The 40,734-nt window shown below is 66.3% G+C and carries 36 protein-coding genes; 10 read left to right on the forward strand and 26 right to left on the reverse strand.

The genetic code is table 11. The features are described from left to right. Positions 1 to 238: 238 nt before the first annotated feature. The 17 genes from DFR50_RS31285 to DFR50_RS08275 form a co-directional block, all read right to left on the reverse strand. Complete coding sequence (locus DFR50_RS31285) at positions 239 to 589, reverse strand: hypothetical protein (protein WP_147262693.1); 351 nt, start codon at positions 587 to 589, stop codon at positions 239 to 241. A 215-nt stretch (positions 590 to 804) separates the two neighbouring features. Further along, positions 805 to 1,674, reverse strand: a complete 870-nt coding sequence (locus tag DFR50_RS08200) for a phage portal protein (protein WP_113888707.1) — start codon at positions 1,672 to 1,674, stop codon at positions 805 to 807. A 126-nt stretch (positions 1,675 to 1,800) separates the two neighbouring features. Then, positions 1,801 to 2,421, reverse strand: a complete 621-nt coding sequence (locus DFR50_RS31290; RefSeq protein ID WP_147262694.1) for a hypothetical protein — start codon at positions 2,419 to 2,421, stop codon at positions 1,801 to 1,803. A 940-nt stretch (positions 2,422 to 3,361) separates the two neighbouring features. Next, positions 3,362 to 3,844, reverse strand: a complete 483-nt coding sequence (locus tag DFR50_RS31295) for a hypothetical protein (RefSeq protein ID WP_147262695.1) — start codon at positions 3,842 to 3,844, stop codon at positions 3,362 to 3,364. Positions 3,845 to 3,936: 92 nt separating this feature from the next. After that, a complete protein-coding gene (locus DFR50_RS08220; protein WP_147262696.1) occupies positions 3,937 to 4,407 on the reverse strand; it encodes a hypothetical protein in 471 nt (156 codons plus the stop codon). Positions 4,408 to 4,414: 7 nt separating this feature from the next. Next, positions 4,415 to 5,695, reverse strand: a complete 1,281-nt coding sequence (locus tag DFR50_RS08225) for a phage portal protein (protein ID WP_483475717.1) — start codon at positions 5,693 to 5,695, stop codon at positions 4,415 to 4,417. 103 nt (positions 5,696 to 5,798) lie between these two features. Beyond that, positions 5,799 to 6,128: a hypothetical protein gene (locus tag DFR50_RS31300; protein WP_147262697.1), complete on the reverse strand. Its 330-nt coding sequence runs from the start codon at positions 6,126 to 6,128 to the stop codon at positions 5,799 to 5,801. Between the two features lie 70 nt (positions 6,129 to 6,198). Then, the gene (locus tag DFR50_RS08230; protein WP_170153109.1) at positions 6,199 to 6,612 is read right to left on the reverse strand and encodes an RNase A-like domain-containing protein; all 414 of its coding nucleotides are present in this window, start codon (positions 6,610 to 6,612) and stop codon (positions 6,199 to 6,201) included. Beyond that, on the reverse strand, positions 6,581 to 8,167 hold the full coding sequence (locus DFR50_RS08235) for a phage portal protein (protein ID WP_113888712.1): 1,587 nt from the start codon (positions 8,165 to 8,167) through the stop codon (positions 6,581 to 6,583). The genes DFR50_RS08230 and DFR50_RS08235 overlap by 32 nt, the downstream gene beginning before the upstream one ends. 661 nt (positions 8,168 to 8,828) lie before the next feature. Then, complete coding sequence (locus DFR50_RS08240; protein ID WP_113888713.1) at positions 8,829 to 10,196, reverse strand: DNA-packaging protein; 1,368 nt, start codon at positions 10,194 to 10,196, stop codon at positions 8,829 to 8,831. After that, on the reverse strand, positions 10,193 to 10,627 hold the full coding sequence (locus DFR50_RS08245) for a hypothetical protein (protein ID WP_113888714.1): 435 nt from the start codon (positions 10,625 to 10,627) through the stop codon (positions 10,193 to 10,195). Before DFR50_RS08245 ends, DFR50_RS08240 begins: the two co-directional genes overlap by 4 nt. 329 nt (positions 10,628 to 10,956) lie before the next feature. Further along, positions 10,957 to 11,814: a 2,3,4,5-tetrahydropyridine-2,6-dicarboxylate N-succinyltransferase gene (dapD, locus tag DFR50_RS08250; RefSeq protein ID WP_113888715.1), complete on the reverse strand. Its 858-nt coding sequence runs from the start codon at positions 11,812 to 11,814 to the stop codon at positions 10,957 to 10,959. A 108-nt stretch (positions 11,815 to 11,922) separates the two neighbouring features. Then, the gene (locus DFR50_RS08255) at positions 11,923 to 12,306 is read right to left on the reverse strand and encodes a type II toxin-antitoxin system VapC family toxin (protein WP_170153110.1); all 384 of its coding nucleotides are present in this window, start codon (positions 12,304 to 12,306) and stop codon (positions 11,923 to 11,925) included. A gap of 146 nt (positions 12,307 to 12,452) precedes the next feature. After that, on the reverse strand, positions 12,453 to 12,692 hold the full coding sequence (locus DFR50_RS08260; protein WP_113888717.1) for a type II toxin-antitoxin system Phd/YefM family antitoxin: 240 nt from the start codon (positions 12,690 to 12,692) through the stop codon (positions 12,453 to 12,455). 250 nt (positions 12,693 to 12,942) lie between these two features. Next, entirely contained in the window at positions 12,943 to 13,989 is a 1,047-nt protein-coding gene (locus tag DFR50_RS08265; protein WP_113888718.1) for a class I SAM-dependent methyltransferase, read from the reverse strand. 45 nt (positions 13,990 to 14,034) lie between these two features. After that, entirely contained in the window at positions 14,035 to 16,098 is a 2,064-nt protein-coding gene (locus DFR50_RS08270; RefSeq protein WP_113888719.1) for a tetratricopeptide repeat protein, read from the reverse strand. A 158-nt stretch (positions 16,099 to 16,256) separates the two neighbouring features. After that, positions 16,257 to 16,787 (reverse strand): adenine phosphoribosyltransferase, encoded by a 531-nt coding sequence (locus tag DFR50_RS08275; RefSeq protein ID WP_113888720.1) that lies wholly within the window; start codon positions 16,785 to 16,787, stop codon positions 16,257 to 16,259. 438 nt (positions 16,788 to 17,225) lie between these two features. On the opposite strand from DFR50_RS08275, the gene DFR50_RS08280 reads away from it, so the two are divergent. Both DFR50_RS08280 and DFR50_RS08285 read left to right on the forward strand, forming a co-directional pair. After that, the gene (locus DFR50_RS08280; RefSeq protein WP_147262698.1) at positions 17,226 to 19,541 is read left to right on the forward strand and encodes a hypothetical protein; all 2,316 of its coding nucleotides are present in this window, start codon (positions 17,226 to 17,228) and stop codon (positions 19,539 to 19,541) included. 196 nt (positions 19,542 to 19,737) lie between these two features. After that, the gene (locus DFR50_RS08285; RefSeq protein ID WP_113888722.1) at positions 19,738 to 20,916 is read left to right on the forward strand and encodes an ATP-binding protein; all 1,179 of its coding nucleotides are present in this window, start codon (positions 19,738 to 19,740) and stop codon (positions 20,914 to 20,916) included. 314 nt (positions 20,917 to 21,230) lie between these two features. Here DFR50_RS08285 and DFR50_RS08290 read toward each other — a convergent pair whose 3' ends face one another. Together DFR50_RS08290 and DFR50_RS08295 are read right to left on the reverse strand one after the other, a co-directional pair. After that, a complete protein-coding gene (locus DFR50_RS08290; RefSeq protein WP_113888723.1) occupies positions 21,231 to 22,664 on the reverse strand; it encodes a homospermidine synthase in 1,434 nt (477 codons plus the stop codon). A gap of 224 nt (positions 22,665 to 22,888) precedes the next feature. Beyond that, the gene (locus DFR50_RS08295; RefSeq protein WP_113888724.1) at positions 22,889 to 23,170 is read right to left on the reverse strand and encodes a hypothetical protein; all 282 of its coding nucleotides are present in this window, start codon (positions 23,168 to 23,170) and stop codon (positions 22,889 to 22,891) included. Positions 23,171 to 23,389: 219 nt separating this feature from the next. Here DFR50_RS08295 and DFR50_RS08300 point away from each other — a divergent pair, with 219 nt between their 5' ends. After that, entirely contained in the window at positions 23,390 to 23,959 is a 570-nt protein-coding gene (locus DFR50_RS08300; RefSeq protein ID WP_113888725.1) for a sigma-70 family RNA polymerase sigma factor, read from the forward strand. Further along, the gene (locus DFR50_RS08305; protein WP_170153111.1) at positions 23,956 to 24,594 is read left to right on the forward strand and encodes an NrsF family protein; all 639 of its coding nucleotides are present in this window, start codon (positions 23,956 to 23,958) and stop codon (positions 24,592 to 24,594) included. The genes DFR50_RS08300 and DFR50_RS08305 overlap by 4 nt, the downstream gene beginning before the upstream one ends. Positions 24,595 to 24,964: 370 nt before the next feature. Here the strand turns inward: DFR50_RS08305 and DFR50_RS08310 are convergent, their stop codons facing one another. From DFR50_RS08310 to DFR50_RS08335, 6 genes are all read right to left on the reverse strand, one after another. Then, positions 24,965 to 25,954 carry a substrate-binding domain-containing protein gene (locus DFR50_RS08310; RefSeq protein WP_113888727.1) on the reverse strand — a complete coding sequence of 330 codons (990 nt, stop codon included), beginning with the start codon at positions 25,952 to 25,954 and terminating at the stop codon, positions 24,965 to 24,967. A gap of 63 nt (positions 25,955 to 26,017) precedes the next feature. After that, positions 26,018 to 27,052, reverse strand: a complete 1,035-nt coding sequence (locus tag DFR50_RS08315; protein ID WP_113888753.1) for an ABC transporter permease — start codon at positions 27,050 to 27,052, stop codon at positions 26,018 to 26,020. A gap of 14 nt (positions 27,053 to 27,066) precedes the next feature. Continuing rightward, on the reverse strand, positions 27,067 to 28,602 hold the full coding sequence (locus DFR50_RS08320) for a sugar ABC transporter ATP-binding protein (RefSeq protein WP_113888754.1): 1,536 nt from the start codon (positions 28,600 to 28,602) through the stop codon (positions 27,067 to 27,069). A 423-nt stretch (positions 28,603 to 29,025) separates the two neighbouring features. Next, the gene (locus DFR50_RS08325; RefSeq protein ID WP_113888728.1) at positions 29,026 to 29,649 is read right to left on the reverse strand and encodes a 2-dehydro-3-deoxy-6-phosphogalactonate aldolase; all 624 of its coding nucleotides are present in this window, start codon (positions 29,647 to 29,649) and stop codon (positions 29,026 to 29,028) included. Further along, complete coding sequence (locus DFR50_RS08330; RefSeq protein WP_113888729.1) at positions 29,649 to 30,575, reverse strand: 2-dehydro-3-deoxygalactonokinase; 927 nt, start codon at positions 30,573 to 30,575, stop codon at positions 29,649 to 29,651. The genes DFR50_RS08325 and DFR50_RS08330 overlap by 1 nt, the downstream gene beginning before the upstream one ends. Further along, complete coding sequence (locus DFR50_RS08335; protein WP_113888730.1) at positions 30,572 to 31,519, reverse strand: 3-hydroxyacyl-CoA dehydrogenase; 948 nt, start codon at positions 31,517 to 31,519, stop codon at positions 30,572 to 30,574. The genes DFR50_RS08330 and DFR50_RS08335 overlap by 4 nt, the downstream gene beginning before the upstream one ends. 128 nt (positions 31,520 to 31,647) lie before the next feature. Between DFR50_RS08335 and DFR50_RS08340 the strand changes: the two genes are divergently transcribed. From DFR50_RS08340 to DFR50_RS08355, 4 genes are all read left to right on the forward strand, one after another. Then, a complete protein-coding gene (locus DFR50_RS08340; protein WP_113888755.1) occupies positions 31,648 to 32,853 on the forward strand; it encodes an adenylate/guanylate cyclase domain-containing protein in 1,206 nt (401 codons plus the stop codon). Positions 32,854 to 33,575: 722 nt separating this feature from the next. Beyond that, positions 33,576 to 35,204 carry a hybrid sensor histidine kinase/response regulator gene (locus DFR50_RS08345; RefSeq protein ID WP_210208834.1) on the forward strand — a complete coding sequence of 543 codons (1,629 nt, stop codon included), beginning with the start codon at positions 33,576 to 33,578 and terminating at the stop codon, positions 35,202 to 35,204. A 57-nt stretch (positions 35,205 to 35,261) separates the two neighbouring features. Then, positions 35,262 to 36,155 (forward strand): class I SAM-dependent methyltransferase, encoded by an 894-nt coding sequence (locus DFR50_RS08350; protein WP_113888732.1) that lies wholly within the window; start codon positions 35,262 to 35,264, stop codon positions 36,153 to 36,155. A gap of 201 nt (positions 36,156 to 36,356) precedes the next feature. Further along, positions 36,357 to 37,112 carry a helix-turn-helix transcriptional regulator gene (locus DFR50_RS08355; protein ID WP_113888733.1) on the forward strand — a complete coding sequence of 252 codons (756 nt, stop codon included), beginning with the start codon at positions 36,357 to 36,359 and terminating at the stop codon, positions 37,110 to 37,112. A gap of 763 nt (positions 37,113 to 37,875) precedes the next feature. Here the strand turns inward: DFR50_RS08355 and DFR50_RS08360 are convergent. Continuing rightward, entirely contained in the window at positions 37,876 to 38,517 is a 642-nt protein-coding gene (locus tag DFR50_RS08360) for an acyl-homoserine-lactone synthase (protein ID WP_113888734.1), read from the reverse strand. 553 nt (positions 38,518 to 39,070) lie between these two features. Here DFR50_RS08360 and DFR50_RS08365 point away from each other — a divergent pair. Together DFR50_RS08365 and DFR50_RS08370 are read left to right on the forward strand one after the other, a co-directional pair. Then, positions 39,071 to 39,820: an ABC transporter ATP-binding protein gene (locus DFR50_RS08365; RefSeq protein WP_113888735.1), complete on the forward strand. Its 750-nt coding sequence runs from the start codon at positions 39,071 to 39,073 to the stop codon at positions 39,818 to 39,820. Next, a complete protein-coding gene (locus tag DFR50_RS08370; RefSeq protein ID WP_113888736.1) occupies positions 39,817 to 40,620 on the forward strand; it encodes an ABC transporter permease in 804 nt (267 codons plus the stop codon). The genes DFR50_RS08365 and DFR50_RS08370 overlap by 4 nt, the downstream gene beginning before the upstream one ends. Positions 40,621 to 40,734: the final 114 nt, after the last annotated feature.

Raw genomic sequence — 40,734 nt, forward strand, 5'->3', positions numbered from 1 at the left:
TGCAACACCTGCTGATACGCCGGGTCGGGCGGCTCGGGCGCGCGCCCGTCGTCGCCGATCAGCGGCTTGATCGTCGCCCCGTCGATCACGTCGAGGGAAAACAGGTTTCCGCCGCGGTCGAAGCGCGGGTAGATCGTCGCGGCGTCGATGACCAAGAGGTCCTCGAGCAGCATGCGGAGTGTCGTCGGCGGATAAGTCGACGGCTCATGCCGTGCGGCGCTTGCCGACAGGCAGGTATTTATCTCTTGCCTTCGAAACTCGTTACTTTCACAGTGTCTAAGAGTTCGCGTATGGTCTTAAACCATCCCCGCGTTAACCCGCGGGTCGATGCTGTTTTGTCTCCGCGCACGTGCACCTGCATTGGCGCGCCCATCGAATTCCACATCCGATCGACAAAGGCATCATTGGGAGACGAGAGGATTTCATCGATAAATGCTTTGAGGGAGCTGATCTTAGCCGGTGGAAGATGGGTCAAAACGATCGCCTGCTTCGCCCATTCTGGGAAATTGTTCATGCCCCAATCGGCGTCGTCCTGTATAAAGCAGGAGCCTAGGCGAAGAAACTCAGGCGGAGCGGAGGTCGTTTTCATGTAAGGGCTCTCAGAGATTGCTTGCGTCGCCACGCGCCTTGGGTCTCCAACAACTTTAGCGGGAGAAGACGGGGGAAGGATACGAATATCTATCATTGTTAGGATATGCGGTTTTCACGCGATAACCGCGCCGCACACGCTGAGATACGCCTCAAAGCCGGTGGGATAACCGAACCTATCTTGAATCCAATCCTCGTCCAAGTCTCCATTTGCTACTAAATCCACGTCTTCAGAGGCAGCAGCCCTTCCTGCGTCGCCTGCATCCGCATCGTTTCCGAGGTGGCGCGGTTGACCTGCGCCACGAACGGCGTCGCGGGCACGGAAAAGGCGTAGCAGATGACCCGCGCCAGCCACTCGTCGTACTGGTCCTTGAGCGGCGGCTGGCGGGTCTCGATCAGCTTGAACTCGGACGGCATGAACTTGAGCATGCGTCTTCGCGCCGAATTGCCGCTCATCAGGGCGTCAAAATAGTCCTGGAAGGAGCGGATCTGGTCGGCGGTCCATTCCTTGGGCAGGGTGGCGAAGGCGTCGGGCGACGAACCGGTGCGGTAGTAGTCGAGCGTCGCCGCCTCGCGCCTGAGCGCGATGTTGACCGTCAGCGCCACCTGCTCGACCGGGCTCATGCCGTAGAGCCGGTGGGTGCGGGCGTTGCGCGGCAGGTACAGCAGCTCGTCGGCGGAAAAGTCGGCGGCCGGGACGCCGTGCAGCACCTGCTGATAGGCGGGGTCGGGCGGCTCGGGCGCGCGCCCGTCGTCGCCGATCAGCGGCTTGATCGTCGCCCCGTCGATCACGTCGAGGGAATAGAGGGCGCCGCCGCGGTCGAAGCGCGGATAGATCGTCGCCGCGTCGATCACCAGCAGGTCTTCGAGCAGCATGCGCAGCCAGTCGGCGAACGAGCGGCGCCGGTCGGGGCGGGCGAGGAAGGCGAGCGCCCGGTCGATGCGGGCGGATTCGTCCGGCAGGTTGGCGAAGCGCCGCGCGCGCACGGAGAAATTCTGCGCCGCGACCTGGTCTTTTCGGGTCTCGATCACCGCGCGCAGCAGCGGCAGGGCGTCGGCGAGGGCGCGCAATTCGGCGAACGACACGCCGCCCTCCGGGCGCGGGACATAGTCGAGGTTGGCGCCGAACGGATAGTCGAACTGCCGCCCCTTGACGTCCGGCGGCGCCTGGGGCGCGAGCGGCTGCTGCGGGCCGTCGCTGTGTCCGCAATCCTACTTCGTCGACTGTGGAGGCGTTGACGTGCAGCAATTCGCCCGGAGCGTCCTCAAATCGTTCCAAGCCTTACCGGAAAGTATTTCTTCTATTTCTGACTTCAGATTATTCTTAATATCTGTCCGAGCTGCGACCGTTTCAAGAAATGCGCGGACGTCCGGATCGTCATAATTCTCTACCAGAACATTTGTCCAGTCTTCACCCGGAAACAACGCGGATATGAACTCCCAGTAGGTCAATAAGGCTTTTCCGTATAAATCTTCCGCCTTGCGCAAGAAATTTGTATATTCGTGCGCGCCAAGTCGATGCATCGAAAGTATCGCTATTTCAACCTGCTGGTGCGTCGGATGGGCCTCGGAAACGAATTCGTCAAAAGCGTCGATCTGGCCGCTCGCATGGGAAGCCAGATCATTGAATGGCTTATAGCCAAGAAGTGCGTCGTACCCCAGGATCGATCCAAAAAAATCGGCGCCCATTGCCTTGTCAATTGCAATGACGCGGTCACGAAAAGACAGATCGGAACCCCGCGCAGCGGGGAAGTCGTCGGCCCGCGGGCTCGACTGCGGTAAAAAACACGCAGTCGCCGTATATATGAGAAAGGCGGCGCAGCCGAGCTTCATCGACCCACCCAGCGTCGAAAGACCAGGGGACCTTGCGGGACGTCTGAGCGATTGGCCAGGCTCTTTGGCATTGGAATTTGTTCTATGGTTCCGAACGGTTGCGCGCGGTCGCTGTCCCCCGTCCCGATTAGGGTGGCGCCCGGGGCGACAATCATGACGCGCCCACCCGCGTCACTGAGGAGGGCCTGGGTCGTCAGGACCCGGGTCTGACGTTGACGCTGAGCCGCCCGGATGCTTCGTCAGCGCCTGCAACTGCTGCACAGGGTCCCAGCCCGGCGGGGGCTTCCTTTTGCTCCACCATGGCATACCCTTTGCTTTCCAGTTGTCACGCAGCGATTCGTGCGATCGTAGCGCGTCATTGTAGCCGAATTGTATTCCGCAACAGGGACATATATCAAACGATGGATTACCATGACGATTGTATGCAGGCTCACGCAGGCCGTTGTAGCCGCAAACGGGGCAGATGTTCATCGTCTTTGTCGGCCTGACTTATAATCCACCGTCCCGACCTCGTCGATCGGCGGTGTGATCGTGGCTCCGTCGATGCCGGGGCCCTCCGTCAGGGACCGCACCTGCTGCACAGGGTCCCAACCGGGCGGCGGCTTGTCGTCTGCCCACCATGGCATACCTTTGGCAATCCATTCCTCCCGGAGAGATTCGTGTGATCTGCTGGCATCTTCGTAGCCAAACTCTATGCCGCAGCAAGGGCAGATCTCGTACGACGGGGCGCCGACATCATCGTACGCGGGCTCCTCGAGCCCATCGTAGCCACACACAGGGCATCTCTTCATCGGATTGTCCTCAGTCGCAAACTTCGGGACATGCGCGGGCCCATCTCTACTGTCTCAGCCGCGTTTTCGCCAGTCGATGAAAGATGTATCGATGTCACGTCTTGCGGCAAGGAGTATCCTGCGGCTCTGCGTCTTTGCATTTGACTCCGTCATTCCGATCGGTTTCGAGCGGCTGCCTCCGCGCTGGCGGGCTCGATCGGCAGCAGGGGCCTGTCTGACCAGGGCACGCCATTCTCCGCGAATAGTTGAACGACAGTGTCGATTAAAGGATGCGTGGGCTTCTCTTCGGGTGCATCGACAGACAGGTGCGCGTCGATAAGCTTGCTGAGGCGATCTGTGCCCCAGATGAGCGTCGCATGCCAATATCCCGCTCCGTCGTTATATGGGCTTGAAGTTCTGATCGTTTGCATGAAGATCTGCTCATCAAACGCCTCGCTGAGATCATCGACGGCGATCAAATCGCACTGTATTAGACGATACGTAGTGTCTACGGCAAGTTGCCATCGAGCAACAGTGCCCGTGGGAATTGAATCAAGATTACCGGAGAGCATGTAGACGAGTCCCCAGTCTTCATGATTTAAACCGACAAGTCGGGACTGCAGCCATTGAGCGATGTCATCAGAGATGGGCATTTAGCGGCACCGGTCGGGGCGGGCGAGGAAGGCGAGCGCCCGGTCGATGCGGGCTCCGTATCATCAGCGGTCGCGCCAAGCCGCGCTCTATTTTAGGCTGAAAGGTCAGTTCCCGCGGGCAATATCGGCAGCAACGGGCTGTCCGACCACGGCACGCCGCTTTCGGCGAAGATTTGCTCCAGCGCGGCAATGAAGGCAGGATTCAACGTTTCGTCATGCTCGTCGGGTGACTGGAAATGCGTCTCAATGAGTTTATCTAGGCGAGGGGCGCCCCAGACGATTGTCGCATGCCAGAAACCTACGCCGTCACCAGAAGGGTCCAAGCTGCGGATTGCGTGCAAGAAAGACTCTCGGTCCGTTGTCGCGCCGAAATCTTTGACTTCGACCAGTTCGCAAACCAGACCGCGGTAGATCAAATCGGTACCTAACTGCCAACGCTCGTGTGTGTCATTGGGAACTGAAGCTAAATTGCCATATAACATATAGACCAATCCCCATTCCTCGTGATAGAGCCCGAGCATTTGTGCTTGTAGCCATGACGCGTAATCGGTGGATATTGTCATCTTTGGCTCACTTCCGCGGAAATTTCAACTTCAAGAGTTGCCCACGATTGATAGCTCTTATTTTCGGGTTGTTTATGTCGACACTCGCGGTCGTTGGATCCGTCTTGTCGCTCGACACTCCAGGCGGTCGGAACGTTATATTCGTGTCTGTACCGTCGTCCAACCGAATGACGTACCCACCTTTCGCGTCAAGGTTGCTATTACGTTCACTAAATGGTTTGCCTGCGGTTAGCCAGCGTATATAGCGGTCAGCCTCTGAGGCCGGGTCGTTAGAGGCAGGCATTTCGCGCGGAATACCCAATCTCGCGGCGACTCCGGGAAATTTCCCGTTCGCAATGTCTTCAAGGGAAAATTCTGCTTGCCTAACCGGCCCGCTTTCCTCTGGGCGCGGCATCTCCGGTTCGATCGGCGGCGGCTCGATCGGCGGCGGCTCGATGATCTGCGCAACGTCCAACCCGCCCGCGTCCGACATCACCGTATCGTTGCTGGCGACCTGCACGCCCTGTGGCCGCGGTTTGCGCTCCGGGTGACCCACAACCCCGACGGCGTCCTCCGCCGTCGAAAACCTCCCGGCCTCGTCATGGTTGTGGTTGTACTTCCCCAGCCCCGCCCCAGCCTTGTCCCCTCCGAGCCCCAGCTCCGCCCGCGCCTCCTCGCGCGTCTTGATCCCGGCCGAGACCAGAATTTGCAGCGTCTGCGCCTGTTGCAGCGGGTCGACCGCGTCGTCCCCGACCCAGACGAATTCGAGGTTCGGTTCGCCCATGCACACCTGAATCACGGAATCGAGCGCGTTCTTGATCCACGTCTTCAGCGGCAGCAGCCCCTCCTGCGTCGCCTGCATCCGCATCGTCTCGGAGGTGGCGCGGTTGACCTGCGCCACGAACGGCGTGGCGGGCACGGAAAAGGCGTAGCAGATGACCCGGGCGAGCCACTCGTCGTACTGGTCCTTCAGCGGCGGCTGGCGCGTCTCGATCAGCTTGAACTCGGACGGCATGAACTTGAGCATGCGTCTTCGCGCCGAATTGCCGCTCATCAGGGCGTCAAAATAGTCCTGGAAGGAGCGGATCTGGTCGGCGGTCCACTCTTTCGGCAGGGTGGCGAAGGCGTCGGGCGAACTGCCGGTGCGGTAGTAGTCGAGCGTCGCCGCCTCGCGCCGGAGCGCGATGTTGACGGTCAGCGCCACCTGTTCGACCGGGCTCATGCCGTAGAGCCGGTGGGTGCGGGCGTTGCGCGGCAGGTACAGGAGTTCGTCGGCGGAAAAGTCGGCGGCCGGGACGCCGTGCAACACCTGCTGGAAGGCCGGGTCGGGCGGCTCGGGCGCGCGCCCGTCGTCGCCGATCAGCGGCTTGATCGTCGCGCCGTCGAGGGCGTAGAGGTCTCGGTCAAGAATCTCATTCAAGGCTCTTGACTTGGACAGTGTCCAAAAGTTCCCGAATGGTCGTAAACCATTGGCGGGTTATACCACCGCTGTTTCCGCCAGGGCTCACGTGTATTGTGCTTACGCCCATCTCATTCCACATTGAATCGACATATTTATCGTCCGGCGAGGACAGGATTCGATCCAAGAATGCCTTCAGGGACTCGATCTTGTCAGGCGGAAGATGCGTCAGAGCAATAGCTTGCTTGGCCCACTCGGGAAAATTGTTCCAGCCCCAAGGGGCGTCATCACGGATAAAACATGATCCGAGATAGTAAAAATCGGAAGGAGCAGCCATTTCCATTTTAGTCCCTCGGTTTTGTCAAAGGCGGTATCCGGTGCGAGAGCACGAAACGTCACAAGAGGCACCTTACTTACTGTGGAATAACTGAGGATGGGTAAGATCTCTTGTCATTCCTTGGGTACGCAGTTTTCACCCGGTAACCGCGCGGTACCCGTGCGTCATGCACAATGAGTACGCCTGCGTTGTATGTATCCCGTGTGCTAATTATTTCACCATTGAAAAAAGCCTCTTGGCCGGTGGGGTAGCCAATCCTCTGCTCGATCCAAGCTTTGTCAAACCGCCCGCTTGCAACCGCGTCAACCGTGTCTGTATTCGACTGCAACAGCCGATTGACAAAATCGTTGGCGGACTCCCAAGAAGAATAAGTTCCTTCTGGGACATACCTGGACAAGACGCCAAAGGGACCGGGAAACGGAAGATCGACTCGTGTACTTTCAACTTGCGAAATGAGCTCAGCCGGCGATTTTCCGACATGATCCCTCAACGCATGCCCACCCCAAAGCGCCTCCTCTGCCCTCAGGTCGACGGAGTACTTTGACGTGCCGAGGGGCTGACCGGCTTGGGCGACCGGCGCCGTTCCTTTGGTCGATGCTCGGGATGCCCGCAGCGCCGCCGCCCATGATCACATCCGACATCACCGTATTGTTGCTCGCGATCTGCACCCCCTTCGGCTTGGGCTTCCCGTCCGGCTCCGCAGCACCAGGGTTGACCGCGTCCACCGCCGTCGAAAACCGCCCGCGCTCGTCGTGGTTTTGGTTATACTTCCCCAGCCCCGCCCCAGCCGTGTCGCCGCCGAGCCCCAGCTCCGCCCGCGCCTCCTCGCGCGTCTTGATCCCGGCCGAGACCAGAATCTGCAGCGTCTGCGCCTGCTGCAGCGGGTCGATGGCGTCGTCGCCGACCCAGACGAATTCCAACCCCGGCTCGCCGAGAAAGCCCTGAATCACGGAATCGAGCGCGTTCTTGATCCACGTCTTCAGCGGCAGCAGCCCTTCCTGCGTCGCCTGCATCCGCATCGTCTCGGAGGTGGCGCGGTTGACCTGCGCCACGAACGGCGTCGCCGGGACCGAGAAGGCGTAGCAGATCACGCGCGCCAGCCACTCGTCGTACTGGTCCTTGAGCGGCGGCTGGCGGGTCTCGATCAGCTTGAACTCGGCCGGCACGAATTTCAGCATGCGTCTTCGCGCCGAATTGCCGCTCATCAGGGCGTCAAAATAGTCCTGGAAAGAGCGGATCTGGTCGGCGGTCCATTCCTTGGGCAGGGTGGCGAAGGCGTCGGGCGAGCTTCCCGTGCGGTAGTAGTCGAGCGTCGCCGCCTCGCGCCGGAGCGCGATGTTGACCGTCAGCGCCACCTGCTCGACCGGGCTCATGCCGTAGAGCCGGTGGGTGCGGGCGTTGCGCGGCAGGTAGAGGAGTTCGTCGGCGGAAAAGTCCGCAGCCGGGACGCCGTGCAGCACCTGCTGATACGCGGGGTCGGGCGGTTCGGGCGCGCGGCCGTCGTCGCCGATCAGCGGCTTGATCGTCGCGCCGTCGATCACGTCGAGGGAATAGAGGGCGCCGCCGCGGTCGAAGCGCGGGTAGATGGTCGCCGCGTCGATCACCAAGAGGTCCTCGAGCAGCATGCGCAGCCAGTCGGCGAACGAGCGGCGCCGGTCGGGGCGGGCGAGGAAGGCGAGGGCCCGGTCGATGCGGGCGGATTCGTCCGGCAGGTTGGCGAAGCGCCGCGCGCGCACGGAGAAATTCTGCGCCGCGACCTGGTCTTTTCGGGTCTCGATCACGGCGCGCAGCAGCGGCAGGGCGTCGGCGAGGGCGCGCAGTTCCGCGAACGACACGCCGCCCTCCGGGCGCGGGACGTAGTCGAGGTTGGCGCCGAACGGGTAGTCGAACTGCCGGCCCTTGACGTCCGGCGGCGCCTGGGGCGCGAGCGGCTGCTGCGGGCCGAACCACGAATCCGGCGCCACGCCGGTGATGGCGTAGCGGGTCGCCGCGCGCAAGCGGGCGAACACGCTGGGGGTGAGGGGGCGTTCGACGGCGTCCGACATGAAAGAAAATCCTTTCCCCCTCGCCCGCGGGTCTCCGGGCTCGACCCGGGGAGGGGGAGGGTGGCGTGAGGGCGAGAGAAGAGGGGTGTGTCGTCTGTAGCCGCGGTCGCCGACCGCGGTGGCGGGGCCCGCTCGGCGAGCGCGCCCTACAGGGCAATCGTTGTAGCCGCGGTCGCCGACCGCGGTGGCGCGCTCAGCGAGCGCGCCCTACAGGGCAATCGTTGTCGCCGCGGTCGCCGACCGCGGTGGCGCGCTCGGCGAGCGCGCCCTAAAGGGCAATCGTTGTCGCCGCGGTCGCCGACCGCGGTGGCGCGCTCAGCGAGCGCGCCCTACAGGGCAATCGTTGTCGCCGCGGTCGCCGACCGCGGTGGCGGGGCCCGCTCGGCGAGCGCGCCCTACAGGGCAATCGTTGTCGCCGCGGTCGCCGACCGCGGTGGCGCGCTCAGCGAGCGCGCCCTACAGGGCAATCGTTGTCGCCGCGGTCGCTGCCCGCGGTGGCGCGCTCAGCGAGCGCGCCCTACAGGGCAATCGTTATAGCCGCGGTCGCCGCTCGCGGTGGCGCGCTCAGCGAGCGCGCCTACAGGGCAATCGTTGTAGCCGCGGTCGCCGACCGCGGTGGCGCGCTCGGCGAGCGCGCCCTACAGGGCGGCGGCGAGGGCGGTTACGCGCCCCGCCCCGCCCAATAATCCAGCATCCCGCCGCTCGGCCGGTCGAGGCCGATGAGGTCGGCGATCGCCCAGACGAGGGCGTCGGCGCGGTCGGGGGAGGGGCCGGAGCGGCGGTCGAAGTCGGGGGTGAGGGCGCACATCTGGTCCTCGAGCTTTTCGAACACGCCGGCGTGGTGGACGAGGCCGCGCTCGTAAGCCGCGGCGACCGGCTCGGCGCGCAAAAATTTGCCCCGCGTTGCGGTGACGGTGCGCACCGGCAGGTGCGGCTCGGCCTGGCGCAGCACCTCCGTCACCATCTCGCCGCCGTTGTTGATCTCGGCCACCACCCGGTTGGCGGAAAAGCCGCGGAAGGCGGCGCCGACGCGGGCCGCCCAGCCGGCCGGGGTGTCGCCCTGGCTGGTCAGGTCGGCGAGCACGTAGACCTTTCCGTTCTCCGCTCTGGCCGCGACCACGAGGCCGCATTCGTCGGCCCTGGCGCCCGAGCGGGCGGGCGGGTCGACGGCGACGACGATCTCGGCGAATGCGCGCGGGGCGTCCTCGGGCGCGACGCGCTGGCGCTCGATCAGCGCCCGCGTCCACAGCGCGCCCGGCGTCTCCTCGACGATCTCGGCGAACAGCTCCTGGCGGCCGATGGCGCGGCCCTCGTAGCGCTTGGCGATGCGCCGGATGAAGGCGCGCGCCAGGTGCTGGCGGTTGTCGAAGGTCGAGCCGCGGGTGACGATGGCGTCCTTGTCGGCGACCAGCGCCTTGACGATGCGGGTGGCGCGCGGCGTGGTGGTGACCACCATCTGCGGCTTGTCGCCGAGGCGCAGGCCGAACATGGCCTGGTCGAAGGCCTCGGGCCGGCGCCAGGCGGCGAGCTCGTCGAGCCACAGCTTCATGTGCTGCTTGCCCCGCAGCCGGTCTGGCTCCTCGGCGGAGAACAGGTGGCTGACGGCGCCGTTCGGCCATTCGAGCCGCGCCGCCGAGGGCAGGTAGCGCGGCCGCTCCTCGCGCGGGCAGCAGGCGAGGACGCCGGATTCGCCCAAGACCATCACGTCGCGCACGTCGTCGGCGGTCGGGCCGATCAGGTTGACCAGCGGGAAGCGCCACGACCAGCGCCGGATCGCCTCGGCGCCGGTGCGGGTCTTGCCGGCGCCGCGCCCGGCCAGGATCAGCCAGACCACCCAGTCGCCCGGCGGCGGCTCCTGGTCCGGGCGCGCCCACAGGTTCCAGTCGTAGAGAATCTGCTCGCAGTCCTTGTCGTCCATCGCCGCCAGCACGCGCGCGCGCTCGTCGAGGCCGAGCCGCAGGAGATCGCCGATCCGCCGGATCGGCGGCCGGTCGCGTCGCTCCCCGGCCTTCGGGTTCGCCTTCGTCATGCGTCGCCGGGGGCGTCGAGGTCGGCGTCGGCGAGGTTCGCCGCGGCGGCGTTGAGCTTGGCGAGCAGCCGCTCGCGATGCGTCTCGAGGTAGGGTTCGAGCGCGGGCGAAGCGCGGTGGAAGCCGTGATAGCGGTCGAGACGGTCGAGAATCTTCAGCGCCCGGTCGACCGCGGCGAGTTCGCCGGCCTCCACCCGGTCCATCAGCCGGAGGCAGAAGGTCTCCAGGCGCGCGATCTGGATTTTTGCGTATTCGCCGACCGTCGGCGTCCAGCGGCGCGCGAGCTCGGCGCTCAGCGCGCGCGCCACCGCATCGGCGCCGAGGTTCTCCTCGGCGCCGATCTCCTCGGGGCCGGCGCCGCCGATGAGGGCGGCGAACATGCGCCGGGCGCGGTGGGGCGAGACGGGGGAAGCCGCGTCGGGATCGGTCATGGGAAGCGCCTCTCTCGGGGAATTGGACGCGCGCCGGCCAAGCGTCGCGCGGGGGACGCGGGCGAAGGTCGGCAGGGGCGCGGGGAGGGGGTCGAGGGCGCCCGGGGCGCAGGCCTCGACATTGCCCGAAGATGCCGCAACCGGCGGAAAAGCGCAAGCTATTGTTTCTGAAAAATCGTATGCGTCAGGGAAATGGCTTGAATTTCAAACGCGCCGCCGGTTCGCTGCGCTCGCGCGGCCGACAGCGACAGCACGGCTCGAGGCGCGGTCGCCGGCCGCGCTCCAAAGGGCGTCATCGGCGGCGACGTCGCCCTACGGACTGGGCGGCCTCACTCCCTCAGAAGCTCGTTGATCCCGGTCTTGGCGCGAGTCTGCGCATCGACCGTCTTGACGATCACGGCGCAATAGAGCGACGGGCCGGGCGCGCCGTCGGGCAGCGGCTTGCCGGGCAGGGAGCCGGACACCACCACCGAATAGGGCGGCACGTAGCCCATGTGGATCCTGCCGGTGGCGCGGTCGACGACCTTGGTCGAAGCGCCGATGAACACGCCCATCGAGATCACCGAGCCCTGGCCGACGATCACGCCTTCGACGATCTCCGAGCGCGCGCCGATGAAGCAGTCGTCCTCGATGATGGTCGGATTGGCCTGCAACGGCTCGAGCACGCCGCCGATGCCGACGCCGCCCGACAGGTGGACGCTGTTGCCGATCTGGGCGCAGGAGCCGACCGTGACCCAGGTGTCGACCATGGTCTTGGAATCGACGTAGGCGCCGATGTTGACGAAGCTCGGCATCAGCACGACGTCGCGCGCGATGAAGGCCGAGCGGCGCACGATCGCCCCCGGCACGGCGCGGAAACCCGCCTCGCGGAATCGATTCTCGCCCCATCCGGCGAATTTGGACGGGATCTTGTCGAACCAGGTCGCGCCCGCGGGGCCGCCGTCGATGATCGAATTGTCGTTGAGGCGGAAGCTCAGCAGCACCGCCTTCTTCAGCCACTGGTTGACCTTCCAGGAGTTCGGCCCGCTCGCGCCGGCGATCTTCTCCGCCACCCGCGCCTTGCCCGAATCGAGCTGATCGAGCGCGATCTCCACCGCCTCGCGCACGTCGCCGGTGGTCTGCGGATTGATCGCGGCGCGACTTTCCCACGCCTGTTCGATCACGGTCTGGAGGCGGACGTCGGTCATGGGTGTCCCTGAAGGCTTTCGCGCGAGGGTTTGCTTGCGGGGGGGCGGGTTGTCAATGGCGGCGCGGAGAAGAACGCCGCCGCCCGCCCGTTCGCTCCCCGCCTTTCCTCACTGAGCCCACACGACGGCGATGTCGTCTCTGGTCCGAAGCCTGGAATCGGCCGTCACGAGCGTCAGGGTATGGTCGAGACATTGCGCGACCAGCATGCGGTCGAAGGGGTCGCGGTGGGCCCAGTCCAGCCCGCCGGCGGTCTCGGCGTCGGCCGCGGAGGTGTCCAGTTCGGCGAAGCCCGCGTCGGCGGCCGCCGTTCTCGCCGCCCCGCCATAAGCCAGATTGCCGTCGCGCCGCTTGATGGCGATCTCCCAGAACGAGGCGGCGCTGACATGGACGGGCGGGTCAGTCCGCACGACGATCTCGCGGGTCCTGTCCGGCAGGCGGGCGGAGTTGACGTCCAGCCAGAGAAAGACATGTGTGTCGAGCGTAACTCCCAAGGTGGCTGTCCGCGAGGACCCGGACAGGGCGCGCGCTGGGAAGGGCGGCGTCCCGCCGCCCGGGCGCCCGAGACGCGCACCCTCCTGTTGAGCGCTGCGATCGCCGCTCGTGCGCCCGGCTTGGGAGTTACTGTCGAGCAGGAAACTCAATCCGAACCCTCGAAATCCCGTGCGGTGCGCTCGTCCGTTTCGTCGACGTCGTCAACGATGCAGGTGATCTTCATGGCCCCGGACGGTTGGCGCGCCCGAGGGGCTTTCGGGATCGGCGCAAGGCGGGCCTTGGCGACGCCGTTCTTGGCGATGGTGATTTCTTCGCCCGGCTCGGCGGCGTCGACCAGGGCCGAGAGGTGGGTTTTGGCATGGTAGAGATTGACGGTTCGCGTCATCGATCAAGTCTGCGCGCGCCGCCCGGATTGGTCAAGTTGGTCGAGCGGGACCTCGCCCTCTCGTATCGCGCGTAGGTCGGACAATGGACGCAGGAAGCGTTGCATGCTGACGTCCTTGAGGTTGCGAATCGAGGGGCGCGCTGCCGTCGGCAAGTCGTTCGGTCTGCCGCTGACGGACCACGGCCCTCAAATATCCGCCGGCGCGAGTGCTCCAGCCTGGAGTGTTTTTCACCGGGCGGTGGCCGGGTCGCTACATCGGCTTCCGGATGATGAGCCCATAGCAAGTTGAAGCGACGCCATCATGCGCAAGCTTCAAATGCTGCTCAGTTATCCACATTTTCCTAACGTCCTGCGACACTTGATGTGAATAAGGTGGCAGGTCAATAAATCGGTCGAGCGGACCGGAGCCAAGATCAAAACTTACTTCTGGTATCTCGTACCCCTTCGCGCGAAGACGGTTGGCGAGATCCAGAAAATGCTTTCTTTGAAAAAAAACGCAGCCCCAGTTGTCTATCGTTGTATTGTCGTCATAGAAATTAAATTCCGTGGTGTGGACAGCGACTCCTCCAGGGCGCAATGTGTCCATAGCATTTTCTACAAAGGCGAGTCCTTTTTCGATGGATCCGAGATGTTCCAATGCGCATATTGACCAGCAAAAATCGTACTCTCTCAGAGTATTAGGTATATGATTCATATCGACATAAATTAACTCCGCAAAATTTAAGAAATCGTCGCGTTTTACCAAGCTTGCTACGAAAGAGCTCTCCAGTGTTGAGGCGTGTTGTCCAGTTTCAGCCCATCCGATGCTTTGTCTGTTTGAGGGTTCTAAGTCAGTTATTGTGACGTTCACGCCAGCATTGGCGAAATAGCTGGGAAACGGTTCGTTTCCACAGCCAAATCCCAGTCCTCGTGCACCGGGCCGTATGAGTCGATAATTGTGCAAAGCCTGAAGCAGGTATACGATTTCCCATAACTTCCTGTGATAAATGAATCCGATCTTGAGCTCGTTCAGCCAATATGCAGCCCAGTCGCTCTCAAGATCGGCCTGGGTCGTGGGCTTCCAGGTTAGAGGATGTTCTATCGGAGCAGGAATGGACCGAGGCGGCAACGCTTCGGCCATGCGGGTTGCAAGCTCATAGCCAAAGAACTTGATATTGAGTTTGATAAAATCCAAATCTCTCGCGATAGCGTTGATCACGCTGGGATTTGGCTGCCCATAGTTATTCACTAACCTCTGTAGTATAAGTAACTTCTCGTTCAAATCGGTGTCGTGGGTATCCCCGTCGCTCGACTCCACGCAAATCCTCCTCGGGTCGGAAAGTAGTGCTCAGGCGAGCGGCCGCTATCGAAACAGCCACGCCTGGCAGCCCGGATAGTCGTTCCACATGCGCCGCTCCGCGCCGCCCATGTCCTTGAAGACATGGGCCAGCCCCTCGCGGCTATAGAGCGAGATGTGCCCGTTGTGCGGCCCCAGGTACCACCAGTCGCGCCCGAGCTGGGCCGGGTCCCACCAGGCGGTCTGAAAGGCGAAGACGCCCGGCGACTTGAGGTGACGCCGGATCTTGGCGAAGACCTCGCGGGGATTGGGTAAATGCTCGATCACCTCGCAGCACGTGATGACATCGAACTTTCGCTCTCCCAGGTCCGCGAGGAACCAGTCTTTGCCCAAATGCGGGGCAATGATGTCCGTGCCCCAGACGTTGAGCCCGAGGTCCGTTCGCCCGGATTGGACAAACGCGCCGGCGCCGCTGCCGAAATCGAGAATCTCGATCTGGTCCAAACGCTTTTGCAGCATCTCGTTCGCCATCGCGACAAGTCGCAAGGTCTGGGAAACGCGGCCGTACCAGTCGGGGTCCTGCTTGTTCCAGTACTCCTCGTCGTAGATCTCCGTGTGGTCGTCGAGATCCAGCGCCGGGGTAAAGAGAAAATTGCAGTCGTCGCACTGGTAATACATGCAATCGTCGGGTTCGTCGGGAATCGGGTGGCCGGCCTTCTTGTTGTGAGGCAGGCCGAACACGACGCGCGACACGCCGCCACAGAGCTTGCAGTTGAGAAGGCGGCGGTCGTCGTCGGCTTCGGCCGAGACGGGCTCGCCGGCGAGTTCGGCCGCCATCGCATAGGCGCTCTCCGCTTCCGCCGCCTTGCCGGCTTCGTCGAGGCAGCCGCTGATCCGAAGCCATGTTTTCGCGACGCCCGGCCGGATTCGCAGCGATCGGCGGTACGCTTCGACTGCCTCCAGCCAGCGCTTCGTCTCCCGCGCCCGGTCTGCGATGCGCAGCGCGAGCTCGGCCGCCTCGGTCCGGCGATCCTCGTCCGGCGCCGCGTCCTCGGCGGGCAGCAGGGCTTCGGCTTGTTCCAGATCTTGCGCGGCGGAGGCGATGTCGTCGCGCGCCAGACCGATCCGGCTCAGGCGAAGCAGCGTGTCGAAATTGTCCGGATCCAGTTCGACGGACTTACGGTAGGCCCGTTCCGCCTGGGCCGAGTTCGCCTCCAGCCGATCGCCGAGGTCGCTCCAGAACTTCGCGCCCCTCTTGCCGCTGCCGAAGGATTGTGAATGGTCGAGGAGATCGTCCAGCCAGTCTGTCTCGTCCCCGGTCGCGCCCGCCGAGAAGTCGGCGAGATGGCTCAACAGCAGGTCGCGGAGTTCCGCGCGTGCGTCCTCGTTCGGCGAGGCCGCCTCGGCGGCGCGCTCGAGATAGTAGGCGGCCGCGCCGAAGTCGCCCGCGATGAGTCTCAGCCGTCCGAGGTGAAGCAGCACGTCCGAATTGTCCGGGTCGAACTCCAGGCCTCGGAGATAAGCCGTCTCGGCCGCCTCCGACTGTCCGCTCTCCTTCAGGCAGTGACCGAGCTGAACCCAGATCGGCCCCGCCTCCGGCTGGATGCGCAGGTGCGCCTCGTAGGCGGCGACGGCGTCGGCCCACCGTCGCTCGTCCCGCGCCCTGTCGCCCAGGGTCAGGATCTCGCTCGATGCGTCGGAGCGCAGGCGAGGGTCGGCGCCCAGGGCGGGCGAGGCGACCGCCCGCTCCAGGAATCCGACGGCGGAGGCGGCGTCTCCCATCGCCCCCTTGACCCGGCCGAGGTGAAGCAGGGTGTCGGGATTGGTCGGCTCGAGCGCGAGCGCTTCGAGATAGGCGTTGCCCGCGTCGCCGATGCGCCCGGCTTCCTTCAGGCAATGACCGTACTGCATCCATAACGGCGCCGCGCCCGGCTTCGATTGCAAGGCCTTGCCGTAGGCCTCGACGGCCTCGGGCCAGCGTCTTTCGTCCCGCGCCTTGTCCCCCGCCGCCAGCGCGCGCGCCGTCGCGAGCGCCGTCAGCGGGTTGAGGAGTCGGCTGCGCCGCGCGTTGGCGACCGGCTTCGCGGCTGACGAACCGGCGGCAAGAGGCCCTGTACCCTGCACGGACATGGCTGACGCTCCTCATGAGCCCGCAATCGCAGGCAGCCCGGGCCGCAAGCGATAATCAACGCCTTTTCACATTGTTCACAGTCCGGCGCAACCCGCTCCGCGGCGAACGGCAAGAGCGCCCGGAAGGCCGTCTCGACGCCGCATCCGCGGCGTCGCGGTCAATGCCCGTCGAAAGCCATCAGCGAACGCACCTGCACGTCGAGCTCGGCGAGCTTCTTGGCGCCGCCGAGGTCGGGCAGATCGATGACGAAAATGGCGGCGGCCACGTCGGCGCCGAGCTTGCGCAGGAGTTGCACCGCGCCGACCGCGGTTCCGCCGGTGGCGATCAGGTCGTCGACCAGCACCACCCGCTCGCCCGGCTGCACCGCGTCCTGGTGCATCTCCATTTCGTCGACGCCGTATTCGAGCGAATAGGCGATCCGGACGGTCGTGTGGGGCAGCTTGCCCTTCTTGCGCACGGGAACGAAGCCGGCGGAGAGCTGGTGGGCGACCGCGCCGCCGAGGATGAAGCCGCGCGCCTCGATTCCCGCCACCTTGTCGATCTTGGTGCCCGCCAGAGGCTGCACCAGTTCGTCCACGGCGCGGCGGAAGGCGCGCGCGTCGCCGAGCAGGGTGGTGATGTCGCGAAACAGAATCCCGGGCTTGGGATAGTCGGCGATGGTGCGGATCGAACGGGCGAGTTCATACATGGCGGATGCGACTTCTATACACCCGGGCCGACGGCGTCGAGCCTCCTGACAGTCTCTTGACGCCCCCGGTCCATTTGTCGCGGCGAGCGACTGCCCCGGATTGATCCCGGAGGGATCGCTCGTCCATCAGGCCGTTCCGGCGGCGCAGGCGGGTCGCTCTTGCTCCTCGCGAGGACGGCGGAAAGCCTCCTCGCCCCGCCAGGCCTTCGCCCGTCCTTCGCCGTCATGGCGATCCGAACCCGGTCTCCTCGACTCGCGGGTCGCTCCTCTCGACGACGGGTTGGCGGTCCGGAACGGCGCCGCCGCCGCGCCCGACCGCGCATCCCGCCCGGCGCCTCGATCCGATCGGTCATTGATGAGGCGGCGCCGACAGTGCTAGCGGCGTACACCTCACGCCTTTGCGCTGGGACGAGAGTGGGCTTCGTCGGGACGATGACTGTGAAGACTGACATGACGGAGGCGGCGCGCGCGCCGGGCGCAGCCGAACCAGCCCGGACGTTCGACTTCTCGAGGGGCCAGGGCGGACAAGCCCTGCTCGGCGAGGGATGGTGGGGGCCGGAGCCGTGGGGCGTCTGGTCCTCGGGCCGGGACGCCTCGATTCGCCTCGCCGGCTTGCAAGACCCGGCCTCCGACGTCGCGCTGACGCTGGAACTGCGGCTTCCCCCGCGACGCCCCGGGGGCAGGGGTCAAGTTTCGATCCGGGTGAATGGAGACCTGGTCTTCACCGTCGTCGAGCTTCCGGCGGGTCCGGCACGCATCATGAAGGTCGTCGCGCCCGGGGCGATCTGGAGCAGGGCCGACCCGGCGATCGTATCGATCCATTGCGACGACGCATTCAACGCGAAACGGGACGCTGGCCGCGTCGATTCTCGCGACATCGCGGTCGGGCTCATTCGCCTCGCGATCGAGTCCGTCCCGGTTCGATCGGCGCCGCAGGACGATCCGCTCGCCGTCCGGCAGATGCTGGACGCGCTTCCGGAAGCCATCCGGCTGGTCGTCTGGGACCCCGAGGCGACGCTGTGGCGCGGGACCGCGACGCAGGGCGGAGCGCATTCCGTCGCCGGGGCGAGCGCGATCGTCGCCGAGTTGGCGGCGCGCGGAATCGTGTCGTCGATCTGCGCCAAGGGCGACGCCGACAGCGTGCGGGTCGCCCTCGAGGCGGCAGGCCTGCTCGAAACCGTCGTGTTTCCGCAGGTCGAGCGACTGCCGGTCGGGGCGAGGCTGGCGAAGATCGTCGACTTGTTTCAGCTCCGGCCGCAATCCGTGCTCTTCGTCAGCGACGATCCCGGCGATCGCGTCGAAGCCGGGCGCGCCGTGCCGGGCCTGCGCGCCGTTGGGCCGGGCGCGGTTGCGCATCTTCTGGCGCACGCGCGATTCGAGGGCGAACCGGACCCGCGGTTGCGCCGTGTCGCACGCGCCCGCCAGGTCGCGACCCGCCGGGCGGCGCAGGCGGAGGCGAGCGACCCGATCGGCTTCCTGCGCCGCAGCAACATCCGCGTGCGCATCGAACTCGACCTCGAATCGCACATCGACCGCGCCATCGCGCTCGTCGAGCGGACAGACGGTCTCAATTTCACCCGGCGCCGGCTCCCCGGGGACGACGCGGAAGCGGTCGCCCGCCAGTTCCTCGTCCTGACCCGGGGCCACGACATCCAGGCCGGCCTCGTCCGGGTCGAGGATGACTACGGCGACTATGGGATTGTCGGCCTCTATGTGCTGCGGCAGTCCGTGCGACAGGGGACGGGCCTGCTGCACTACTGCTTTTCATCGCGGACGCTCGGCCTGCGCCTCGAGACCTGGCTGTTCCGCCGGCTCGGACGGCCGCCCATCGACGTGCGGGGCGAGGTGGCCGCGGACCTGTTCGACGACGGCGTCATCGACTGGATCGGCGAGACCGCGATCGAGGACGGCAAGTCCGGGATCGCGATCGCGACGGGCGATCGCGACGCCATGCCGGCGATCCTGCTGCGCGGCGGCGAGGAGATGATGGCGGTCGGGCACTATTGCCGCCAGTTAACCGGAGAAATGGGGGGAGAATATCCGTTCACCCGCGACCGAATCGAGATCCGGACCGACCATTCGATCATGCTTCGGCACGCGATCGAGGCTTTGAGCGCGCCCTGTCGAGAGGCCGCCTTGCGCCTCGGGTTTCGCGACGAGGATTTCCGGACGCGGCTGCTCGACGACCGCGACAGCGCTTCGATCCGGGTGTTCAGCTTCTGGAATGACGCCGCCTTGCGTCTTTACCGGCACAAAACCCTGGGGATGGTGGTTCCGTTCGAGGCTTTCCCCGCCGTTCTGTCGATTCCGGATCTGACGCAATCCACGCTGGAGACGCTGCGTCCGCAGTTCCACGCCCATTGGATCGCAGACGCGCTGGAAGAGCTCAAGGTCAACTACGAACTCCTCGGCACGATCTCCGAATCGCAGTTCAAGGAGAACCTGACGCTGAGCCTCGGGCGAATCCCGAAGGGCGCGCCGGTCTTCGTCGTCGGCTGCAACGCGCGCGTGCGCTGGCCGAGCATGAAGGAATTCGTGACGCTGGCCGGCCAGGCGGCCGTCAATCAATGGTGCCGCGAGCTTTGCGCGGCCGCCGGACTCCGGTTCATCGAGCCCGACGAATTCATCCGCGAGGAATCCGACGTGGATCCGATCCGGCCCAATCAGTTCGGCAGGCTGGTCTATTTCCGGATCTGCGCGATCGTCGCCAGGGAGGCGCGGGCGCGACCGGCGGCGGCGGGACCGGCGCTTTGAAGACGGCGAGACCGGGAAATTGCGGAGGCGCGAGGCGGGCCACGCCGACGCGACGGGCCGGCGGCCCTTCGGCGCGGCTTTCGCAATCAGGCGAGAGAGAAATCCCGCTCACGACGGCTGCCACGGGACGGTTGCGTTTATTCGGAATTTAGGGTATCTTATCAAAATTCGATAATTCGCCATAAGGTCCCTATAAATGGATCCCCGCACGAATCCCTACGCGCCCGGCGCGGGAACGCCTCCTCCTGAATTGGCTGGCCGGGACGGGGTGATCGAACAGGCGGCTATCGCACTCGATCGAGTACGCTCAGGGCGACAGGCGCAAAGTCTGATATTTCACGGCCTGCGCGGCGTGGGGAAGACCGTCCTTCTCAATAGAGTAAGGCAAGACGCAGAGGCGCGCGGAATTGTGGGCGTTCGTATGGAAGCTCCAGAAGGGCGCTCGCTTCCGGCCTTGCTCGCGCCATCGCTGCGGGCCTCGCTGTTGCGGCTCGATCGAGGGGAAGCCGTCATGGCGGGAGCCCGTAAGGCCTTGGGCGCCCTCGCGGGCTTTATCTCAAGTCTGAAGGTGAAATACCAAGACATCCAAATAGGGATGGACATCACGCCGCTCGCAGGATTGGCGGACAGCGGTGATCTTGACAATGACTTGGGTGAACTCGTGGCCGCTGTGGGCGAGGCAGCCGCCGAGCGACAAACGGCGATTGTTCTTTTCATTGATGAGCTTCAATATGTACCGGAGGATCAGCTTGCGGCGCTGATTATGGCCTTTCACAATGCAAACCAGTTACAACTTCCAGTCACCATGATCGCAGCGGGGCTCCCACAACTATTGGGTCAAATGGGGCGAGCAAAATCATACGCGGAAAGACTGTTCCAATTCGTGTCGATTGACAGGCTCGACCGAGCCGCGGCAACTGTGGCGCTTTGTGTACCGGCCCAGAAGGCTGGCGCAGCCTTCGATTCTGACGCAGTGGAGGAGATCCTGGCTCAGACCCATTGCTATCCATACTTCTTGCAAGAATGGGGCAAACATTGCTGGGATGAGGCGCGCACCTCTCCAATGAATCTTGATGACGCGCGCGCCGCAAACGACAGGGCGATTGCCGAGCTTGACGCGAGTTTCTTTCGTGTACGCTTTGACAGATTGACTCCTTCTGAAAAACGTTATATGCGCGCCATGGCGGAACTCGGTCCCGGGCCACACCGCTCCGGAGACGTGTCAGACATACTTAGAAAAAAGGTAACTACGGTCGCGCCCACGCGCGCGACGCTTATCGCCAAGGGCATGATATATAGTCCATCACACGGAGACACAGCCTTTACTGTTCCGCTTTTCGACGGCTTTATGAAGCGAATCATGAATCGAGTTTGATCTGTAGTTAACCGGCTTGTGGGCCGCTGTCCTGACGAACTCGCGAAGGCGTTCGACGCCCGAGGTCGTTCGTTTCTCTGCGAAGAGCTTGTCTACGGCGTTTCGGAGGTCGACGCAGATCGCCCTCACCGCGCCCCGCGCTTGCAGCGGACGTCGATCCTGCAGACCGGCTCCGGGGACGGCGCGGACATTGTATCGCGGCCGCACCGGGAGTCGCCAGTCGCCCGGAAAATCCGTCGCAGCCCCTTGATTCGCCACGAAACCAGCTCGGGACCGTCGGGGGCGGGCGCGACCGTCGGCCGCGCCCGCATCGCTCAGCGCACCAGCACGTTCCGGAACTGCCAGGGGTCGCTCTCGTCGATGTCTTCGGGGAACAGGCCCGGGCGGTTGTCGAGCGGGGTCCAGTCGGTGTAGACGCCGACCACCGGGCCGAGATAGGGCCGCTGCACCTCGAGGCAGCGGCGGAAGTCGAGTTCGTCCGCCTCGACGATGCCGGCGTTCGGGTTCTCCAGCGCCCAGACCATGCCCGCGAGCACCGCCGAGGTCACCTGCATGCCGGTCGCGTTCTGATACGGGGCGAGGTCGCGCGTCTCCTCGACCGACAGCTGCGAGCCGTACCAGTAGGCGTTGCGCTTGTGGCCGTAGAGCAACACGCCCAGTTCGTCGATCCCGTCGACGATCTCGGACTCGGTCAGGATGTGCTGGGCGCTCTGGATCTGGCCGGCGCGGCCGAACAGCTCGTGCAGCGACAGCACCGCGTCGTTGCAGGGGTGATAGGCGTAGTGGCAGGTCGGCCGATACGCCGCCGCGCCCGTCTCGTCGCGCACCGTATAGTAGTCGGCGATCGAGATCGCCTCGTTGTGGGTGACCAGGAACCCGAACTGCCCGCGCGCGGTCGGCGTCCAGGAGCGGACGCGGGTGTTGGCGCCGGGCTGGTTGAGGTAGATCGCCGCGCCGCAGCCGGACTCGTGGAAGCCGGCGTTGGCGGGCGCCCATTTTTCGTGCGCGCCCCAGCCGAGCTCGGCCGGCTGCATGCCCTCGGACAGGAACCCTTCGACCGACCAGGTGTTGACGAACACATTGCGTGGCTTGGGGGTCTTCGCCCGCTGGGTGTCGCGCTCGGCGATGTGGACGCCCTTGACGCCGAGGCTCTGCGCGAGCTTCGCCCAATCCTCGCGGGTCTTCGGCTCGGACGGTTTGTCGCCGAGGTCGGCGGCGAGATTCAGCAGCGCCTGCTTGACGAACCAGGACACCATGCCCGGATTGGCGCCGCAGCACGAGACCGCGGTCGAGCCGCCGGGATTGTTGCGGCGCTCCTCGAGCACCGTCTCGCGCAGCGCGTAATTGGTGCGCGCCGCGTTGTTCATGTCCTTGGAGAAGTAGAAGCCCGGCCACGGCTCGACCACGGTGTCGATGTAGAGGGCGCCGAGTTCGCGGGCGCAGCGCATGATGTCGAGGGAGGAGGTGTCGACCGACAGGTTGACGCAAAAACCCTGGCCCTTACCGGCCTTCAGGTACTTGCCGAGGACGTCGCGGTAGTTGTCGCGGGTGAGGCCGAGGTGGACGAACGTGACGCCGCGCTCGTCGAGCAGCTTCCGATCCGCGTCGTTCGGGTCGATGACGTAGACATGGTCCTTGTCGAACTCGAAATGGCGCTCGATCAGCGGCAAGGTTCCCTTGCCGATCGAGCCGAACCCGATCATCACGATCGCACCCTCGATGCGACCGTGGATTGGCCAATGCGACATGGCGTCGTGCTCCTCGTGAACTCGTTCGACGCCATGAGCCCGCCTTTGGAAGCGGGCGACCTTACGCGTCTCGGGCCGGGTTAAAGCCACGGCTTTTGCGGGCCGTCAATCCCCGACGGCGCGGGCAAGCCGTTGCAATTCCGTCATGAAAGGCCATGAGACGGCGGCGCCGCCCGCGCTCCCCGCGCGGACGGCGCCGTCTCGACGATCGAGGGCCGGTGTCGTTACGGACCGCAGACCGCCGTGTAGCGGTTGTTGAAGTCGCGCAGCACCCCGCAGCGGGGCTGCTCGGTCGTCCCGTATCCGACGACCGCCAGCGGCGCGCCGAGGATCATCAGCGGCGACGCGTCGGACGCCGGGGCCGGCGTGTAGGTGTCTGAGGGGAGGGTCACGCCGCCGCCGCTCGGGTAGGCGCCGCCGTTGGGCGTATAGGTTTCGGCGAAAGCCGGAAGAGCCGCCAGGGAGAGGGCGGCCGCCGGCAAGAGGGAAATCAGGACCCGTCGCATGGGAAAGGCCTCCTTGCTTGCGATCGACGGACCAACGAGCCGGCGCGCCGGTTCGTTCCCAAGGGTCGCAGCAAGTTGAAGACGGTCGCCTGGCGTGAAACGACCGCCCGCGCGGGGGTTCGCAGCCACGACGCCCTCGTGTTAGACGGGGTCGGGCGCCCGCGCCGCCGAAAGGCGCGGGCGGACCTGTAACGTCAGCCGTATCGGAGCGAAGACTGTATGGCGGCCCCGCCGGTCGAGGATGCCTCGCTCGATCCCTGGTCGACGATGATGAAGGCCGCCATGGCCGGCGACGAGGGCGTCTATCGGCGCCTTCTCACGGAGCTCGGGCGGTCGGTTAGAGCCATGGCGCGCGCCGCCTTCGCGAGGGCGAGGCTCGGCGACGCCGATATCGAGGATGCGGTGCAGGAGACGTTGCTGGCGATTCATCTGAAGCGGCACACCTGGGATCCGGGCCAGAAGCTCGGCCCTTGGGTGAATGCGATCGCGCGCCACAAGATCATCGACGCCATGCGCCGGCGGGGCGCCCGGCGCATGGAGCCGATCGAGGATTTCGAGGCGTTTCTGGCGGCGCCGGAGGACGAGGACCGGCACGCGCTCGCCGACGCGAAGCGGCTGATGGACGCGCTCAACCCGCGCCAGCGCGACATCGTGCAGTCGATCTCGCTGGACGGACAGTCGATCGCCGCCACCGCTGCGCGACTCGACATGACGGAGGTCGCCGTGCGCGTCGCCCTTCACCGCGCGCTGAAATCGCTCGGCGCCGCCTGGCGGAGGTCCGTGTCGTGAAGACGTCGGAACTGATCGCCGCCCTCGCCGCCGATCCGATCCCCGAGCCCGTCCGCATCGGCCGTCGGATCGTCGCGGCGCTCGCGCTCGGCCTCGCCGGCGCGTTCGCCCTCTACGCGCTCGCCGTCGGACCGCGCCCGGACCTCTCGGCCGCGCTCGGTACGGTCCGGTTCAACCTGAAGTTCCTCGACGCGCTGGCGCTGGCGCTGCCGTCGCTCATGCTGCTCGCGCGGCTCGCCCGGCCCGAGGCCCGGCCCGGCGCCCTGGCGCTGTGGCTGTTCGCGCCCTTGGCCCTTCTGGCCGCGGGGGTCGCAGTCGAGTTGATCGTCGTTCCGGCGGGCGAGTGGCTGCCGCGCCTCGTCGGCCACAACATGCGCTACTGCACCACGATGATCCCGATGATGGCCGCGCCGATCCTCATGGCGTTGATCTGGGCGATGCGGGCGGGCGCGCCGCAGCATCCGGGATGGACGGGCGCGCTCGCAGGCGCGGCGTCCGCCGGGCTCGCGTCGTTCCTGTATGCGTCGCATTGCCCGGACGATTCGCCGCTGTTCGTGGCGACGTGGTATCCGCTGGCTTGGCTCGTCTGCGCCGCCGCCGGCGCATGGGCGGGGCGACGGTTTCTGGCGTGGTGAGGAGGGGCGGGCAGCTGTTCCGGTTTCGAGCCTTTTGAAGGGTTGCGCCGGGGTTTCCGCGAGCTGGCGACTCTCGGAAGTCTGCCCAAGGACCGGCTCCGTCGTCGTGGGTCGCAGGTCGATCCTTCCGGTCCCGCCGGATCGCGGCGCGATCGCCCGCCGCCCTGCAGGATATGCACACATCTCCTTGCCGTGGGGACGACGAGCGACGGTCGCCGTCCCTTCCCCCAAAAGAGCCTGCGCCCGGGCGCGCGCAAGCGCGGCCCGGGTGGGGGAGAAGGCGCTCGGCGCCTGACCATTTTCCATGGGGAAGGAGATGCATGCATGCCGTAGCCCGTCGGCCGCGCTCAACGAGCGCGGCGACAGGCGCCTATTTGCCCATCATCGCCTTGGCGTTGTCGGGGGTGATCGCGGTGGTCGCGACCGTCACGACGGTCGGGACCTTTTCGGCGCAGTCGATCAGGATCGCCTTCGCCATGTCGATCGCCTCCGGGCCTCCGGTCGGATAGGTGAAGGTCGCCGACCACTCGCCCTCGGCCACGGCGCGGATGCCGCCGGCGGGTCCGGGCAGGCCGTCGGTGCCGAGAATCTTGATGTCGCCGTCCTTTTTGCCGGCGCCCTTGGCGGCGAGCCGCGCCCCGGCGGCCATCATGTCGTTCGAGGCGTAGACCGCCTTGATGTTGGGATGGGCCTGCAGCATCGCGGCGAAGGCGGTCTGCGCCTTGTCCGGCAGCCAGTCGGCCGCCTGCTCGGCGACGACCTCGATTTTGGCGTTCGCCTTGACGCCGTCCTTGAAGCCGTTGAGCCGCTCGACCGCCGGCGTCGAACTCGGCAGGCCCTCGAGCACCGCGACCTCGCCGCCGTCGGGCAGCAGCGTTCCGGCGACGTACTTGCCGGCTTCCTGCGCGATCTTGAAATTGTCGCCGCCGATGAAGGCGGTGTAGTCCTTGCCGGGCTCGCCGAGCGACCTCCGGTCGAGCTCGATCACCGGAATGCCGGCCTTGACCGCACGCGCGACCACCGGCGTCAGCGGCGCGGCCTCGAACGGCGAGATCAGGATCAGGTCGACCTTCTGGGTGATGAAATTGTCCATCTGCGACGTCTGGGTGTTCACGTTGCCGGCGCCGTCGGCGATCTGAAGGCTGAACTGCGGCACCTTGGCCGCCGCCGCGGTCAGTTCATCGTTGACGTGCTGGCGGTAGGGTTCGGCGTTGTTGGCCTGCGAGAAGCCGATCACGTATTTGCCGTCCTTGCCGCAGTCCTTGACGAGCGAGGCGGCGTCCGCCGCGCCGGCTGCGAGCGCCAGCGCGCCTGCGCCGGCGAGAAGCCCGGCGCTTCTCCTGAACAGTGTGCAATCCATGGTTTTCTCCCTCGGGTGATTGTTGTGGTTCCGCTCAACCCGCTGCGGTTTCGCCGCCTCGTGTCATCGACCCAAACCCTCGCGGCGACGGACGAGGGATTGCAGAACGGCGGCGAGCACGATGATCGCGCCGGTGGCGAGCAGCTGCAGCGCCGCATTGACGTTGTTGAGCTGGAGGATGTTGGCGAGCGCGCCGAGCATCACCGCCCCGGCGACCGTGCCGATCATCGAGCCCGAGCCGCCGAACAGGCTGGTGCCGCCGATCACCACCGAGGCGATCGCCGTCAGTTCGTAGCCGGTGCCGTCGTTGGCGCTGCCGAAATTGAACTGGCCGGCGTGCACGACCCCGGCTATGCCCGAGACGAGGCCGGTGATGGCGTAGACCGACACCTTGACCAGCGACACCGGCACGCCCGACAGCCGCGCCGCGCGCTCGTTGCCGCCGACGGCGAAGACGTAGCGGCCGAAGCGAGTGAAGTTGAGCGTGAAGGTGGCGATCGCCGCCACCACCACGAACACCAGCGTCGCCACCGGGACCGTATTGTCGAACAGCCGGTCGCCGAGGATCGCGAACACGGGCGGGGCGAGGCCGGGCCCCTGGCCGTAGGAGATGTTGATGTACTGGTTGCCCGAGATGACGAGCGCAAGCCCGCGCGCGACCTGAAGGCCCGCCAGCGTGACGATGAACGGCTCGAGCCGGAACCGGTTCGAAATCAGGCCCTGGGCGCCGCCGAACGCCGTCCCGCAGGCGAGGACGAACAGGATCGTCGGCGCGAGCCCGTAGCCGCCGCTGGTCATGATCGTGGCGGTCAGCACGCTGCACAGGCTCAGCAAGGCCCCGACCGACAGGTCGATGCCGGCCGTGATGATGACGAAGGTCATGCCGACGGCGATGATGCCGGTCTCCGACACGGCGCGGACGATGTTGGCCATGTTGTCGGGCGCGAGGAACAGGATGTGGCCGTGCCGGCGCGGCGAGAACACGATCCCGCCCAGGGTCACGAGAATCAGGCCGATGACGCTCTGAAAGCGCACCGCGATGGCGAAGGCGTCGAACCGGCGCGCGGTCGCCGGCGGCGCGGCGGGAGCGGCGCGCATGGGCGCAGCGTCGTTCATGGGCTTGTGTCCTCGCTTTGCTCCGCCGCCGCCAGCACCGCGTGTTCGTCGGCGCCGCCCGCGAATTCCGCGACCGTGCGGCCCTTGCGCAGCACCACCACCCGGTCGCACAGGCCGAGCAGCTCGGGCATCTCGCTCGATGCGATCAGCACGCCGAGCCCGCGCTCGGCGAGCGTCCGGATGCGGGCGTAGATCTCGCCCTTGGCGCCGACGTCGACGCCACGGGTCGGCTCGTCGAGCAGCAGCAGGCGCGGCTCGCCGAGCACCTCCTTGGCGAGCACGACCTTCTGCTGGTTGCCGCCGGAGAGCGCGCCGACGATCGCCTCGGGCTGCGGCGGCCGAACGTCGAACGCCTGGATCGCCTGCCGCGCCAGCGTCGACTCTTTCGCGCGTGACATCAGGAAGAAGGGCGAGACGCGCTCGAGGACGGTGAGGACGAGATTGCGCCCGACGCTGTCGCGCAGCAGGAGGCCGCTGCCGCGCCGGTCGTCGGTGACGAGCCCGACGCCGTCGCCGCGCGCGGCGCGGATCGAGGCGAGGCGCGCCGGCCGGCCCTCGATCTGGACCACGCCCGACCAGCGGCCCGGGCCGGCCGCGCCGTAGAGGGCGGTGAGCAGCTCGGTCCGCCCCGCGCCCATGATGCCGGCGAGGCCGACGATCTCGCCCGCGCGCACCTCGAGCGAGACGTCGTCGGGCGCCTGCCAGCCGGCGCGGCCGCGTCTCGGCGCGAACCGCGCCCGCTCGAGTTTCAGCACCGTCTCCCCGGCCTGCGCGCCGCGCTTCGGATAGAGTTCGGCGAGCGGCCGCCCGACCAGGAGCCGCACCAGCTCCGATTGCGGCGCGCTGGCCGGCGCGACGCCAGCGACCAGCCCGTCGCGCAGCACGGTCACCCGGTCGGCGACCCGCGGCACTTCCTCGAGCCGGTGCGAGATGTAGACGATCCCGACGCCCCTGGCCGCGATCTCGCGCATGACGCCGAACAACCGGTCGACCTCGGCGGCGGTGAGCGCGGCGGTGGGCTCGTCCATGACCAGGATGCGCGAGGCGTAGGTCAGCGCCTTGGCGACCGCGACCATCTGCCGGCGCCCGACGGATAGCTCGCCGACCGGCTGGTCGACGTCGATGTCGGCCCCGACCGCCGCGAGGCGCTCGCGCGCCGCCCGTCTCATCGCGCCGCGGTCGAGCACGCCGGCGCGGGTGGGCTCGCGGCCGAGAAACAGGTTGGCCGTCACGTCGAGGCCAGGGACGAGGTCGAGCTCCTGGAAGATCGTGGCGACCCCGGCGGCCTGCGCCGCGCGCGGATCGGAAAAGCGCGTCGCCACGCCCTCGATCCGCATCTCGCCGCCGTCCGGCTCGATCACGCCCGAGAGGATGTTCATGAGGGTCGACTTGCCGGCGCCGTTTTCGCCGAGCAGCGCGTGGATCTCGCCGCGGCGGAGGTCGAAGTCGACGCCGCGCAGGGCCTGGACGCCGCCGAAGCGCTTGACGACGCCGCGCATCGAGAGAAGTGGGCGCGGCGGCTCGGCGTTCATGGCGCGGACCCGGCCGCGGCGCGGCGCGGCGCCGCGGGGCCAGGGCGTCCGACCGAGGGTCCGTCGACACCCGGTCGCGTAAGGGCAGCCGGGCCGCGTCTCCAAGCTTCGTCGGCTTCTCGCGCCACGTCGCCTCCCCGTCGGCCTGTCCGCCTGCGCTTTTGCGCGGGCGCCCCAGACCTCTAGCATGCCAGCGTAGCATGAAGCGTCTGGCGCGCAACGGCCTTCCCGCCTCGAGGGCGGGAGGGCCCCGCCCGGGGCGCGCGTGGAGTCCGGGGCGACGAAAGCAACCCGCCCCGCCGCTGCGTCCCGCGGCTTTCGACAGCTTTCCCGGCGCTCCTCGAGGCGGCCCGCGGGGACGTCGCCAAGCGGGCCCGGGTCGGGAGCGATCCGGAGGGCGATGCGCCGCGAAAATGCGTGACCTCAGCGGACGTCGGGCGTCGCGCCCCAGGCCGCGACAAAGGACTTCGCGATCGCAGCGACCTCGCCCGTCGTCGTGCCGGGCCTATAGAGCGCGCCGCCGATACCGAAGCCGTCGGCGCCGGCCAGCCGATAAGGCGCGATCCGTTCCGGTGTGACGCCGCCGACCGGAAACAGCAGCGCGTTCTTCGGCAACACCGAACGCCACGCCCGTACGACCTCGGGCGGCATGGCCTCGGCGGGAAAGAGTTTCAGGCCGGTCGCCCCAAGGCCCAGCGCCGCGAAGGCTTCGGTCGGCGTCGCGACGCCGGGCAGGACGCCGAGTCCGAGCTTCAGCGCGCATTCGATCACGCCGGGGTCGGCGTTCGGCGCAACGATCAGTCCCGCGCCGGCGTTCGCCGCCGCCTCGACCGCGCCGGGCAGGAGCACCGTCCCGGCGCCGACCAGCGCGGACCCGTCGATCGCGCGGGCGATGATCTCGATGCTCCTGAACGGATCGGGCGAGTTGAGCGGAACCTCGATCGCGCCGAATCCGACCTCGACGAGCGCGCAGGCGATCGCCGCCGCCTCCTCCGGCTTCACCCCGCGGAGAATGGCGATCAGGCGCGTCGGGGCAAGGGCGAGCATCACAGGAGTCCGGCCTGGCGGGCGACGACGAGGAGGCCGCGGGCCGCGGCGCCGGGCGGCGCGGCCGAGGCGCGTTCGCCGAGGACGGCGAACGCGGCGAGATAACGCTGCGCGAGCGCGCTCGCTCCCGCGACCTGCGGGTTTTCGCGCGGGAAGCGCCGACGCGCCTCGACGATCTCGGCGCCGATCAGCAGGCCGGACAGGTAGTCCCCGGCGTCCGCTTCCGCGAGCTTTCCCGTCAGCGGAAGGCTGCGCGCGCCGAACAGGGCGCCGATGAGGCCGCTGCCGTCCGCGCCTTGGGCGGCCGAGGCCCCGCGAAGCACGCCGCGCGCGAAGGCCTCGCCCGGCGCGCCCATCGGCGCCGTTCGCGCGAAGGCGCCGATCAGCGTGTGGTCGCGCAGCGCGGCGAACAGTTCGCCGGTGACGAAGGTCTGGAAGCGCGCGATTTCCTCCTCGTCGACCGCGACCCATTTGCAATGCGAGCCGGGCAGGACGACGAGGCGCGCGCCCTGCGTGGCGATCCCGAGGATTTCGACCTCCTCGCCGCGCATCACGTCGGGTTGCCCGTCCTCGCTCTCACAAGAGAGGCCCGGGACGATCAGGACGCGGCGACCGGCGGCTTCGACCGCGAGGAGGTCTGCGGCGATCGCGCGGGCGTCGGCGGGGCAGGGGACATAGGGCGCTTCGCGCCAGCCGTTGCGGCTGCCGACCATGCCCGAGGCGAGGACGGGCAGCGCGGGCCATTGGTCGAGCCAACCGCCGACGAGCCGGCGAAAGGTCGCGGCGAAGGCGCCGGGCGCGACCGTCGCGACGCCGTCGGCGCTCGCGATCGCGTCGAGGATCGTCCCGCCGCCCGTCATGAGATAGGCGCGGACATTGGACGAGCCCCAGTCCACGCCGATCAGCGCGGCAGGCGCCTCCGTCATTCGCCGATCTCCTCGCCGGCCTTTTTCTTGTGCGCCGCGAGCGCCATCAGCCGGCGGTCGCGCCAGGCCGCGCGCTCGGCGAGCCGTTCGGCCGGCAGGCGCGTCCGACGCTCGGCCTCGACCGCGTCCATCGCCGGGCCGCTCCAGTCGACGCGCCTCTGGGTCGAGGGAAAGATCCGTTCATAGATGCGCTGGTAGCGCTCGGCGTAGTCGCGCACGCCGCCAGGCGCGTTGAGGTCGATGGTCTCGAACGGGCCCATGAACGACCAGCGCAGCGCCAGCCCTTCGCGGATCGCGACGTCGACGTCCTCGGCGCTGGCGAAGCCGTCGCCGACGAGGCGGAAGGCCTCCTCGAGCAGCGCCCCCTGCAGGCGGTTGACGACGAAACCGTCGATCTCCCGCGTCATCACGATCGGCGCATGGCCGGCGGCCTCGAGCAGGTCCGCCGTGCGCCGGACGGCGTCGGGGTCGGTCCACGGCGCCGGCACGATCTCGACCGAGGGAACCAGATAGGGCGGATTGATCGGGTGGGCGACGAGGCACCGCCCGCAACCCTTCAGGCCGCGGCTGAACGCCGACGGCAGGATCGCCGAGGTCGAACTCGCGAGCACCGCCTCGGGATCGGCGAGCCGGTCGAGCTCGGCGAACACCCGCCGCTTGGCCTCGACGTCTTCGGGCGTGTTCTCCTGGACGTGGCTCGCGCCGTCGAGCGCCTCCTCGAGCGAGCCCGCCCGGCGCATCCGCGAGCGCACCGAAAGCGGCGGCTCGCCGCGCAGGAGGTCGTGGGCGTCGAGGTCGGGAAGGACGCGATTGACGAAGCCGAGCGCGTCGTCGATGGATTCGGGCCGCTCGTCCCAGATCGCGACTTCGTGCCCGGCGCGCGCGAAGCTGACCGCCCAGGCGCGGCCGACCAGTCCCAGACCGACGAGAGCGATCTTGCTCAAAGCGCGCGTCCTCCCATGGCCCCCGCCGCCGTCAGACCTAGCAGGAGCGCGGCTTTGCCGCCAAGGCCCGAAAGGTCCGAAAGACCCGATATTTGGCCGGAAGCCGGCGAGGCCCTATCATGGCGGCCATGACCGATGCCGAGATCGCCGCCCTGTGCGGCTTCATTGCCGGGGCCGGGCTCGCCGGAGCCTCGGAGACCACGCTCCTGCAGGGCTTTTGCGAGCGCGCCGTGGCGGGCGGCCTGCCGCTCGCGCGCGGCGTCGCCTTCATCGACACCCTGCACCCCTCGTACGAGGGACGGACCTTCCGCTGGGAGCGGGAGAATCCGGACGTCACCTTCACCGACTACGGGCGAAGCACCGAGGGCGAGCTCGCCGAGCGCTGGCGGACGAGCCCGTGGTTCCGGATGCTGAACGACGGCGCCTCGATCCTGCGCCGGCCCGTCAATCCCGAGACGGCCGTGGAATTCCCGGTCCTGCGCGAGCTGCTCGATGCGTCGCTGACCGACTACGTGGCGCTGCTCCACCGCTTCGACGCCGGCGCAGTCATCGGCGAGATGGACTCGTTCTATTCCGGCTGGATGACCGACCGGCCGGAGGGCTTCTCGGACGCGGACGTCGAGGCGCTGACGCGGCTCGTGCCGCACCTCGGTCTGGCGATCAAGGCCGCCGCGCTCGCCCGCATCGCCGAGACGCTGGTCGAGACCTACCTCGGCCGGGACGCCGGCCGGCGGGTGCTCAGCGGACGGATCGAGCGCGGGGTCGCCGAGCGGATCAAGACGGTGCTCTGGTTCAGCGATCTTCGCGGCTACACCCGCATTTCCGACACCGCCGAGCCCGAGCAGATCATCCCGCTGCTCAACGACTACGCCGAAGCGGTGGTGACCGCGGTCCACGCCAATGCGGGCGACGTGCTGAAACTGATCGGCGACGGGGTGCTGGCGATCTTCCCGGCGCAGGACCGGGCGCGGGCGACGGCCGCAGCGCTCATGGCGGCGCGGCAGGCGCGCGCCGCGGTCGCCGAGCTCAACGCGCGCCGCGGCGCCGAAGGGCTTCCCACCACGGACCTGTATCTCGGCCTCCATCTCGGCTTCGTGTTCTACGGCAACATCGGCAGCAAGGAGCGGCTCGACTTCACCGTCGTCGGCCCCGCGGTCAACGAAGTGTCGCGGATCGCGGCCATGTGCCGGTCGGTGGATCAGCCGGTGCTGATCTCGTCCGCCTTCGAACAGTCCTGCACGGCGGAGCCCCGGCCGTTCGTGTCGGTGGGTCGCTACGCGCTCAGGGGGGTGGGGAAGCCGCAGGAGCTCTTTACGCTCGACCGGGACGGGTGAGGCGCGTTTTGGATTCGCGGCCGCCTTTCTCGGCCGAAATGAGCCTTTTCAAGACCTTGCAGGGCAAGTCGAACGCGGTTCGCAGCGAAGCGATCCGGGGGCCGCTGGGCTGCCGGCAGTTTGCGCAGACGTGATCTGCGGCGCGGATTGCTTTGTTCCACCGGGCTCATCGACCCCGGGGGCGCTCCTGGCGCCGGCGCCGCGCCATCGTGAATGAAAATTCGATGGTCGCCCGACGCCGCGCCATGCGCGTCGCGCCGGTCGCCTTGGTCAGCCATTTCATTTTCGTAGACTGCGTCGTCCCGGCGCGGCGGGCCGGCGCCTTTCGGCCAGTCTTGGGTCGCCAAGGCGGACGAACAGACCCGGCGGCGAGTCCGCCGTGGGCGCTGATGCAAAGCCGCCGTGATGGCGGGGGGCGCCGCCGTGGCCTGACGTTGGCTTGACCGGACGCTGCCGTTCCTGCTGCTGAACAAAGTCGGGAAAGGAGAGATTACCAGCCGGGACCTCGTAGTTGTACAATGCTCACTTTGATTACGCCGACATTCGATAGGCAAGTTTCTTTCCGACGCCGTCAACAAGTCTTGGCGATAAATTCTGGATCGGTTAATATTTGACAGCCCGTGTCGCTCCCCATTATTATAAATTCACTTCAGATCGGGTTCGAACCCAACGGAGTGGCGCCTCCGAGCTTCGGCGACGTCTGCGTTGAGGACAGACCAATGATGGCCGTATCGTCCGAGTTTGGTCCCGCCGGCAAGTCCGCGCTCCCCGGCCCGCAGCCCGCCTGCGATCACGACTTTCTGCCGAGCGCCGAGGATGGCGCGCGTTTCGTGCGGGCGTTTCTACAAATCAGAAATCCGGAGCGGCTTCAGGCGGTTCTCGAATTCGTCAAGGCCAACGAAATCCTGGGCAGCATCGCGGATGGGGTCTACGCTCTCGATGAGAATTGGCGGTGTGTCTATTTCAACGATCCGGCGGAGAGTCTGCTCGGAGCGCGGCGCGAAAAGGTCATGGGCCGCCTCTTCTTCGACGTGTTTCCGGAGCTTCTCGGAAGCGTGGTCCACGACAACTATCGACGGGTGATGGACGGGCGGACGCCTGTTCAGTTCGAGACGATGTCGCCGGTCGGGGAACGGTGGAACTCCTATTCCGTCAGCCCGAAGCGCGGCGGCGGAGTCTCCGTCCACTTTCACGACATCTCCGAGCGGAAGCGGGCCGAGGGTGAGATCGCCAAGGCGCGCAACGAGGCCGAGCGCGCCAATCAGGCCAAATCCAAGTTTCTCGCGGCGGCGAGCCACGACCTGCGCCAACCCGTGCAGTCGCTGGTCCTGTTGATGGCGTTGGCGGAGCGACAGATCGCCGCCAGCCCGCAGGCGCGCGAAACCCTGGCCATGATGCAGAAGTCCCTCCATGGACTGGAGGGGCTGCTCACCGCCATTCTCGACATTTCGCGACTCGACGCGGGTGTGGAATCGCATCCCGAACTGGTCGATCTGGCCGCGCTCCTGCGCGGTCTCGCGCTCGAATACCAACCGAAAGCCGACAATGCCGGTCTCGTCCTGCGCACGGCGATCGCCCCGAGCCTGTGGGTGTCGACCGATCCGGCCCTGCTCGAGCGTGCGCTGCGAAACCTGATCGAAAACGCAATTCACTACACGCGCCGCGGGGGCGCGGTGTTGGGGTTGAGACGGCGGAACGGGAGGGTCCGCATCGACGTCGTCGACACCGGGATCGGCATACCGCGCGACCGCCAGGCGGATATCTTCGACGAGTTCGTTCAGATCGACAATCCCGGCCGGAATCTGGGGCGCGGGCTCGGTCTCGGTCTCGCGATCGTACAGCGGATCGCGCGGCTGCTCGGCGCGACCGTCGAGGTGAATTCGAAAATCGGGCGGGGATCGCGGTTCTCTCTCCTTCTCTCCGGCGCCGAGCAGCCTCGGGGGGAGGAGGCCGAGGTCGCCGCCGAGGTCGAAGATCCCGGCGGACGCGTGCTGATCGTCGAGGACAACGCTGTCGTCCTGAAGAGCCTGGAGGGCTCGCTCGCCGGGTGGGGCTATGAGGTCGCCACGGCTTCGACGGGCGAGGAGGCGCTGCGCCTCGCCGAGGGCGAAGACTGGAAATTCGACGCCATCGTCACCGACCAGCACCTCGGAGGGGGCATGACCGGCGTTGACATGACGAAAGCGTTCGCACGCCGCGCGGCTCGTTGCGTGCCGGCCGTCATCTTGACCGGCGACACCTCCCTGGAAGGCATTTCCCAGATCGTCGCGAGCGGATTCCAGATGATGCACAAACCCGTCGCCGCCGAGTCTCTGAGGCGAAATCTCGCAAGGCTCGTGAGGGGCCGGTAGTCTTCGGCCGCGCCGGAGCCGAATTCGAAACGAACTGCCTGCCGGATCGGACCCCAGATGCGAGAATCGAATGAGGCCGCGCGCAAGACCGTGGCGCGCGCCGCCGCTGTGACGGCGCCGACAGACCGCGGTCCTGCGAGCGCCTGGACGTCCGATCCCGGACCGCTCCGCTGCCCGGGTTGCCACGGCGCCTTGCGCCGGACGGATGCCGGCTTCGCCTGCGACGCGGGCGGCTGCGGCGCGCGTCTCGCCGTTCGCGACGGCGTGCTGGCCGTCCGCGACGTCATGACCGGCGACAACAGGATCGCGGCCGACTTTTACAACAGCAAGCTATGGCCGAGACTTCGGGTCTGGGACAGCCTGTTCTGGCTCGTCAACGGCGGCCAGAGGCGCGCGCGCCAGGTGGCGCTGCGCCATCTGCCGAAGGGCGGCGGAATCCGGCTGCTCGACGTCGCGATCGGCGACGGCGTCTATACGAGCTGGCTGCCCGGGGACTGGTCGGTCGTCGGCGTCGACATTTCCATCGCTCAGCTCCTCGCCTGCCAGCGCCGCAACGCCGACCGCGCTCTCAGGCTCGTCCTCGGCGAAGCCGAAGACCTGCCGTTCCGCGACCGGACGTTCGACGCCGTGCTCAGCAACGGCGGCTTCAATCACTTCAACGATCCCGAGGCGGCGCTGCGCGAGATGGTCCGTGTCGCCAGGCCCGGCGCGCCGATCGTCGTCGCGGACGAGAGACCGGACTTCCTCGATATCGGCCATCGGGCGGGCGTGCCCGCGCTCGACCGCTGGATCGCCTCGAGGCTGATGAGCATGGGCGACGACTTTGCCGACGTGATCGAGCGCCACCGATCGCTCGACATCGCCGCGATAGGCCGGCGCGTCCTGAAAGACTGCCGCTACGAGGTCGTCTGGCGCGGCCTGGGCTATCTGATGGTCGGCGCCGCCCCGTGAAAACGCGGACTCGGGTTGGAGCCGGAGCGAAGCGAAGGGGCGCCGCCGTCGTTGCATTGGAGCGTGCATTGTAAGCAGGGAGCGCCCGGCTGGTAAACTTATACCTCGCGGGGCCCGCCTCGAACCCGCCGCCTCGGCGGGAAATTGGATACGGTTCCATTTTGTATTGCTTTAAGACGTCCGCTAAACTATGATATCTGGATGAAGGGCATCGGCCTCGGATCCGCAGCGACGAAACTGACGGATAAAATACTTGGCTATAATACCGACGATGTGGTCGATATCATGAAGGATATCGCTGCGGAGTACGGGCTCTCTCATATTGCGTATTTGTGTCTCGCTTCTGGAAAGAGCGCTGAATCGAATTTGCTGACGTCGTTCGTCACATTTTCTAAAGACTGGCAAGTGCGTTACTTTCTCAAGCAGTACAGTACGATTGATCCAATCCTGGAATGGGGTCGCGCAGCGATTGTTCCGTTCGATTGGGAGACTGTCGAGAAAGATGACCCGGTCATCATTGAATTCTTTAAAGACGCGCTTCGCTATCATGTCGGCCGAAACGGGATTTCTATTCCTGTCAGAAATCGCAACAACCTGAATTCGCTGGTCTCGTTTACCAGCGACGCGCCGCGGCCGACGTGGGAGGCGTTCAAGAAACACAACATGATCAGGCTTCAGCATCTTGCGGTGCTGATCGACTCGGCGACCAGCGTCGGCGCCAAGATTCCCGTGCCCTCGATTCAGCTTTCGCGACGCGAGGAGCAATGTCTCATCTGGGCGGCCCGGGGAAAAACACAGCATGAAATAGGACAAATATTGGGGCTGAGCCCCGCGAGCGTCCGAAGTCACCTGGATACGACGCGCCATAAGCTGCGCTGCCTCAACCTCGCCCATACGGTCGGCGTCGCCATCGCCACCGGCGTGCTCCCGGCAGCCGCGCTGAAGGAAAGTTTTTAGGCGGACTCCACCCCCGAAGCGAATGGGCGTTATCCTTTGTTCGCCTTTTGATCTCCCCGTTTCCGCGCGTTGCCAAGGGTCACGGGCTTGGTTAAGCATCGGGAGATGATCAATTTGCTTCGATCGGAGAATGATTTGGGACCTGGTCGCCCGATATGTGCAAGTTTTCCGATGTCCGATCCACTTCCGATCGATCGGCGGGCGCACCGTCGCGGCATTCTGAGTGGCGTGGAAACAGCGCTGACCAAGGCCCGAATGGACGTCGAAGCGGTTGAATGTCCGACTCTTGCCTACTTCATCGATATGGCCATTGCCGAAGTCCAATATAACCTGAGGTCCGATCAGGAAGGAACTGCGGGCACAGCGTAGAAGGATGACCGACATGATTTCGTTCGCCGGCGACGCCACGCGCCCGTGACCGCTCGGCGAACCCTGATTCAGCGGTCTTGCCGCCGCCGCCTTGCTCCTCGGGAGGGAGGGATCGCCCCTTTCTCCCGATAGGGAAGGGGGCGCCGCGATCCGGCCGGGTGATCGGCTCGGAGGCGGGCGCCTTGCTTTCCACCCTTGATGTCCTGCGCCACCTCGCCGGCGCTCGACGTCTCCCCCGCCCGGGGTCTCCTCCCTCCTCGGGCGGGGCTACCTTTCGCCCGCGTATTGCAGGCGAGGTCCGCCGCCGCCGCGGCGCTTTCACCGCCTCAGGGACGCGGAATCGGGCGTCGCCGATGACGGTCGCGTCCGACCGCCGAACCGAGAGCGCGGTCGCTCATGCGAAGGCGAATTCCCTCGCGCCCGGCGCCAGGACGGTCGGCCCCATCTGCAGGTCCTCCCGCAGCGATTGCAGGCGAACGACGTCGGGCTCGAACAGGGCCGCATAGGCCATTGTGGCGCCGATGCGCCGCGGTCGACCGATGATCGCCGGCTCGCATCCGACCGCCCTCAGGACGCGGAAGATGCGCGCGTCGAACACGGAGACGATCTGGGTGAGGCCGGCGATCAGCGCGACCTCTCCGATGCCTGCGATCAACTCGCTCATCACATAGTTGACGCCGTTCCGGCTCTGCTTCGGCTGCCCCTCCGCCGCGACCGCGCAGATCCGCGAACTCTCCCAGATCGTCGCGCTTTCCACCCTCTCGCCGTCCTCCAGCAATTGCGGGAAAACGTCGCGCAACATGTTCGGCCCCGTCGTCGGAAGCAGGCGCAACGAACCCCAGTAGCGCCCGGTGATGGGGTCGACCGACACCAGATACAGGGGATTGAGATCGTCGAAACGGTCGCGCTCGTAGCCGTCCTTCACGATGACGTCCCAGCCGAGCCGTTCAAAGAAAACCTCGGCCCGATTGCGAAACATCTCGTCCATTTCCCTGGGGAAACAGGACGCCCGCGCGCCTTCGATGAGCTTAAGCATGGCGTAGATTTCTCCTCCGTTTCCGATCGCGCAGTCTCACGCGAGAAATCGTCGGTAAACGAACGAATGCGTGACACCAATTTGGCCGAACAGCAACAATTCTTTTCATGCAAAACCGCATTTGTATTCGCTCTGATATGTAATACGTTGCTTACTTTCACGTTATAACAGATATGTTAACTATCAACGAGGACCTAATCACCCACGAAGGCGACGATATTGATATTCCATCTCAGCTGAATTGTCCAGTTGAAGCATAGAAGAAGCGATAGGTCTCATCTATACAATAGACAGACCGCTAAGACATTACTCCGGTGATGTAGACAATATGTCCGTACGACAATGGTCTCGTCAGCATGAATTGCGAACGCAAACGAGTCGTCGGGCGGAACGATCGAGCGCCGCCGCGGCTCGAGCGGCGGCTCGTCTTTCTCCGCTCCCGAGGCGGCTCCTCGGCAGGCCGGAGGCGAGTCGGGCGGGAAGGTCCGCGACCACGCGCGCCGACCGGGACCCGGCTTGACGGCGCTCGCGCCCGGTCGGATACGACCCGGCGATGAGCCCGCCAGTCCTTTCGGTCGAAAACCTCGCCAAGACCTTCCGATCGGTGCGGGCGGTCGGCGGCGTCTCGTTTTCCGTCTCCGCCGGCGAGATCGTCGGTCTCCTCGGTCCCAACGGCGCCGGCAAGACCACCACCATCAACATGATCCTCGGCGTGCTCGAGCCGACGTCGGGGCGGATCGTGATCGAGGGCGTCGACCTTCGGGCGGATCGGAGCGCGGCGCTCGGCCGAACCAACTTCGCCGCCGTCTACGCGCCGCTCCCGGGCAATCTGACCGTCGAGCAGAACCTGCGCGTGTTCGCCCGCGTTTACGCCATCGACAGACCCGAGGAGCGGATCGAGCGCCTGCTCGACACCTACGACCTGAAAAAATTCCGGCGCGTCAAGGCGGGCGTGCTGTCCTCAGGCGAGCAGACGCGCCTGTCGCTCGCCAAGGCGATGCTGAACGAGCCCAACCTCCTGCTGCTCGACGAGCCGACCGCCTCGATCGACCCGTCGTCCGCCCGCGGCATCCGCGCCGGCATCGCCGGCCTCGTGGAATCGGGACATTGCGGCGTCTTGTGGACGAGCCACAACATGGTCGAGGTCGAGGCCGTCTGCGATCGGGTGCTGTTCCTGTCGCGCGGGCGGATCGTCCTCGAAGGCGATCCCAAGCGGCTGCCGGGCGAGCACGGCGTCGAGACGCTCGACGACCTGTTCGTCACGGTGGCGCAGGAACGGCTGGCGGCCGGAGACCTGGCGTGAACCGCGTCCGGGTCGGCGCGATCGTGCTGCGCATTCTCTATCTCTACCGGGGCAGTCCGCAGCGGGTGTTCCCGATCTTCATCTGGGTCGCGGTCGACATTCTGCTCTGGGGCTTCCTGACCCGCTATCTGAATTCCGTGTCGCAAGCCGGGTTCGATTTCGTTCCGGCGCTGCTCGGCGCCGTGCTCCTGTGGGATTTCCTGACGCGGGTGATGCAAGGCGTGACCATGGCCTTTTTCGAGGACGTCTGGTCGCGCAACTTTCTCAACCTGTTCGCCTCGCCGCTGAAAATCTCGGAATATCTGGCCGGGCTGGTGATCGCCGCGGTCGCTGCGAGCCTGCTCAGCCTCGTCGCGATGGTGGTGTTCGCCCGCGCCGCCTTCGGCCTGTCGTTCCTCGTCTACGGAACCGCGCTCGCGCCGTTCGTCGCCGTGCTGTTTCTGACCGGCATCGCCATGGGCGTCGCCGCCGCGGCGCTCGTGCTTCGCCTCGGCCCGGCGTCCGAGTGGCTGATCTGGCCGATCCCGATGATCGTGTCGCCGTTCGCCGGCGTGTTCTACCCGCTGCACGTCCTGCCGGGCTGGATGCGGGCGATCGCGGTCGCGCTGCCGCCGTCCTACGTGTTCGAGGGCATGCGGGCGGTGGTGGCGGGGGAGCCCGCGCCGTGGGGCGGCCTCGCCGCCGCAGCCGGGCTCGCGCTCGTCTACCTCGGGTCCGCCTGTTTCCTGTTCGGAGCGGTTTACAAGACCGCGATCCGCACCGGCCTCATCGCGCGTTACAGCGCGGAATCGGTGAGCTGACCTGCTGCGCCCCGACCGCCAGGGCTCCGAATCCGGGTTAATGTGCCTTAACCGTTCTTGCCGATGAGGATCTCGGCGAGCCTTTCGACGTCCCAGCTGGCGATTTTTCTGCGC

The sequence above is a fragment of the Roseiarcus fermentans genome (assembly GCF_003315135.1).
In the GTDB taxonomy this organism is placed as follows: domain Bacteria; phylum Pseudomonadota; class Alphaproteobacteria; order Rhizobiales; family Beijerinckiaceae; genus Roseiarcus; species Roseiarcus fermentans.

What these genes read in the sequence shown, in the direction of transcription:
- DFR50_RS08260 (WP_113888717.1), bottom strand. Translation starts at nt 12,692, where the DNA reads ATGACGCGAACCGTCAATCTCTACCATGCCAAAACCCACCTCTCGGCC.
- DFR50_RS08295 (WP_113888724.1), bottom strand. Translation starts at nt 23,170, where the DNA reads ATGCGACGGGTCCTGATTTCCCTCTTGCCGGCGGCCGCCCTCTCCCTG.
- DFR50_RS08300 (WP_113888725.1), top strand. Translation starts at nt 23,390, where the DNA reads ATGGCGGCCCCGCCGGTCGAGGATGCCTCGCTCGATCCCTGGTCGACG.
- DFR50_RS08320 (WP_113888754.1), bottom strand. Translation starts at nt 28,602, where the DNA reads ATGAACGCCGAGCCGCCGCGCCCACTTCTCTCGATGCGCGGCGTCGTC.
- DFR50_RS08285 (WP_113888722.1), top strand. Translation starts at nt 19,738, where the DNA reads ATGGATCCCCGCACGAATCCCTACGCGCCCGGCGCGGGAACGCCTCCT.
- DFR50_RS31290 (WP_147262694.1), bottom strand. Translation starts at nt 2,421, where the DNA reads ATGAAGCTCGGCTGCGCCGCCTTTCTCATATATACGGCGACTGCGTGT.
- DFR50_RS31295 (WP_147262695.1), bottom strand. Translation starts at nt 3,844, where the DNA reads ATGCCCATCTCTGATGACATCGCTCAATGGCTGCAGTCCCGACTTGTC.
- DFR50_RS08290 (WP_113888723.1), bottom strand. Translation starts at nt 22,664, where the DNA reads ATGTCGCATTGGCCAATCCACGGTCGCATCGAGGGTGCGATCGTGATG.
- DFR50_RS08310 (WP_113888727.1), bottom strand. Translation starts at nt 25,954, where the DNA reads ATGGATTGCACACTGTTCAGGAGAAGCGCCGGGCTTCTCGCCGGCGCA.
- DFR50_RS08345 (WP_210208834.1), top strand. Translation starts at nt 33,576, where the DNA reads ATGGCCGTATCGTCCGAGTTTGGTCCCGCCGGCAAGTCCGCGCTCCCC.
- DFR50_RS08325 (WP_113888728.1), bottom strand. Translation starts at nt 29,649, where the DNA reads ATGCTCGCCCTTGCCCCGACGCGCCTGATCGCCATTCTCCGCGGGGTG.
- DFR50_RS08365 (WP_113888735.1), top strand. Translation starts at nt 39,071, where the DNA reads ATGAGCCCGCCAGTCCTTTCGGTCGAAAACCTCGCCAAGACCTTCCGA.
- DFR50_RS08360 (WP_113888734.1), bottom strand. Translation starts at nt 38,517, where the DNA reads ATGCTTAAGCTCATCGAAGGCGCGCGGGCGTCCTGTTTCCCCAGGGAA.
- DFR50_RS08245 (WP_113888714.1), bottom strand. Translation starts at nt 10,627, where the DNA reads ATGACCGATCCCGACGCGGCTTCCCCCGTCTCGCCCCACCGCGCCCGG.
- dapD (WP_113888715.1), bottom strand. Translation starts at nt 11,814, where the DNA reads ATGACCGACGTCCGCCTCCAGACCGTGATCGAACAGGCGTGGGAAAGT.
- DFR50_RS08315 (WP_113888753.1), bottom strand. Translation starts at nt 27,052, where the DNA reads ATGCGCGCCGCTCCCGCCGCGCCGCCGGCGACCGCGCGCCGGTTCGAC.
- DFR50_RS08340 (WP_113888755.1), top strand. Translation starts at nt 31,648, where the DNA reads ATGACCGATGCCGAGATCGCCGCCCTGTGCGGCTTCATTGCCGGGGCC.
- DFR50_RS08355 (WP_113888733.1), top strand. Translation starts at nt 36,357, where the DNA reads ATGAAGGGCATCGGCCTCGGATCCGCAGCGACGAAACTGACGGATAAA.
- DFR50_RS08270 (WP_113888719.1), bottom strand. Translation starts at nt 16,098, where the DNA reads ATGTCCGTGCAGGGTACAGGGCCTCTTGCCGCCGGTTCGTCAGCCGCG.
- DFR50_RS08350 (WP_113888732.1), top strand. Translation starts at nt 35,262, where the DNA reads ATGCGAGAATCGAATGAGGCCGCGCGCAAGACCGTGGCGCGCGCCGCC.
- DFR50_RS31300 (WP_147262697.1), bottom strand. Translation starts at nt 6,128, where the DNA reads ATGGAAATGGCTGCTCCTTCCGATTTTTACTATCTCGGATCATGTTTT.
- DFR50_RS31285 (WP_147262693.1), bottom strand. Translation starts at nt 589, where the DNA reads ATGAAAACGACCTCCGCTCCGCCTGAGTTTCTTCGCCTAGGCTCCTGC.
- DFR50_RS08235 (WP_113888712.1), bottom strand. Translation starts at nt 8,167, where the DNA reads ATGTCGGACGCCGTCGAACGCCCCCTCACCCCCAGCGTGTTCGCCCGC.
- DFR50_RS08275 (WP_113888720.1), bottom strand. Translation starts at nt 16,787, where the DNA reads ATGTATGAACTCGCCCGTTCGATCCGCACCATCGCCGACTATCCCAAG.
- DFR50_RS08330 (WP_113888729.1), bottom strand. Translation starts at nt 30,575, where the DNA reads ATGACGGAGGCGCCTGCCGCGCTGATCGGCGTGGACTGGGGCTCGTCC.
- DFR50_RS08220 (WP_147262696.1), bottom strand. Translation starts at nt 4,407, where the DNA reads ATGACAATATCCACCGATTACGCGTCATGGCTACAAGCACAAATGCTC.
- DFR50_RS08240 (WP_113888713.1), bottom strand. Translation starts at nt 10,196, where the DNA reads ATGACGAAGGCGAACCCGAAGGCCGGGGAGCGACGCGACCGGCCGCCG.